At 57.7% G+C, this 55,463-nt stretch carries 58 protein-coding genes and 1 pseudogene (2 of these 59 running past the window's edge); 21 read left to right on the forward strand and 38 right to left on the reverse strand.

What is annotated here, in order from left to right:
• On the forward strand, positions 1-300 hold the 3' portion of the coding sequence (locus tag H2Z33_RS09420) for a M16 family metallopeptidase (protein WP_023295577.1). The gene continues 1,191 nt to the left of window position 1, outside the view; 300 of the gene's 1,491 nt are visible here — the last part of the coding sequence; its start codon lies beyond the left edge, outside the window; its stop codon occupies positions 298-300.
• A 62-nt stretch (positions 301-362) separates the two neighbouring features.
• On the opposite strand, the gene H2Z33_RS09425 is transcribed toward H2Z33_RS09420, so the two are convergent.
• Positions 363-1,292: a sugar kinase gene (locus tag H2Z33_RS09425; protein ID WP_198091832.1), complete on the reverse strand. Its 930-nt coding sequence runs from the start codon at positions 1,290-1,292 to the stop codon at positions 363-365.
• Positions 1,293-1,522: 230 nt separating this feature from the next.
• Between H2Z33_RS09425 and pdeH the strand changes: the two genes are divergently transcribed.
• Both pdeH and H2Z33_RS09435 read left to right on the forward strand, forming a co-directional pair.
• Positions 1,523-2,296, forward strand: a complete 774-nt coding sequence (gene pdeH, locus H2Z33_RS09430; RefSeq protein WP_015571521.1) for a cyclic-guanylate-specific phosphodiesterase — start codon at positions 1,523-1,525, stop codon at positions 2,294-2,296.
• 65 nt (positions 2,297-2,361) lie between these two features.
• Positions 2,362-4,404 (forward strand): AsmA family protein, encoded by a 2,043-nt coding sequence (locus H2Z33_RS09435; protein WP_063135053.1) that lies wholly within the window; start codon positions 2,362-2,364, stop codon positions 4,402-4,404.
• Between the two features lie 510 nt (positions 4,405-4,914).
• On the opposite strand, the gene H2Z33_RS09440 is transcribed toward H2Z33_RS09435, so the two are convergent.
• The 3 genes from H2Z33_RS09440 to H2Z33_RS09450 form a co-directional block, all read right to left on the reverse strand.
• A complete protein-coding gene (locus H2Z33_RS09440) occupies positions 4,915-6,237 on the reverse strand; it encodes an MFS transporter (RefSeq protein WP_015571519.1) in 1,323 nt (440 codons plus the stop codon).
• 260 nt (positions 6,238-6,497) lie between these two features.
• Positions 6,498-7,523: an inner membrane protein YhjD gene (yhjD, locus tag H2Z33_RS09445; RefSeq protein ID WP_023295574.1), complete on the reverse strand. Its 1,026-nt coding sequence runs from the start codon at positions 7,521-7,523 to the stop codon at positions 6,498-6,500.
• A 50-nt stretch (positions 7,524-7,573) separates the two neighbouring features.
• On the reverse strand, positions 7,574-8,473 hold the full coding sequence (locus H2Z33_RS09450) for a LysR family transcriptional regulator (RefSeq protein WP_017384184.1): 900 nt from the start codon (positions 8,471-8,473) through the stop codon (positions 7,574-7,576).
• Between the two features lie 119 nt (positions 8,474-8,592).
• On the opposite strand from H2Z33_RS09450, the gene H2Z33_RS09455 reads away from it, so the two are divergent.
• Together H2Z33_RS09455 and H2Z33_RS09460 are read left to right on the forward strand one after the other, a co-directional pair.
• A complete protein-coding gene (locus H2Z33_RS09455) occupies positions 8,593-9,351 on the forward strand; it encodes an SDR family NAD(P)-dependent oxidoreductase (protein WP_045907621.1) in 759 nt (252 codons plus the stop codon).
• Positions 9,352-9,525: 174 nt separating this feature from the next.
• The gene (locus H2Z33_RS09460; protein WP_032104620.1) at positions 9,526-10,128 is read left to right on the forward strand and encodes a response regulator transcription factor; all 603 of its coding nucleotides are present in this window, start codon (positions 9,526-9,528) and stop codon (positions 10,126-10,128) included.
• Here H2Z33_RS09460 and H2Z33_RS09465 read toward each other — a convergent pair.
• Together H2Z33_RS09465 and H2Z33_RS09470 are read right to left on the reverse strand one after the other, a co-directional pair.
• Positions 10,107-10,445, reverse strand: a complete 339-nt coding sequence (locus H2Z33_RS09465; protein ID WP_063135402.1) for a lysozyme — start codon at positions 10,443-10,445, stop codon at positions 10,107-10,109. The two genes, H2Z33_RS09460 and H2Z33_RS09465, sit on opposite strands and share 22 nt — an antisense overlap.
• 77 nt (positions 10,446-10,522) lie before the next feature.
• A complete protein-coding gene (locus H2Z33_RS09470; RefSeq protein ID WP_063135401.1) occupies positions 10,523-11,056 on the reverse strand; it encodes a GNAT family N-acetyltransferase in 534 nt (177 codons plus the stop codon).
• 146 nt (positions 11,057-11,202) lie between these two features.
• Between H2Z33_RS09470 and H2Z33_RS09475 the strand changes: the two genes are divergently transcribed.
• A complete protein-coding gene (locus H2Z33_RS09475; protein ID WP_017693815.1) occupies positions 11,203-12,789 on the forward strand; it encodes an STY4199 family HEPN domain-containing protein in 1,587 nt (528 codons plus the stop codon).
• 57 nt (positions 12,790-12,846) lie between these two features.
• On the opposite strand, the gene H2Z33_RS09480 is transcribed toward H2Z33_RS09475, so the two are convergent.
• From H2Z33_RS09480 to H2Z33_RS09495, 4 genes are all read right to left on the reverse strand, one after another.
• Positions 12,847-14,496 (reverse strand): alpha,alpha-trehalase, encoded by a 1,650-nt coding sequence (locus H2Z33_RS09480; protein WP_015571511.1) that lies wholly within the window; start codon positions 14,494-14,496, stop codon positions 12,847-12,849.
• A gap of 241 nt (positions 14,497-14,737) precedes the next feature.
• Positions 14,738-15,025, reverse strand: coding sequence for a hypothetical protein (locus H2Z33_RS09485; RefSeq protein ID WP_032672213.1), 288 nt, complete (start codon positions 15,023-15,025; stop codon positions 14,738-14,740).
• A gap of 171 nt (positions 15,026-15,196) precedes the next feature.
• A complete protein-coding gene (gene gorA, locus H2Z33_RS09490) occupies positions 15,197-16,549 on the reverse strand; it encodes a glutathione-disulfide reductase (protein WP_017384179.1) in 1,353 nt (450 codons plus the stop codon).
• 70 nt (positions 16,550-16,619) lie between these two features.
• Positions 16,620-17,462 (reverse strand): 23S rRNA (adenine(2030)-N(6))-methyltransferase RlmJ, encoded by an 843-nt coding sequence (locus H2Z33_RS09495; protein WP_047364408.1) that lies wholly within the window; start codon positions 17,460-17,462, stop codon positions 16,620-16,622.
• A 206-nt stretch (positions 17,463-17,668) separates the two neighbouring features.
• On the opposite strand from H2Z33_RS09495, the gene prlC reads away from it, so the two are divergent.
• Positions 17,669-19,711 carry an oligopeptidase A gene (gene prlC / locus H2Z33_RS09500; RefSeq protein WP_045344680.1) on the forward strand — a complete coding sequence of 681 codons (2,043 nt, stop codon included), beginning with the start codon at positions 17,669-17,671 and terminating at the stop codon, positions 19,709-19,711.
• 7 nt (positions 19,712-19,718) lie between these two features.
• A complete protein-coding gene (gene rsmJ, locus H2Z33_RS09505) occupies positions 19,719-20,471 on the forward strand; it encodes a 16S rRNA (guanine(1516)-N(2))-methyltransferase RsmJ (RefSeq protein ID WP_017384177.1) in 753 nt (250 codons plus the stop codon).
• Between the two features lie 91 nt (positions 20,472-20,562).
• On the opposite strand, the gene uspA is transcribed toward rsmJ, so the two are convergent.
• Positions 20,563-21,000 carry a universal stress protein UspA gene (gene uspA / locus H2Z33_RS09510; protein WP_003861223.1) on the reverse strand — a complete coding sequence of 146 codons (438 nt, stop codon included), beginning with the start codon at positions 20,998-21,000 and terminating at the stop codon, positions 20,563-20,565.
• Positions 21,001-21,283: 283 nt separating this feature from the next.
• Here uspA and uspB point away from each other — a divergent pair, with 283 nt between their 5' ends.
• Complete coding sequence (gene uspB / locus H2Z33_RS09515; protein ID WP_003861224.1) at positions 21,284-21,619, forward strand: universal stress protein UspB; 336 nt, start codon at positions 21,284-21,286, stop codon at positions 21,617-21,619.
• Positions 21,620-21,662: 43 nt separating this feature from the next.
• Here uspB and H2Z33_RS09520 read toward each other — a convergent pair whose 3' ends face one another.
• The 3 genes from H2Z33_RS09520 to pitA form a co-directional block, all read right to left on the reverse strand.
• On the reverse strand, positions 21,663-22,070 hold the full coding sequence (locus H2Z33_RS09520) for a hypothetical protein (RefSeq protein ID WP_033488097.1): 408 nt from the start codon (positions 22,068-22,070) through the stop codon (positions 21,663-21,665).
• A complete protein-coding gene (locus H2Z33_RS09525; protein WP_047740725.1) occupies positions 22,048-22,437 on the reverse strand; it encodes a polymorphic toxin type 44 domain-containing protein in 390 nt (129 codons plus the stop codon). The genes H2Z33_RS09520 and H2Z33_RS09525 overlap by 23 nt, the downstream gene beginning before the upstream one ends.
• Before the next feature lie 175 nt (positions 22,438-22,612).
• Positions 22,613-24,112 (reverse strand): inorganic phosphate transporter PitA, encoded by a 1,500-nt coding sequence (gene pitA / locus H2Z33_RS09530; protein ID WP_003861225.1) that lies wholly within the window; start codon positions 24,110-24,112, stop codon positions 22,613-22,615.
• A gap of 228 nt (positions 24,113-24,340) precedes the next feature.
• Here pitA and H2Z33_RS09535 point away from each other — a divergent pair, with 228 nt between their 5' ends.
• Together H2Z33_RS09535 and H2Z33_RS09540 are read left to right on the forward strand one after the other, a co-directional pair.
• Positions 24,341-25,540 carry an NAD(P)/FAD-dependent oxidoreductase gene (locus H2Z33_RS09535; RefSeq protein ID WP_045907619.1) on the forward strand — a complete coding sequence of 400 codons (1,200 nt, stop codon included), beginning with the start codon at positions 24,341-24,343 and terminating at the stop codon, positions 25,538-25,540.
• A gap of 87 nt (positions 25,541-25,627) precedes the next feature.
• Entirely contained in the window at positions 25,628-26,653 is a 1,026-nt protein-coding gene (locus tag H2Z33_RS09540; RefSeq protein WP_063135400.1) for a TerC/Alx family metal homeostasis membrane protein, read from the forward strand.
• Positions 26,654-26,720: 67 nt separating this feature from the next.
• On the opposite strand, the gene H2Z33_RS23575 is transcribed toward H2Z33_RS09540, so the two are convergent.
• From H2Z33_RS23575 to H2Z33_RS09555, 4 genes and pseudogenes are all read right to left on the reverse strand, one after another.
• Positions 26,721-26,768, reverse strand: coding sequence for a hypothetical protein (locus H2Z33_RS23575; RefSeq protein ID WP_223831791.1), 48 nt, complete (start codon positions 26,766-26,768; stop codon positions 26,721-26,723).
• Positions 26,768-27,376: pseudogene (locus H2Z33_RS09545) on the reverse strand (HAD family hydrolase); the annotation flags it as partial. The gene H2Z33_RS23575 and the pseudogene H2Z33_RS09545, both read right to left, overlap by 1 nt.
• Positions 27,377-27,482: 106 nt before the next feature.
• The gene (locus tag H2Z33_RS09550; protein WP_032649780.1) at positions 27,483-28,277 is read right to left on the reverse strand and encodes an SDR family NAD(P)-dependent oxidoreductase; all 795 of its coding nucleotides are present in this window, start codon (positions 28,275-28,277) and stop codon (positions 27,483-27,485) included.
• Positions 28,278-28,309: 32 nt separating this feature from the next.
• On the reverse strand, positions 28,310-29,191 hold the full coding sequence (locus H2Z33_RS09555; RefSeq protein ID WP_017693822.1) for a LysR family transcriptional regulator: 882 nt from the start codon (positions 29,189-29,191) through the stop codon (positions 28,310-28,312).
• Between the two features lie 99 nt (positions 29,192-29,290).
• On the opposite strand from H2Z33_RS09555, the gene H2Z33_RS09560 reads away from it, so the two are divergent.
• The 8 genes from H2Z33_RS09560 to arnF all read left to right on the forward strand — a co-directional run bounded on the left by H2Z33_RS09560 (position 29,291) and on the right by arnF (position 37,467).
• Positions 29,291-29,797: a phenolic acid decarboxylase gene (locus H2Z33_RS09560; protein ID WP_017384099.1), complete on the forward strand. Its 507-nt coding sequence runs from the start codon at positions 29,291-29,293 to the stop codon at positions 29,795-29,797.
• 324 nt (positions 29,798-30,121) lie between these two features.
• Positions 30,122-31,261 (forward strand): UDP-4-amino-4-deoxy-L-arabinose aminotransferase, encoded by a 1,140-nt coding sequence (arnB, locus tag H2Z33_RS09565; protein ID WP_063135399.1) that lies wholly within the window; start codon positions 30,122-30,124, stop codon positions 31,259-31,261.
• Between the two features lies 1 nt (position 31,262).
• The gene (gene arnC, locus H2Z33_RS09570) at positions 31,263-32,246 is read left to right on the forward strand and encodes an undecaprenyl-phosphate 4-deoxy-4-formamido-L-arabinose transferase (RefSeq protein WP_017384101.1); all 984 of its coding nucleotides are present in this window, start codon (positions 31,263-31,265) and stop codon (positions 32,244-32,246) included.
• Positions 32,243-34,225, forward strand: coding sequence for a bifunctional UDP-4-amino-4-deoxy-L-arabinose formyltransferase/UDP-glucuronic acid oxidase ArnA (arnA, locus tag H2Z33_RS09575; RefSeq protein ID WP_063135398.1), 1,983 nt, complete (start codon positions 32,243-32,245; stop codon positions 34,223-34,225). Before arnC ends, arnA begins: the two co-directional genes overlap by 4 nt.
• Complete coding sequence (gene arnD, locus H2Z33_RS09580; RefSeq protein WP_032104187.1) at positions 34,222-35,124, forward strand: 4-deoxy-4-formamido-L-arabinose-phosphoundecaprenol deformylase; 903 nt, start codon at positions 34,222-34,224, stop codon at positions 35,122-35,124. Before arnA ends, arnD begins: the two co-directional genes overlap by 4 nt.
• On the forward strand, positions 35,121-36,764 hold the full coding sequence (gene arnT / locus H2Z33_RS09585; protein WP_063135397.1) for a lipid IV(A) 4-amino-4-deoxy-L-arabinosyltransferase: 1,644 nt from the start codon (positions 35,121-35,123) through the stop codon (positions 36,762-36,764). Before arnD ends, arnT begins: the two co-directional genes overlap by 4 nt.
• Positions 36,764-37,087, forward strand: coding sequence for a 4-amino-4-deoxy-L-arabinose-phosphoundecaprenol flippase subunit ArnE (gene arnE, locus H2Z33_RS09590; protein ID WP_015571497.1), 324 nt, complete (start codon positions 36,764-36,766; stop codon positions 37,085-37,087). The genes arnT and arnE overlap by 1 nt, the downstream gene beginning before the upstream one ends.
• Entirely contained in the window at positions 37,084-37,467 is a 384-nt protein-coding gene (arnF, locus tag H2Z33_RS09595; RefSeq protein ID WP_032655434.1) for a 4-amino-4-deoxy-L-arabinose-phosphoundecaprenol flippase subunit ArnF, read from the forward strand. The genes arnE and arnF overlap by 4 nt, the downstream gene beginning before the upstream one ends.
• On the opposite strand, the gene acpT is transcribed toward arnF, so the two are convergent.
• The 20 genes from acpT to H2Z33_RS09695 form a co-directional block, all read right to left on the reverse strand.
• On the reverse strand, positions 37,439-38,032 hold the full coding sequence (gene acpT, locus H2Z33_RS09600; protein ID WP_017384106.1) for a 4'-phosphopantetheinyl transferase AcpT: 594 nt from the start codon (positions 38,030-38,032) through the stop codon (positions 37,439-37,441). The genes arnF and acpT overlap by 29 nt on opposite strands.
• A gap of 2 nt (positions 38,033-38,034) precedes the next feature.
• Positions 38,035-39,264, reverse strand: coding sequence for a beta-ketoacyl-ACP synthase (locus tag H2Z33_RS09605; protein WP_017384107.1), 1,230 nt, complete (start codon positions 39,262-39,264; stop codon positions 38,035-38,037).
• Positions 39,261-39,992: a 3-ketoacyl-ACP reductase FabG2 gene (locus H2Z33_RS09610; RefSeq protein ID WP_026094333.1), complete on the reverse strand. Its 732-nt coding sequence runs from the start codon at positions 39,990-39,992 to the stop codon at positions 39,261-39,263. Before H2Z33_RS09610 ends, H2Z33_RS09605 begins: the two co-directional genes overlap by 4 nt.
• Positions 39,986-40,462 (reverse strand): 3-hydroxy-fatty acyl-ACP dehydratase, encoded by a 477-nt coding sequence (locus H2Z33_RS09615; RefSeq protein ID WP_094314641.1) that lies wholly within the window; start codon positions 40,460-40,462, stop codon positions 39,986-39,988. The genes H2Z33_RS09610 and H2Z33_RS09615 overlap by 7 nt, the downstream gene beginning before the upstream one ends.
• Entirely contained in the window at positions 40,459-41,625 is a 1,167-nt protein-coding gene (locus tag H2Z33_RS09620; protein WP_063135396.1) for a beta-ketoacyl-[acyl-carrier-protein] synthase family protein, read from the reverse strand. Before H2Z33_RS09620 ends, H2Z33_RS09615 begins: the two co-directional genes overlap by 4 nt.
• A gap of 1 nt (position 41,626) precedes the next feature.
• Entirely contained in the window at positions 41,627-42,205 is a 579-nt protein-coding gene (locus H2Z33_RS09625; protein WP_023295560.1) for a DUF3261 domain-containing protein, read from the reverse strand.
• Positions 42,202-44,523 carry an MMPL family transporter gene (locus tag H2Z33_RS09630; RefSeq protein WP_063135395.1) on the reverse strand — a complete coding sequence of 774 codons (2,322 nt, stop codon included), beginning with the start codon at positions 44,521-44,523 and terminating at the stop codon, positions 42,202-42,204. Before H2Z33_RS09630 ends, H2Z33_RS09625 begins: the two co-directional genes overlap by 4 nt.
• Complete coding sequence (locus H2Z33_RS09635; protein ID WP_023295558.1) at positions 44,492-45,097, reverse strand: outer membrane lipoprotein carrier protein LolA; 606 nt, start codon at positions 45,095-45,097, stop codon at positions 44,492-44,494. The genes H2Z33_RS09630 and H2Z33_RS09635 overlap by 32 nt, the downstream gene beginning before the upstream one ends.
• Entirely contained in the window at positions 45,094-45,516 is a 423-nt protein-coding gene (locus tag H2Z33_RS09640) for an acyl-CoA thioesterase (protein ID WP_006812302.1), read from the reverse strand. Before H2Z33_RS09640 ends, H2Z33_RS09635 begins: the two co-directional genes overlap by 4 nt.
• Positions 45,517-45,519: 3 nt before the next feature.
• Complete coding sequence (locus tag H2Z33_RS09645; RefSeq protein ID WP_063135394.1) at positions 45,520-47,211, reverse strand: glycosyltransferase family 2 protein; 1,692 nt, start codon at positions 47,209-47,211, stop codon at positions 45,520-45,522.
• Positions 47,202-47,552 (reverse strand): hydroxymyristoyl-ACP dehydratase, encoded by a 351-nt coding sequence (locus tag H2Z33_RS09650; protein WP_033488080.1) that lies wholly within the window; start codon positions 47,550-47,552, stop codon positions 47,202-47,204. Before H2Z33_RS09650 ends, H2Z33_RS09645 begins: the two co-directional genes overlap by 10 nt.
• Positions 47,539-48,885 (reverse strand): AMP-binding protein, encoded by a 1,347-nt coding sequence (locus tag H2Z33_RS09655; protein WP_047740737.1) that lies wholly within the window; start codon positions 48,883-48,885, stop codon positions 47,539-47,541. The genes H2Z33_RS09650 and H2Z33_RS09655 overlap by 14 nt, the downstream gene beginning before the upstream one ends.
• The gene (locus H2Z33_RS09660) at positions 48,878-49,477 is read right to left on the reverse strand and encodes a hypothetical protein (RefSeq protein WP_017693837.1); all 600 of its coding nucleotides are present in this window, start codon (positions 49,475-49,477) and stop codon (positions 48,878-48,880) included. Before H2Z33_RS09660 ends, H2Z33_RS09655 begins: the two co-directional genes overlap by 8 nt.
• Positions 49,449-49,700: an acyl carrier protein gene (locus H2Z33_RS09665; RefSeq protein ID WP_003861262.1), complete on the reverse strand. Its 252-nt coding sequence runs from the start codon at positions 49,698-49,700 to the stop codon at positions 49,449-49,451. The genes H2Z33_RS09660 and H2Z33_RS09665 overlap by 29 nt, the downstream gene beginning before the upstream one ends.
• 11 nt (positions 49,701-49,711) lie before the next feature.
• Positions 49,712-49,969, reverse strand: a complete 258-nt coding sequence (locus tag H2Z33_RS09670) for a phosphopantetheine-binding protein (RefSeq protein WP_003861263.1) — start codon at positions 49,967-49,969, stop codon at positions 49,712-49,714.
• Entirely contained in the window at positions 49,950-50,765 is an 816-nt protein-coding gene (locus H2Z33_RS09675) for a lysophospholipid acyltransferase family protein (protein WP_047736885.1), read from the reverse strand. Before H2Z33_RS09675 ends, H2Z33_RS09670 begins: the two co-directional genes overlap by 20 nt.
• Positions 50,762-51,484, reverse strand: coding sequence for a beta-ketoacyl synthase chain length factor (locus tag H2Z33_RS09680; protein ID WP_017384119.1), 723 nt, complete (start codon positions 51,482-51,484; stop codon positions 50,762-50,764). The genes H2Z33_RS09675 and H2Z33_RS09680 overlap by 4 nt, the downstream gene beginning before the upstream one ends.
• 125 nt (positions 51,485-51,609) lie before the next feature.
• A complete protein-coding gene (locus H2Z33_RS09685) occupies positions 51,610-52,659 on the reverse strand; it encodes an AI-2E family transporter (protein WP_003861270.1) in 1,050 nt (349 codons plus the stop codon).
• A gap of 135 nt (positions 52,660-52,794) precedes the next feature.
• Positions 52,795-53,352, reverse strand: coding sequence for a DcrB family lipoprotein (locus H2Z33_RS09690; protein ID WP_003861272.1), 558 nt, complete (start codon positions 53,350-53,352; stop codon positions 52,795-52,797).
• Between the two features lie 72 nt (positions 53,353-53,424).
• Complete coding sequence (locus tag H2Z33_RS09695) at positions 53,425-54,090, reverse strand: 7-cyano-7-deazaguanine/7-aminomethyl-7-deazaguanine transporter (protein ID WP_003861274.1); 666 nt, start codon at positions 54,088-54,090, stop codon at positions 53,425-53,427.
• A 169-nt stretch (positions 54,091-54,259) separates the two neighbouring features.
• Here H2Z33_RS09695 and tusA point away from each other — a divergent pair, with 169 nt between their 5' ends.
• Positions 54,260-54,502, forward strand: a complete 243-nt coding sequence (gene tusA / locus H2Z33_RS09700) for a sulfurtransferase TusA (protein ID WP_000130627.1) — start codon at positions 54,260-54,262, stop codon at positions 54,500-54,502.
• A gap of 233 nt (positions 54,503-54,735) precedes the next feature.
• Positions 54,736-55,463, forward strand: the 5' portion of a protein-coding gene (locus tag H2Z33_RS09705) for a TRAP transporter substrate-binding protein (protein ID WP_045328567.1). Its footprint extends 244 nt past the window's final position; 728 of the gene's 972 nt are visible here — the first part of the coding sequence; it begins with the start codon at positions 54,736-54,738; its stop codon lies off the right edge, out of view.

Raw genomic sequence — 55,463 nt, forward strand, 5'->3', positions numbered from 1 at the left:
ATCAGCCAGCGCATTCGCTCCTTGCAGAATCAGGTGGTGGATATCGCGCCGGAGCAGTATCAGAAACTGCGTCAGGACTTCCTGAACGGTCTGACCGTGGAGATGCTGAATCAGGATCTGCGTCAGCAGCTGTCGCAGGATATGGCGTTGATTCTGTTGCAGCCGAAAGGTGAGCCGGAATATGACATGAAAGAGTTGAAGGCCACCTGGAGCGCCATCATGGCGACGCCGCCGCAGCCAGCGCAAACGGCAGCCGATGATTTACACCAGGATGCGAGCGATATTCCGCAGGGCCAGTAAGCTCTGCGTTCCCTCAGCCCTGAGGGAGAGGGTTAGGGTGCGGGCATCAGCCCGCACAGTCCTTAAGCAGGCATCGCCTCGCGCGGAATAATCGCTCCGCGATACTGAATCACCGTGCTGGCCGTCAAGTGACCGCGCTGCGCCGCCGCTTCCGGCGTTCCCCCCGTCAGACGTACCGCCAGATACCCCGCGCTGAAAGAATCTCCCGCCGCCGTGGTATCGATTACCTTCTCTTTCGCCAGCTTCACCGCCGGCACCTCTGTCACGGCTTCAACTGCAACCGCCACCAGGCAAGACTCCGCCCCGCGCTTGATCACCACTTCGCTGACCCCGGCAGCCTGCGTCCGGGCAATGACCTCATCAACCGGTTTTTCGCCCCACAGAGCATCTTCATCATCCAGCGTCAGGAAGGCGATATCGGTGCATTCGAGCATCTGCTGGTAGACCTGCTGCGTCTCTTCGCGGCTGGCCCACAAACGCGGACGGTAGTTGTTATCGAAAATCACCTTACCGCCATTGGCACGGCATTCGCGCAGCAGTGACAGCAGCTTTTCACGGCTCTCCTGGCTCAGGATCGCCAGGCTGATCCCGCTCAGGTAGAGATAATCGAAGGTCGCCAGTTCTTCGCAAATGGCAGCGGCGGCCTCGCTTTCCAGCCAGAATTTGGCGGCCGCTTCATTACGCCAGTAATAGAAGGTGCGCTCGCCGGTGCTGTCGGTTTCGATGTAGTACAAACCCGGCAGGCGGTTTTCCATTCGCTGGATCAGCGAGGTCCCAACGTTTTCACCCTGCCAGGCTTCCAGCATCTGCTGGCTGAAGCTGTCCGTTCCCAGCGCGGTAACGTAGCTCACGCTCAGCGCGTCGGGGGCGACCTGACGGGCAATGTAAACGGAGGTGTTCAATGTATCGCCACCAAAACCGCGGCTGACTTCCGCGCCTTTCTGGGACAGCTCAATCATGCATTCGCCAATCACGGCAATTTTTTTAGACATAGTCGTGAACCTGAACAAAGTAATTAAGGGTAGTGTGCGCTGTGTGTTTTTTATGGTCAACTATATTAAAACGACGTTCCATTATTTTTTTTGAGCCAGCGCGTATTCCGGCATATTTCTGTCATCTTAATTTCATTTTCCCGGTGAATTGAACATAAAGTTCTCACCTGGCGGGCCGATAACTCAGTGACGAGTCCAGAAAGGCTATCCCATACAACAGGACATCCGAAATGAAGTCAGAGCAGGTTATCCAGCGGCTGAGCACTACGCCTGAGGCAAGTATTGAGAACTTGCAGGAGCATCGCTACTGGCTGCAATGTGAGCGAGCGTACACCTATCAGCCCATCTACCGTACCGACGGTCGGTTAATGGCGATTGAGGTGTTAACGGTCGTCACTCATCCATCGAATCCTTCACAGCGTATTGCACCGGACCGCTATTTTGCGGAGGTTGCCGTGCGTCAGCGTATCGACGTGCTGGAAGAGCAGCTGAGAATGCTGGCGACGAAGCAGGCGTTCTTCGAGCAGCACGGTATTCTGGCGTCGGTGAACGTGGATGGCCCAACCCTGATGGCGTTACGTCAAAACGCGACATTGCAGGCGCTGATTGCCACCTTGCCGTGGATGCGCTTCGAGCTGGTGGAACATGTTCAGCTGCCGCAGGACTCCTCGTTTGCCTCGATGTGTGAGTTTGGCCCGCTGTGGCTGGATGATTTCGGTACCGGTATGGCCAACTTCTCCGCCCTGAGCGAAGTGCGTTATGACTACATCAAAGTGGCCCGCGATCTGTTTATCATGCTGCGCCAGACGCCGGAGGGACGGAACCTGTTTACGATGCTCCTGCAACTGATGAACCGCTATTGCCAGGGCGTCATTGTGGAAGGCGTAGAGACGCTGGAGGAGTGGCGCGACGTGCAAAATTCCCCGGCAGCGGCGGCACAGGGTTATTTCCTCTCTCGTCCTGTCCCCATGGATACCCTGGAAAAGGTGATAACTACCCTCTGATCTGCCCGCTTCCCTTTGTCTGAACTATAGTTTTAGAGGCAAGTTCATCAGGAAAGGGGACAACAATGACAAAAACAACCAGGGTGATTTCCTGGACAGCAGGGATTTTCTTGTTGCTGATCGTGGTCTTAATCATCATTATCGCCACGTTTGACTGGAACCGGCTCAAACCGACCATCAACCAGAAAGTCTCAACCGAGCTAAACCGCCCCTTCGCAATACGTGGCGATTTGGGTGTCGTGTGGGAGCGCCAGAAAGAGGAAACCGGCTGGCGAAGCTGGGTGCCATGGCCGCACGTTCACGCCGACGACATCATTCTCGGCAACCCGCCGGACATCCCCGAAGTGACCATGATCCACCTGCCGCGCGTGGAAGCCACGCTGGCGCCGTTAGCCCTGTTAACCAAAACGGTGTATCTGCCGTGGATCAAACTTCAGCAGCCCGACGCGCGGCTAATTCGCCTGTCAGAGAAAAACAACAACTGGACGTTCGATCTCGCCAGCAGCGGCGATAAAGATCAGAATGCGCAGCCCTCTTCGTGGTCTTTCCGCCTCGACAATATTCTGTTCGATCGGGGGAGGATCGCCATTGACGATAAGGTGAGTAAGGCTGACGTGGAGATCCTCGTCGATCCGCTGGGTAAGCCTCTGCCGTTTAGCGAAGTGACGGGCAGTAAAGCCAAAGGCGATGACAGCAAAGCGGGCGATTACGTCTTCGGCCTGACGGCGAAAGGGCGCTACAACGGCCAGCCGCTGACCGGTAAAGGCAAAATCGGCGGCATGCTGGCGCTCAGGAGTGAGGGCACGCCGTTCCCGGTGCAGGCGGATTTCCGCTCGGGCAACACCCGCGTGGCGTTCGTGGGCACGGTTAACGACCCGATGAACATGGGCGGCGTCGACCTCCAGCTTAAGTTTGCCGGGGATTCGCTGGGTGAACTGTACGATTTGACCGGCGTGCTGCTGCCGGATACCCCGCCGTTTGAAACGGACGGGCGCCTGGTTGCCAAAATCAACACCGAAAAATCGTCCATCTTTGACTACCGGAATTTTAACGGGCGCATCGGCGACAGCGATATCCACGGCACGCTGACCTACACCACCGGTAAACCGCGCCCGAAACTGGAGGGGGACGTTGAATCCCGCCAGCTGCGTCTGGCCGATCTTGGTCCGCTGATTGGCGTAGATTCGGGCAAAGGCACGAGGTCTAAAGAGGTTAAAAAGGACGTTCAGCCTGCGGGTAAAGTGCTGCCCTATGACCGCTTCGAAACCGACAAATGGGACGTGATGGATGCGGATGTGCGCTTCAAAGGACGTAAAATTGAGCATGGCAGCACGCTGCCGCTGAGCAACCTCTCGACCCATATCATCCTGAAAAACGCCGACCTGCGCCTGCAACCGCTGAAGTTTGGCATGGCCGGGGGAACCATCTCATCGAATATCCACCTGGAGGGGGATAAAAAGCCAATGCAGGGAAGGGCGGAGATCCAGGCGCGTCGGCTGAAGCTGAAAGAGCTGATGCCGGACGTGGAGCTGATGCAGAAAACCCTCGGTGAGATGAACGGCGACGCGGATATTCGCGGCACGGGTAACTCGGTAGCGGCGCTGCTGGGTAGCGGAAACGGCAACCTGAAGCTGCTGATGAACGACGGGCTGGTGAGCCGTAACCTGATGGAGATCCTGGGGCTGAACGTCGGGAACTTTATCATCGGGCAAATCTTCGGTGACGACGAAGTACGCGTTAACTGCGCGGCGGCAAATCTGGATCTGGTCAACGGCGTGGCGCGTCCGCAGATCTTCGCTTTCGACACGGAAAACGCGGTTATCAACGTCACCGGTACCGCCAGCATGGCGTCCGAGCAGCTGGATTTAACCATCGATCCGGAAAGTAAAGGCATTCGTATCATCACCCTGCGCTCGCCGCTGTACGTTCGCGGGACCTTCAAAGATCCTCAGGCGGGCGTGAAGGCCGGGCCGTTGATTGCGCGTGGTGTGGTCGCCGCCGCGCTCGCTACGCTGGTCACCCCTGCGGCGGCGCTGCTGGCGTTGATTTCGCCGTCAGAAGGCGAAGCGAATCAGTGTCGGACGATTTTGTCGCAGATGAAGAAGTAGTCCCGTTTCTCCCTCTCCCTGTGGGGAGAGGGGGCTCCAGTAATTTGAAAGCAAAAGCTATAACGTTGCCTCAGAATAACTGAGGGCTTTCAGCGATGCCTCGGTCCGGCTGTAAATCGCTGAGGCGTTTCCTGTAGGCCGGGGCGAGGCGCAGGGATGCGCCGAGAGGGCGGGCTTTACAGGGATGTTACCTCCGCCCGTCCCCGATAAGCCGGAAGGAATAAGCCGAAGGCACCGCGAAGCGGCGATTTTCCGCCGGAAGCCCGGGTCGCCAGGGTGGTGGCGACTGAGCCACCCTGGCACGTTCACCGCTCATGTCGTGACAGAGTAGCAAGGAACATAACGTGAACGGAATGACCACCAGAGCCGTATGTTCCCCCTCACCCCAGCCCTCTCCCTCAAGGGAGAGGGGGCCGTCTGTGCAGGCATTATTTTGTGGGGAGCCCTCAGCCCTGTGGGTGAGGGCTGAATCGTAGGCCGGGTAAGGCGTAGCCGCCACCCGGCATTCACTTACAGCGCCTGATGCTTCGTCTCGTGCGTCAGCAGCAGCGCAATCAGCGTCAGCGCTGCCATTGCCGCCAGATAGACACCCACATAGAACAGGCCATAGTTCGCCTGAAGCCATGTGGCGATATACGGAGCCACCGAGGCGCCCAGAATCGACGAAACGTTATAGGAGAACGACGCGCCGGTGTAACGCACTTCAGTCGGGAACAGCTCCGGCAGCAGCGCGCCCATTGGGCCAAAAGTCAGCCCCATCAGGCTCAGGCCAATCAGCAGATACGCCATCACCAGCGCAGGGCTACCTGAACCCAGCAGCGGCGGGAAGACAAACAGCGCGAACAGAATAATCAGCGAGGTGATGACGATCATGCTTGAACGACGGCCAAATTTATCCGCCAGCAGGCCCGCGATGGGCACCATCACACCAAATCCGATGACCGCCATCATCAGCATCCACAGCACTTCGTTACGCGGCAGGCCCAGGCCGACCGGCGCGGCGGCGGTACTGAAGGTCATGGAGTAAACGGTCATGATGTAGAACAGCGTGTAGGTCGCCAGCATGATGAACGTGCCCAGCACGGTCACGCGGAGGTGTTTGGTCAGCAGCGTCCCCAGCGGAACTTTAACCTGCTTTTTCGCCGCGGCGACTTTAGCGAAGACCGGCGTCTCGTGCAGCGACACGCGAACGTACAGGCCAATCAGCACCAGCACGGCAGAGAAGACGAATGGAATACGCCAGCCCCAGTTCATGAACTGTTCATCAGTCAGCAGCCAGGAGAGGAGCAGGAAGGTGCCGTTAGCAAAGAAGAACCCAATCGGTGCGCCCAGTTGCGGGAAAGAGCCATACAGGGCTCGTTTGCGCGCCGGGGCGTTTTCGGTCGCCAGCAGTGCCGCGCCGCCCCATTCCCCGCCCAGCCCCAGACCCTGCCCAAAGCGCGCCAGCGCCAGCAGCACAGGCGCCAGAATGCCGATAGTTTCATAGGTCGGCAGCAGGCCGATGGCGACGGTGGAGATCCCCATCGTCAGCAGCGAGGCAACCAGCGTCACTTTACGGCCGACGCGATCGCCAAAATGCCCAAAGACCGCTGAACCAATCGGACGCGCAACGAAGGCGATAGCAAAGGTGGCTAAAGACTGTAGCGTGGCTGCCGTCGGGTCGCCCTGAGGGAAGAAAATATGCGGAAAGACAATGACCGCAGCGGTGGCGTAAATATAAAAGTCGAAGAACTCAATGGCGGTGCCAATCAGCGATGCGACGACGACTTTATTGCGCGAGTTGACCGGAACGTGTTCCGCCCCTTCGTTAAGTGTGGTGGCTGTTGCTTGCATAATATTTTCTTATTTTTGGACGAACGAAGGGCCATATTAGGCATAGCAAAAGCGACATTTCAATCTGTAACAAAGGCGTGGTGTGGTCATAAAAGCAACAAAAAGCGGATAATTTTCAGACCAGCGAAAACACTTCTATGAAATGCTTCACACTTTTTAAATATCAGTCATTAAAACTGGTTTTGCGTTAAATAAAAGTTACGGCCTGGATTTATATGCTGAAATGGCGAATCGGGCTGAAATATCAGCCCGACATGATATCAGCGGTGGGTTTTACCCGGCATGCGCGGGTCATCTTTATACTCTGCCGTGGCGATCCACGCGGCGCAGAACAGCGTCAGGCGAGCGAAGAAATAGAAGAAAGCCATCAGCCCCAGCACCGAACCAAAGGCCGCGCCGGAGGGAGACTTCACCAGGGACGGCAGCGTATAGGTCATCACAATCTTGATCACCTCAAAACCAATGGCGGCAATCAATGTCCCGCGCATCAGCGCCTTCTTGCGCGGACGATGGCGGGGCAAACGCCAGAAGATCCAGAAGAACAGAAGGTAGTTAGCAAAGATAGAAATGGCCAGACCAATGCCGCGCCAGGCCGGTTTCAGCCATTCAATGTAATCCAGGTACAGCGCGGAGATAATCATCTGCTGCGCGGAACCGGCGACCGAGGTGATGGAGAGCGTAATGACCAGCGCCACCAGCAGCCCAATCAGAGAAATAAAGTCGCGCAAATACTTCACCCATATCTTCTCCTGATCCTGCGGTCTACGCTCCCAGACGTCACGCGACTGGGCGCGAATAGCCTCACGCAGGTTGCCCATCCAGTTCACCCCGGAATAGAGCGCAATCAGCAACCCGACGATACCCACGGTGGTACGCTGCTGCACGGCGGTGTTGATGGTGCTTTTGAGCGTTGCGGCGAGCGTCTGGTCGCTGACGTTGGTCAGGATCTTATTGAAGATGTCCTGCAACAGCGTCGGGTGAGACGCCAGCACAAAACCGGCGGCGGCAAATGACACCATCAGGATGGGGATCATCGACAGGAACGAGAAATAGGTAATCGCCGCGCCAAACTGATTTCCCATGCGGTCGTTAAAGCGCTCAGCGGCGCGTATCAGGTGAGCAATCGCGGGTATCTGCTGAATTTTTTCGGCTATGCCGGTCACGGTGCCCAGCGCTTTGCTGGCCGTTCCAGGCTCTTTCGGCGCTTCAGGCTCGTTATCCATCTTTTTGATGGGTTCATAATCTAAATGTTGAGTCGGTCGTTGCGGGTTATTTTCCGGCGTCACGCGCATTTTCCTTTTCGTTGAGCTGGATGTTACTGAATTATAGCTTGTGACTAGTCGACGTAACCTTTTGTGAGTTCGGTAAGCCACTCCATAAACACATGCACCCGGCGGGAGAGGTTACGGCGGTGGGGATAAATGAGGGAGACGGGCATCGGTTCAGCCCGGTATTGCGGCAGGATCTCAACGAGTTTTTTCGTGCGCAGGGCATCACGCACCCCGACGCGCGGAACCTGAATAATCCCAAGCCCGGCGATACAGGCGGCCTGGTAGGTTTCAGTGCTGTTAACCGTCAATACGCCTCCCGTTTTTACCCACTGGGTCGCGCTGCCGTTGTAATACTCAAAACCCTGTGGACGCGTGCCCAGCGTGGCGGAGTAGTGGATGAGGGCATGCGAAGCCAAATCGTCCAGCGTCTCAGGGTAGCCGAATCGCGTCAGATAATCCGGGCTGGCGCAGTTAATCACCGAGAGTTTCCCAAGCGGGCGGGCGATAAGCCCGGAGTCCTTTAAGTTTCCCACGCGAACCACGCAGTCAAATCCTTCGCGGATGACATCGACCAGACGATCGCTGCTACTCAGCTCCAGCTCAATGCCGGGAAACTGTTGTAAAAATGCAGGCAGTTTCGGAATGACTACATTTCGCGCAATGGCAACGGGCATATCCACACGTAGCCGACCGCTGATGGTTGAAGGGTCGTGCAGGAACATGCCGTCCAGTTCGTCCAGATTCATCAGCAGATCTTTAGCGCGCTCGTAATAAACCATGCCGTCCTGCGTCAGGCTGACGCGGCGGGTAGTGCGGTGCAGCAGCTGCGTGCCCAGTGCGTTTTCCAGTGCCTGGATCTGTCGCGATACGCTCCCCTTTGGCAGGCTTAACGTCTCCGCCGCGCGGGAAAAACTTTCCAGTTCCGCGACCCGAAGGAAAAGCTGCATTGCGTGTATTTTATCCATAGGTGTTGGTCATTGTTGTTATGAATGAAACAGTGAAGCGCTGACGGCACTATTTATTGATTTTCTACCATCTAATAAGCTCTTTCTCAATCTTCATCACAGCCGAAACGAGGTGAATTATGAGTGAACGTATTGCTTTAGTGACGGGCGGTAGCCGCGGCCTGGGGAAAAATGCCGTTTTGAAGCTGGCCGCGGAAGGGACAGGCATCATCCTGACCTGGAACAACAGCCAGCAGGAGGCGCAGGAAGTTGTGCGCGAAATCGAGGGAACAGGTGGAAAAGCGGCAGCATTGCAGCTTAACGTCGGCGATACGGCAAGCTTTTCGCGCTTTGCTCAGCAGGTGAAGGATACCCTCAAACACGTCTGGCAACGTGACACCTTTGACTATTTAGTGAACAACGCAGGTACAGGGTTATACGCACCCTATACCGAGACGACCGAGGCGCAGTTTGATGATGTGCTGAACATTCACTTCAAAGGGCCGTTTTTCCTCACGCAACAGCTGCTGCCGCTCATAAAAGACGGAGGGCGGATCCTGAACGTCTCCAGCGGACTGGCCCGTTTTACTCAGCCCGGTTCAGGCACCTACGCGGCAATGAAAGGGGCGATGGAAGTGCTGACCCGCTATCAGGCAAAAGAGCTTGGTGCGCGCGGAATTTCCGTCAATATCATCGCGCCCGGCGCGATTGAAACCGACTTTGGGGGCGGACGCGTGCGGGATAATGCGGAGCTTAACCAGCTGCTGGCCTCGCAGACAGCGCTGGGACGCGTGGGCCTGCCCGATGATATTGGTGACGCCATTGCGGCGTTGCTCAGTGACAAACTGGGCTGGATGAATGCGCAACGTATTGAAGTTTCAGGCGGTATGTTCCTGTAATGTTCAGTCTTAAGGGGGAGGGAACCCTCTTAAGGAAATCCTTAAAACAGGTATGTCTAAATGCTGGAAGATATAAAGAGAGCTGGGTGATTTGTAACCTCTCCATTCATTGAGTTTTTTCTTAAAAAATGCCTCTGTAGAATCCCCCTTCGCTATTCTCAGAGGAGTAAAACGATGCGAGTAATCATGTTTGACAGGCAGTCATTATTTATTCATGGAGCGATGTACAGTTTGCAGAAGTTAATTCCGAAAATAGAGATGACAGGGGCTCGTCAGACTGATGAATTATGGGCGCAATTATCCGCGTCACCCTCCGCTATCGTCATGATAGATGGGTATTTAATTCGTGATAATGGTGTGGCTTTACTGGAAGAGATTATGGATCGTTTTCCAGCGTCGCGCGTGGTGTTGGTGTTAACGAAAAAAGAGCGACGTTGGGTTGAGCAAATGTTTCAGCGCAACGTGGTGGCGATAGTTCCCCGCAATGCGAATCCCGAACGCTTTTCCGCAGTGCTGGATTCCGTATCGCGTGGAATGGTCTGTTTTCCCGGCGAGTGGCTGAAGCAGCACTCCTCTCAGGATGAACTGGCAGTGTTAAGCGAGCGCCAGCGTGAGGTATTGAAGTTACTGGCAGCCGGAGAGTCCAATAAAGAGATTGGTCGTAATCTCAATATCAGTGCGGCAACGGTAAAAGCCCATCTTGAGACGCTTTTCCGGCGTCTTGATGTCAAAAACCGGACGCAGGCCGCGATGTACTACACCCGGGCGACGGCCTGAAGGATCTTCTCAGGCAGAGGGGACTCTTCCCCAAAACTGAAGAGGGTTAATATCAGGGCGTCATGCTGCTGTTGGGTTAATGGGCGTTTGTTCATTTCCCGCAGCAGCGCCTCACATAATTGAATATCATTAAAAAGCAAATTCTCCGCCTCAATCGGCGTGATGAGACTGTAAAATTTTTCCCACTGGCGAATCACGTGACCATAACCAATAACCCATATACCCTTTTCGTCACGGTATTTCTCCAGGGAAAGACCCTGTTGTTTTTTAATTAATGCGATTGCAGCAGAAGATATCTGCATTGCATAACCCGTCATAAGCGTTTCCTCTTAGTGGCGCGACTATAGAGGAAACGCCGCCGGGGAAATATCCGCCAAATGGCTGTTGATCAGGTTTAACTGAACGGGAATTCCTTTTTCAGTAAACCGAATAGCCAGTCGTTATGCCATTGCCCTGAAAGGAAATAACTCTCACGCAACTCACCTTCCAGTTGAAAACCTGTTTTTTCCAGCATTCGCCTTGAGGCGATATTTCCCGCCGTCACGGTGGCGGTGAGCCGACGGATATTACCCTGAGTCAGCGCGAAATCACACACAGCCCGCAGAGATTCAAAGCCGTAACCTTTCCCCTGCGCAGAGGGCGCAAGGAGAAAACCGACTTCAGCACAATCTGCTTCCCGGTGCACATAGCCGGTTACGCCCAGCGGCGTCTGGCTGGCCGTCTCACGCACCACAAGGCAGAGCCAGTGCGAGCTGCCCGGCGTCCACGGCAACAGACGAGACTCAAAGGCTTCCCGAATGTCCGCCTCGCTACGCGCAGGGGCGACAAAACGCATCACCTCAGGATTTTGCTGTAGCGACAGAAAAAAGGGCCAGTCTTGCTCTTGCAGCGGCGAGCAGGTGAGACGCGCGGTGGTTAAGGCGGGCATGACGATCCTCCGGAGGCATTGCAAATGATTATAAGGTTGTCACTTTATTTCAACAGAAAGTCAGGTATGTTTAACCTCATATAAATAAAAAGAAAAACGACTTTTAATGCCGCTTTAGCGGTACTCATTGTCTCTCAAGGAAAACAATGATGATTAGCTCATCGCATCATACCCGCGAACAGTTTGAACACTGTCTGGCAGCGATCCGTCAGGCGTCTGTTGAAATTTTACTTCTGTTGAATGTACATGTTTCTGAAGGAAAAGATCCACGCTGGTTTCTGGAGCAACTGGATAGCGCCCGCCTGGGGCTGGGCGGGTGGGGCGCCGTAGCCAGGAAGCTGAATCTGAATGATGCGGAAATGACGGCCTTTACGCTGCAATTACGCTTGCTTCAGCAGCGTGTTCCCCAGTATGAAAGCGGGCAGGATGTCAGCGAAAATCAGCTGATTGCGGCGATGCGCTTCGTCACCTCCCTTGAATATCTGCGTCTGCAACAGCCCCTCCTGACCTACGAAACCGGGAGGGTGCCAGAGAAGGAGAGCCAGCTTCAGGCGCAGAAACAGGTGCGTGCCATTGAGCTGATGATTAAAGGGCTGATACAGCAGGCGTGGCCCGATCCGGTGCGGCTGAATAATCATCTTAAGACCTTGTTTAACGCTGAACGCGTGCGTCGCTGGCTGAAAAACGGTGAGATTAATGATGTTCTGAGCGGCATGTTGTTCAGCGAACTGGCCCAGCTGCTGGTGGATAAAAAAGAATTTAGCCGCTACTACGCGCCGCTGTTTAACGCTCCGGACATGCTGACGCTGCTGGTAGAGCCCCGCAAAACCCTGCAAACCTTCCTCGAAGATATTCGACAAATCCGCAACAGCATCACCGTGCAGCAGCCGTTAAGCGGGGCGCAAATCCAGCTGCTCGACTGCTATTACACGCAGATCACCCGCTCCGTTCAGCGCGCGTTTGAGGAAGGGCGGACACGCGTTAACCCGGCGGCGCTGATGGCGGTGGACGAAAGCGAGCTGCACGCGTTCTGGGAAAAGGCGCAAAAAATGGACCGCACCACAGGCGGCGATCTTTTTGAAGTGCGCGACAGTATAGAAAAACCGACTCAGCGCGCCGCGCGTACGCCAGAGCAGCGCGAACAGCTGATTTCCGGCGTGCTGTGGGGAGCGGTTGGCGTGATGGTTATCGCGATTGTCGTGGGGGGATTCTGGCTGGTGACCAGCAGTAAACCGCAGCCGGCTGTGGCCAGTACGGCATCTCCCGCGCAGGTGCAGGAGATGCGCGAAACGCCTTCCTCACGCGAGACGTTAACCCGCATGGGTGTTACCTGGGATGAGAATAATTTCCGCTCGGCCATCAATCGCAATGACACCCGCGTGGCGCTCCTGTTTTTGCAGGGCGGGATGGACTGGAAAATGTCATGGACGGAGGAGGCGTTGTCGGCAGGCTACGACGATGTACTGGAAGTAATGTTGCGCTACCGCCTGCAAATGACAGAGCAAAAGCCCTGCCGACGCTTTATTAATACGCTTAGCCATGCGATGGCGAACGGCGAATCGCTGACGCCTATGCGTAAGCAGTACCTGAAAGCATTCTGTACCGTTCCCGCGGTGGTGAAACGCCAGCAGCACGACGCCGATATGGCAACGCGCCGCGCGAAGACGCAGCCCGATGCCAGCACAAAAAAATGGCAGTCCATCCAGACTGCCATTTATGAGGTGATCCGCTGATTATTTTTCCCCCTCACCCTGCCCCTCAGGGGAGAGGGGCAGGGTGAGGGGTGAGGCTCAGGGCTCCCCATACAGCCCAATCAACCGCCGCACCACGCCATTCGTCCAGCCGAAGCCATCCTGCAACGGATACTCACCCCCGCCACCTTCGCGTGGCGTGCTGCTGGCGATGTGGTACTTCTCAATCAGCTTATGATGGGTTTTGTAGTAATGGTTCACCGTGTGCAGCCAGCTCCAGGCGATCTCATCTCCCAGCGAGTCGTTGCCGTACTGCTTGAACCCCTGGATCGCCATCCACTGGAGCGGCGCCCAGCCGTTCGGCTTATCCCACTGCTCCCCGGTTTCATATTCGGTGGCGAGAATACCGCCCGGCGTGAGCAGACGGGCTTTAACGGCATCGGACAGCCGTTCAGCCTGCTCATGCGTCGCCATGCCCACATACAGCGGCACAATGCTGGCCGCAGAGAACAGCGCCAGGGCTTCACGCCGCCAGTCGTAATCACGATAACAGCCGTTCTCTTCGTCCCACAGATAGCGGTTCACCGCCGCGCGCCGGTCGCTGGCTTTCTGGCGGAACAGATCAGCCGTCTCTTTATCCCCTTTCGACGCGGAGATATTGGCGATAGCGCTCTCCAGTTTGAACAGGAATGCGTTCAAATCAATGGGGATAAATTGTGTCGTGCGGATGCTGGCCAGCCGCGCAGGATCGCGCAGCCAGCGGGATGAGTAATCCCATCCTGAGGCTGCGCCGGCGCGCAGGTCGCGATACACCTCGTTCGGCGGACGACCGGAATGACGGGCGGTTTCCACGTCCTCAATCCACGATTCATCTCGCGGCGTGTCGCGATCGTCCCAGTAGCGGTTGAGCAATGAGCCATCCGGCATGCGTACCGCACTGCGATAGGCCTGATTGAGCAGCAGCGATTCCGCCCCGTCCATCCAGAAGGCGTACTCCATCTTAAGATGCTCAAGATAGCGCTTCGCCCCGCGCACGCCGTCCTCTTCAAACAGCTCCACCATCAGGGCAAAAACGGGCGGCTGGGAGCGGCTGAGATAGTAGGTACGGTTGCCGTTCGGGATATGGCCGTAGCGCTCAATCAGCCAGGCGAAGTTATCGGCCATACATTTCAGCAGATCGTTACGACCGCTTTCAGCAAGCCCCAGCATGGAGAAGTAAGAGTCCCAGTAGTAGGTCTCACTGAATCGCCCACCGGGCACAATATAGGCCTGAGGCAGCGCTAGCAGCGACGACCAAGGGATGTGATCCTGCGGCTCGCGCGTCAGCACCGGCCACAGATTATCAATATGTTCTTTCAGGGACAGGCCTGGGTCAGAGACGTACTCTTTGCTGTAGTCCTCCGGCAGCCAGAAGTGATTCTCCACAAAGCGCGCCAGGTCAAAATCACGGTGACGACGCACCTTGCGATAGCGGATCAAAATATCCAGCGGATCCATCTTCGGCGCGCAGTCGGGAAAGGTTTTGCTGTCCGCAAACAGCCGCGACGACTGGACGTGTTCAAACAGTTCAAGGTAGCGGTCTGCGGGCGTAAGGGCATCGGACGCCGGCAGCCCTTCAATCATTTCCGGTTCCGGCTCTGCCTCGATCATCTCATCCAGTTTTAACTCACAGGGATCGGTTTCGTAGCGCAGCTCTTCTGCAATCTCGAACTCGATATCCTCGGCAGTCTGTAGTTTCTGGTTGAACATGGTGTTCAGGACCTCCGGTTTTTGTCGTAACCAATACGGGTTTTTCCCGGCTATCTTTAAAGCGTAGACATTCGCTTCGGTTAATGCGGTGCGAAGTGTGCGGTAGATCACGCTTTCAAAATGGATTTAAACACGCTGAAAATCAGATATCCCTTTGATTATTAAATTATTAAATCAGAATCTTTGGAAACAGAGCAGGAATAAAATTCAGAGCATTCGGTATTCTGCATATACGCAGGGATTAATGCGCCTGACGCGCATTGCCCTGAAGGCTTTTGGCGGTTTGATTGGCTTTCTGGCTGGCGCCTTCGCTTTTATCCATCGCTTTGCTGGCCGCTTTTTCCGCATGGGCGGCGCTGTACGCAGCCAGATGGGAAATCACGATGGCGTAAATGCTCATTAACGACACCCACAGAATGCTGTTTTTCCACCACAGCAGGGTAGGAATAGTCAGTATCGCCCAAACCAGCGCGAGAACAAGGTGCATTTTGGCCATCAGTTTTGCGGTGATCTTTACGTGCATTTTCATATCTCTAATCTTTTTCCGTAGTAACAGGCGAACGCGTAGCGCTTTCTAAGATTAGTTAATTCCACCGCGGGTACCGGGTTATTTTGTTACCGTTTGTACACCCGTTGGGTTTACCTGCCCAGGGCATAAAAAAACCGGCCAGCTGGCCGGTTTTGTTGCGGATCAGACGGATCAGCGCATAGTCACAAACTCTTCCGCCGCAGTCGGGTGGATCGCCACGGTGTTATCGAAGTCTTTCTTCGTTGCGCCCATCTTCAGCGCCACCGCGAAGCCTTGCAGGATCTCGTCCATGCCGAAACCAATGCCGTGGATGCCGACGATCTTCTCCTCCGGGCCCACGCAGACCAGCTTCATGCGGCATGGCTGACGGTGCGAGGTGACCGCGGTATACATCGCGGTAAACGCCGATTTATACACTTTCACCTGGTCATCGCCGTACTGCTCACGCGCCTGCGGCTCGGTTAAGCCGACGGTACCGATTGGCGGGTGGCTGAAGACCACGGTCGGGATGTTGCTGTAGTCCAGATGTTCGTCCGGCTTGTTATTAAACAGACGCTCGGAAAGACGACGCCCCGCCGCCACGGCAACCGGCGTCAGCTCTACGGCGCCGGTGTTATCACCGACGGCATAAATGCCCGGTACGCTGGTGTTCTGGAATTTATCAACGACAATGTAGCCTTTTTCATTGGTTTTCACCCCGGTTGCGGCCAGGTTGAAGTTGTCGGTGGCCGGTTCACGACCAATCGCCCAGATCAGGCAATCAACGGTCTGGCTGCGGCCATCTTCCAGCTCCAGAGTCAGGCTACCGTCCGCATTTTTCACCACCGCTTTTGGCACGGCGTTGGTGTGCAGGGTTGGGCCTTCGGCGTTCATCACCTCGACCAGCGTGTCGACGATCAGCGGGTCAAAGCTGCGTAGCGGCGCGTGTTTACGCACGAACAGGTGCGCTTCCGCTCCCAGGCCGTTAATCACGCCGGCCAGCTCAACCGCGATGTAACCTGCGCCCACAATGGCAACGCGTTCTGGCAGAGCAGGCAGCTCGAAGAAACCGTCGGAGTCGATACCGTATTCCGCGCCCGGAATGTTCGGGTGGCTCGGACGGCCGCCGGTGGCGATCAGGATGTGATCGGCGGTGATCGTCTCGCCGTTCACTTCGATCGTCTTCGCATCCACGAAACGGGCGAAGCCGCGGATCACGTCGACGTTATTCTTGCCCAGCACGTTATCGTACGAGGTGTGAATACGGTCGATGTAGGCGGTACGGCTGGCGATCAGTTTATCCCAGTCGAAGTGGTTGATGGTGGTGTCAAAGCCGTAGTCCGGGCCATACATATGGATAGCTTCACGGATTTGCGCGGCATGCCACATCACTTTCTTCGGTACACAACCCACGTTCACGCAGGTGCCGCCGAGTTCTTTGGCTTCAATCAGCGCACACTTCTGGCCGTACATGGCCGCACGGTTGATGGAGGCGATGCCGCCGCTGCCGCCGCCGATTGCGATGTAGTCATAATGCTTAGTCATAGCGTTGTCCTTAATCGTGAATTGCCGCGATTGTATACCTGAAATCAATAGTTTCCACCGATGGCTGCGATTACTCCGGCACGATCCAGCTCACGGTGGCGTGACCCGTACCGGCTGGCACCAGCGTTTTGTGCAGCCACGGCAGCACGTTGTTCATCTGTCCTTCGAGCTTCCACGGCGGGTTAATGACGATCATGCCGGACGCGGTCATGCCGCGCTGGTCGCTGTCAGGGCGCACCGCCAGCTCAATTTGCAGGATTTTACGAATGCCGGTCGCTTCGAGGTCTTTGATCATGCGTTTAATTTGCGCGCGCAGCACTACCGGATACCACAGGGCATAGGTGCCGGTCGCAAAGCGTTTGTAACCTTCGTTAATGCCGGTCACCACCGCCTGATAGTCGGTTTTGATTTCGTACGGTGGGTCGATCAGCACCAGGCCGCGACGGGAAACCGGCGGCAGTTTGGCTTTCAGCTGCTGGTAGCCATCGGCTTTGTCCACGCGGGCGCGGTTATCTTTCTGAAACTCAGAACGCAGCAGCGGGAAGTCGCTCGGGTGTAGCTCTGTCAGCTGAAGGCTGTCCTGCTCACGCAGCAGCTGGCGGGCAATCAGTGGTGAACCCGGGTAGTAACGCAGCTGGCCGTTGCGGTTGAAGTGATTCACCACGCCAATGTACGGCTCCAGCTCGGCAGGCAGATCGTCCTGCTGCCAGATACGCGCAATCCCTTCCAGATATTCACCGGTACGCTCTGCATGCTCGCCGCTCAGCTGATAACGGCCCGCGCCCGCGTGGGTGTCCAGATAAAGGAACGGTTTATCCTTTTCTTTAAGCGATTCGATGATCAGGCTCTGAACGGTATGTTTGAGGACGTCGGCGTGGTTGCCTGCGTGGAAGCTGTGGCGATAACTGAGCATGGGTAATGATATTCCGCTGAATTGACGATTTGCCACAGTTTACAGCAGAACGGCACAGATTACCCGCAGGCCCGGTAAGCGCAGCGCCAACGGGCGTTTTTCGACAACCTTCGGCATTGAAATCCTCTACACTTAACCCCATTACTGAACAATATGCACAGCGCCGGATGCGCGCTTCATTCACCTATTTCAACAGGACAGCGTTTATGACCAATCCATTACTGACGCCTTTTTCGTTGCCACCGTTTTCTAAAATCCTCCCTGAGCATGTGGTTCCGGCCGTTACCCAGTCGCTGGAAAACTGCCGCGCGGCGGTAGAAAGCGTGGTTGCGCAGGGCGCGCCGTACACCTGGGAAAATCTGTGTCAGCCGCTGGCCGAAGTGGACGACGTGCTGGGGCGTATTTTCTCCCCGGTGAGTCACCTGAACTCGGTGAAAAACAGCCCGGAGCTGCGTGAAGCCTACGAACAGACCCTGCCGCTGCTCTCTGAGTACAGCACCTGGGTCGGTCAGCATGAGGGGCTCTACAAAGCCTACCGCGACCTGCGCGACGGCGACCACTATGCCGAACTGAACACGGCGCAGAAAAAATCGGTCGATAACGCCCTGCGTGATTTCGAACTGTCCGGGATTGGCCTGCCAAAAGAAAAACAGGTTCGCTACGGCGAAATCGCCGCGCGCCTGTCCGAGCTGGGCAACCAGTACAGCAACAACGTCCTCGACGCCACCATGGGCTGGACGAAGCTGATTACCGATGAATCTGAACTGGCGGGCATGCCGGAAAGCGCGCTGGCGGCGGCAAAAGCCCAGGCCGAAGCGAAAGAGCAGGAAGGCTTCCTGTTAACGCTGGATATCCCAAGCTATCTGCCGGTGATGACCTACTGCGACAACCAGGCCCTGCGCGAAGAGATGTACCGCGCCTACAGCACCCGCGCCTCCGATCAGGGGCCGAATGCGGGCAAATGGGATAACAGCCCGGTGATGGCGGAAATCCTCGCCCTGCGCCACGAGCTGGCACAGCTGCTGGGCTTCGACAGCTACGCCGATAAATCCCTTGCCACCAAAATGGCCGAGAACCCACAGCAGGTGCTCGACTTCCTGACCGATCTGGCGAAACGCGCCCGTCCTCAGGGTGAAAAAGAACTGGCTCAGCTGCGCGCCTTTGCGAAAGCGGAGTTCGGCGTGGACGAGCTTCAGCCGTGGGATATCGCATACTACAGCGAAAAACAGAAACAGCATCTCTACAGCATCAGCGACGAACAGCTGCGTCCGTACTTCCCGGAAAACAAAGCCGTTAACGGCCTGTTCGAGGTGGTGAAACGCATCTACGGCATTACCGCGAAAGAGCGTACCGATATCGACGTCTGGCATCCGGACGTGCGCTTCTTTGAGCTGTATGACGAGAAAAACGAGCTGCGCGGCAGCTTCTATCTGGATCTTTACGCGCGTGAAAACAAACGTGGCGGGGCGTGGATGGATGACTGTGTGGGCCAGATGCGTAAAGCGGATGGTTCCCTGCAAAAACCGGTCGCCTACCTGACCTGTAACTTCAACCGTCCGGTGAGCGGCAAACCTGCGCTGTTTACCCACGATGAAGTGATCACCCTGTTCCACGAGTTCGGTCACGGCCTGCACCACATGCTGACCCGCATCGAAACCGCTGGCGTCGCCGGTATCAGCGGTGTGCCATGGGATGCGGTCGAGCTGCCAAGCCAGTTTATGGAAAACTGGTGCTGGGAGCCGGACGCGCTGGCATTTATCTCCGGCCATTACGAAACGGGCGAACCGCTGCCGAAAGAACTGCTGGATAAAATGCTGGCGGCGAAAAACTACCAGGCGGCGATGTTCATCCTGCGTCAGCTGGAGTTCGGCCTGTTCGACTTCCGCCTGCACGCCGAGTTCAGCCCGGAGCAGGGGGCGAAAATCCTCGAAACCCTGGCTGAGATTAAAAAGCAGGTCGCGGTTATTCCAGGCCCGACCTGGGGACGCTTCCCGCACGCGTTCAGCCATATCTTCGCAGGCGGGTACGCCGCAGGCTACTACAGCTACCTGTGGGCCGACGTGCTGGCGGCGGATGCCTTCTCGCGCTTCGAAGAAGAGGGGATTTTCAACCGAGAAACCGGTCAGTCGTTCCTTGATAACATCCTGACGCGCGGCGGTTCAGAAGAGCCTATGGAGCTGTTCAAACGCTTCCGTGGCCGCGAGCCGCAGCTGGATGCGATGCTGGAGCATTACGGAATCAAAGGCTGATTGCTACGTGAAGATCTGCTTAGTAGATGAAACAGGCGCCGGGGACGGCGCCTTATCTGTTCTGGCGGCCCGCTGGGGGCTGGAACATGATGAAGACAACCTGATGGCGCTGGTGATGACGCCGGAACATCTGGAGCTGCGCAAGCGCGATGAGCCAAAGCTTGGCGGGATTTTTGTCGATTTTGTCGGCGGCGCGATGGCGCACCGGCGTAAGTTTGGCGGCGGTCGCGGTGAAGCGGTGGCCAAAGCGGTCGGCATTAAAGGCAGCTATCTGCCGGACGTGGTGGATGCCACGGCGGGGCTGGGGCGCGATGCCTTTGTGCTGGCGTCTGTCGGCTGTCGGGTGCGGATGCTGGAGCGTAATCCGGTTGTCGCCGCGCTGCTCGACGACGGGCTGACGCGGGGCTACGCGGACCCGGAAATCGGCCCGTGGTTGCAGGAACGTTTGCAACTTATTCATGCCTCCAGCCTGACGGCGCTGACCGATATCACCCCACGCCCGCAGGTAGTCTATCTCGACCCCATGTTCCCGCATAAGCAGAAAAGCGCGCTGGTGAAGAAAGAGATGCGGGTGTTTCAGTCTCTGGTGGGGCCAGATTTAGATGCCGATGGCCTGCTGGAGCCGGCTCGTCAGCTGGCGACGAAGCGGGTGGTGGTGAAGCGGCCGGACTATGCGCCGCCGCTGGCGGACGTTGCGACCACTAACGCGGTGACCACCAAAGGACACCGATTTGATATTTATTCGGGAACGCCAGAATAAAAAAGCCGGGTGGCGGCTTCGCCTTACCCGGCCTACATTCAGTGCCGCTTGTAGGCCCGGTAAGCGTTAGCGCCACCGGGCTTTTTTGCACTTACTCGTCTTCTTCGTCACGCAGTGGAACAATCAGCATATCCACGTGTACGGTGTTAATCAGCTGGCGCGCGGAAGACATCAGCTTGCTCCAGAAGTCCTGGTGATGACCGCATACCACCAGGTCCATATCGTATTTCTTAATCGCATCAACCAGCACCTGGCCCAGATCGCCGCTACCGCTTAAGGTTTCAGTGATTGGATAGCCCGCGTTGGTAGAAAGCTCGCTCAGCGCGTGGTGAGTCTCTTCGGAGATGCGTTTCTGCATATCGCCGAGATTCACGTCGATCAGACCGGTGTAGAGGTCGGAGTAATTCACATCAACGTGAATCAGCGAAACTTTCGCGTTGTAGGGACGTGCCATGGATACTGCTTTATCAACCAGCACTTTACTCTCCGGGGAGAGGTCTACCGCGATGAGAATGTGTTTGTAAGCCATAGTGTTACTCCTTCCTTAAGTTATCGATGACTAAATGGGAAAGCCGTCGTCTGATGCTTTCATTACGGCCCAGTTAAACATATTTTTCAAGCTTTGGTGTTGATAACGATTAACCTTGTGGCAAAAAAATTAACGGATCTCCTACACTATTTAATGAGCCGTTCGGATATTAAAACGCGAACCGGATCGACTTTTGGTCATTCTTTCACTGAACTGTCTGTCAGGGCATTGGGGTGCGGTAGCTCAGGAGCCTTGCTTCGTGGGCGGACGCCGGGGAGGATGTATGATTAGCACCGTCGCATTGTTTTGGGCGTTATGCGTGGTTTGCATAGTGAATATGGCGCGCTACTTCTCATCGTTACGTGCGCTGTTAGTGGTACTTCGTGGTTGCGATCCGTTGCTTTATCAGTATGTGGACGGTGGAGGGTTCTTCACCTCGCACGGACAGCCCAGCAAGCAGATGCGTCTGGTGGGGTATATCTACTACCAACGCTACCGCGATCACCACGATGAAGAGTTTATCCGTCGCTGCGAGCGCCTGCGTCGTCAGTTCATTTTGACCAGTGCCCTGTGCGGGCTGGTCGTGGTCAGTATGATTGCATTGATGATTTGGCACTGAGTACCACAGCAGGCGGGGAAAGCCCCGCCTTCTTTCCTCTGGCTCAGGGCTTAACTGAGAACCGGAGACTGGAGACATTGTTCTCAATCGAAATAACCTTTCCGCTATAGGCAATTTTCACTTCCCCGCTTGTATCAATACTGGCTGAGGTTATCGTGCCTGTACCTTCGATGACCGGATACTTCATAGCCAGCTGATGGATAATGTCAGTGTCTTTCCCTGCGAGCGCTCCAGAGAGATAGTATCGGTAAATTGGTGGTACGGTTGTGCCACCCTGATTGTTCACGGTCATATAGAGCCAGACGCTATCGGATAATTGATAAACGCGCTGTAGCTCATCGCTATTGCGCTGATTGGGTTGATGGTTTAACCAGAGAAATCCAATGACCAGAACCAGAAGCGAAACGGTAACAAGGCGATGAATCCATTTAATAGCCGTTTTGAATGGCATATTCTATTCCTTCTCTGATGTTGCGTTGGTCCGTTGGGTCGTCTCCGTAAGGAGGCTTTTCGTACCATTTTCCCCATTCCGGTTTTGAGGTACCTGCCCGGCCTTGAGCCCAGCCTGCGCCCATAAGAAGGATGTTTGCAGGGATACCTGCCGCAGTACCTGCGGCTCCGAAGTTGAAGTTACCAAATGCAGCAAAATAAGGGTCGAATTTTTTATAATCCCAGGGACCGCCATTTCGGACTTTTTGGTAGAACCAATAATACGTTGAGGGCGTGGCCATATTGTGTGACATTCCGTTAAGGCGAGCCTCGCGCATATTGTTCGCTATAACGATTGAACCCGGTCCTGAGAGAGGGACAGAAGCCATACATTCTCCTTTGTCTGGATTTTTCTTCTGGCCGCCATGATAGTTTTTTCTGTGTGTTAAAATTGAACAAAAAATGTTCAGAAAATCCTCATGTTATCAAATACTTCATGGCAAATAGCAGCCATAAAAAAAGCGGGCCAGTTTCCTGACCCGCTTTTTTGTCGCCTTCAGCCGATTAAATCAGCTTCAGCGAAATCCAGTACAGACCGCCAGACAGCAGGATGGACGCCGGGAGGGTGAACACCCAGGCCATCAGAATGTTGGTCACGGTTTTACGCTGCAAACCGCCGCCGTCAACAATCATGGTACCTGCCACGGACGAAGAGAGTACGTGGGTGGTGGAGACTGGCATACCGGTGTAGCTCGCCAGACCGATAGATACCGCTGCCGTCATCTGCGCGGACATACCCTGCGCATAGGTCATGCCTTTCTTACCGATCTTTTCACCGATGGTGGTCGCCACACGACGCCAGCCAATCATCGTACCGATACCCAGCGCCAGCGCGACCGCCATGATGATCCAGATTGGCGCGTACTCAATGGTGTTGAGCATATCGCCTTTCAGTTTCTTCAGCAGACGTTGGTCGTCAGCATTAACCTCTGGCAGCTTCGCGACTTTATCGGTCACGTCGGAGATACAGAGCATGATGCGACGCAGTTGACCACGCTGTTCAACAGCCAGTTTGTCATAGCTTTCGATATCGGCCAGCATGCCTTTCGCACGTTCCAACGCGTTAATCGCGTTTGCCGGATGGCAATGGAACTCGCCCGGTGCCGTCGTTGCGCCTGACTCCGGAGAAGGAATCAGCTGGTCCACGCCGGTCGCTTTCTTCAGCAAATCAGGATGCTGCTGGAAGTAAGTCTCAACGTTGTTCACCGCATCACGGGTACGGGTGATTTCGTAACCGGAGGCGTTCATGTTAACCACGAAGCCCGCCGGTGCGACGCCAATCAGAACCAGCATCACCAGGCCGATACCTTTCTGACCATCGTTCGCGCCATGAGAGAAGGCGACGCCAATAGCGGAAATGATCAGCGCGATACGCGTCCAGAACGGCGGCTTTTTCTTGCCGTCTTTCTTCTCACGCTCTGCTGGCGTCAGATGGATACGCGCACGTTTTTTCGTGTTGCTCCAGTAGCGACGCAGGATGAAAATCAAGCCACCCGCCACCACCAGACCGACGATAGGGGAGATGATCAGAGAGCCGAAAATGCCGAGAACTTTCGGGATGTTCAGCGCATCAACGACGGAGGTCCCGGTCATCAGGGCATTGGTTAACCCGATACCGATAATCGCGCCGATGAGGGTGTGAGAGCTGGATGCCGGCAGGCCGAAATACCAGGTACCGAGGTTCCAGATAATCGCAGCAAGCAGCATTGAGAACACCATGGCCAGGCCATGACCGGAACTCACGTTAAGCAGCAGATCCGTTGGCAGCATATGCACAATGGCATACGCAACGCTCAGTCCGCCCAGGAGGACACCAAAAAAGTTAAATACCGCCGCCATCACGACCGCAAGCTGCGATCGCATTGCGCGAGTGTAGATAACCGTTGCTACTGCGTTTGCAGTGTCGTGGAAGCCGTTGATCGCTTCGTAAAACAGCACAAAAACCAGAGCAAGCAATAATAAAAGCCCGGTATGTAAATCCAGGCCGGCAAACAAATGTAGCATAGGACGTTACGCCATTTTGAGGACATGAACGCGGCGCATTATCCAGGACAAATGCGCAACGGGCAAAGTGAAATATAGACTTTTTTTGACATACCACCTGATTTGAGAAATGTGCCTGAAAGGATAATCTTTAAATATCAATGAAATGGCTTTGTAATATCTTTTTACGCTGGTGCGACCACTGAGGAAACTTTACAATCCGCGGCAGTTAACGAAGAGGATTTTGACGTGGAAAGGTTTGATGCCGTAGTAATTGGCGCCGGTGCGGCGGGTATGTTTTGTGCGGCGATGGCCGGACAAGCGGGTCGTCGCGTGCTGCTGCTGGATAACGGAAAAAAGCCTGGCCGCAAGATCCTGATGTCTGGCGGCGGGCGATGCAACTTTACTAATCTTTATGTCGAGCCTGCGGCCTATTTGAGCCAAAACCGTCATTTTTGCAAATCTGCGCTGGCGCGCTACACCCAGTGGGATTTTATCGAGCTGGTGGGTAAACACGGTATCGCGTGGCATGAGAAGACGCTGGGGCAGCTGTTCTGCGACGACTCCGCGCAGCAAATTGTCGATATGCTGGTGGCCGAGTGCGAGAATGGCGGCGTAGTTATGCGCCTGCGCACCGAAGTGCTGGACGTCGCCCGTGACGAGGAGGGCTACACGCTGCAACTCAACGGTGAAACCGTCAGCGCCGATAACCTGGTGATCGCCAGCGGGGGCCTCTCGATGCCGGGGCTGGGCGCTTCACCGTTCGGCTATAAAATTGCCGAGCAGTTTGGCCTGAAGGTACTGCCCACCCGCGCCGGGCTGGTACCGTTCACGCTGCATAAGCCCCTGCTGGAACAGCTTCAGACGCTCTCCGGCGTGTCTGTGCCGTCGGTCATTACGGCCGAAGACGGCACGGTGTTCCGCGAAAATCTGCTCTTTACCCATCGCGGACTCTCGGGACCGGCGGTATTGCAGATCTCCAGCTACTGGCAGCCGGGGGAGTTTGTCTCCGTAAATCTGGTGCCGGACTGCGATCTGGACGCCTTCCTTAACGAGCAACGCGCTGCGCACCCGAATCAAAGCCTGAAAAATACCCTGGCGATGCAGCTGCCGAAGCGTCTCGTGGAGTGCTTGCAGGTGTTAGGGCAAATTCCGGATGTCGCGCTCAAGCAGCTCAACAGCCGCGAGCAGGAAGCGCTGGTGGAGACGCTGACGAACTGGCGCGTACAGCCAAACGGCACCGAAGGCTACCGCACGGCGGAAGTGACGCTGGGCGGCGTGGATACAAACGAACTCTCATCCCGCACGATGGAAGCCCGCAACGTGCCGGGTCTTTATTTCATTGGTGAAGTGATGGACGTGACCGGCTGGCTCGGCGGGTATAACTTCCAGTGGGCGTGGGCCAGTGCCTGGGCATGCGCGCAGGCACTCGCTGAAAAGAACGGTTAATATTTATTTTTTTAGCGTGCTGCGTCCTTATCGGGTCCACGCTTTTTATTGTGTGCATGGTGTTTTGTCTTCTTAAAAGGGTTGTCTATGTCTGCTGCTCATCTCGGTTTCCCGACGGAAACCGTTGTTGTCTTCGTGGTGATGGCCGTTGGGGCGATGTTTATCGACCTCTTCATGCACCGTCACGATAAACCGATCTCGCTGAAAAGCGCGGTCATGTGGTCCATCTTCTGGGTCATGATGGCGATGGCCTTCGCCGGATTCTTATACGTGCACCACGGCGCGGAGATGGCCAGTCTGTTCCTGACCGGCTATGCGCTGGAAGAGGTGCTCTCCGTCGACAACCTGTTTGTGATGATGGCGATCTTCGCCTGGTTCGGCGTGCCGGATAGATATCGTCACCGCGTTCTCTACTGGGGCGTGCTCGGGGCGATTGTGTTCCGTGGTATTTTTGTTGCCATTGGCACCAGCCTGCTGAGCCTGGGACCGTATGTTGAGGTCATTTTTGCGCTGGTCGTCGGCTGGACGGCGGTGATGATGCTGAAACGCAGTGAAGAGAGCGATGAAGTAGAAGATTACTCCAACCATCTGGCGTACCGCCTGGTGAAACGCTTCTACCCGGTGTGGCCAAAAATCAGCAGCCATGCGTTTATCCTGACCCAGAAAGAGGTGGATGCCGAACTGGAGAAACCTGAAAACAAGGATGTGATGGTAGGCCGCGTGAAGAAGGCGAAGCGCTACGCGACGCCGCTGCTGCTCTGCGTCGCGGTGGTGGAGCTGTCCGACGTGATGTTCGCCTTCGATTCCGTACCCGCAATCATTGCCGTCAGCCGTGAGCCGCTGATTATCTACAGCGCAATGATGTTCGCGATCCTCGGCCTGCGTACCCTCTACTTCGTGCTGGAAGCGCTGAAGCAGTATCTGGTGCATCTGGAGAAAGCGGTGGTGTTACTGCTGTTCTTCGTGGCGTTCAAGCTGGGGCTGAATGCGACCGACCACTTCTGGCATCACGGTTATAACATCGGCGCCACGGCAAGCCTGTTTGTGGTGCTGGGGGTACTGGCGCTGGGGATTATTGCGAGCGTGATGTTCCCGGGAAAACGTGAGGCCTGATGTACCGCTTTTCTCCCTCTCCCTGTGGGAGAGGGCCGGGGTGAGGGCTCCGGGCCGCACCTAACCCTTAATTGGTGAATTTCGGCGCTTGCTCGGATGATGAAAATGCCGCCAGTGTGGATCCTGCGCCGCCGCCAGCAACTCGTGGTCGCCACGCGTGTCGCCCCAGGCGCGCAGGTGATACGCGTTCAAATCCCCATACACCTTCTCCAGCCTCGCCACCTTCTGGGCACAACGGCAGTTGTGGCCGGTGATCCGCCCGGTCAGCTTGCCGTCTTTCACTTCCAGCTGCGTGCCAATCAGCTTAATGCCGAGCTTATCGGCCCACGGCTGCAATACCAGCGCCGGGGAAGCAGAGCAAATCGTCACTTCCGCACCGGAATTGACCTCGTTGGCGACGGCCAGCACACCTTCCGGGCGCATCAGCTTGTTCCAGTATTTTTCACAGAAGGCTTCCGCCTGCTGACGTAACCAGTGCTCATCCACCCCCGTCAGGAAGGTTTTGATCAACACCTCTTTCAGCTCATCTCGCGTCAGCTTGCGGCGCACACAGTGCAGCGTAGGCAGGGCCATGCGCACCAGTCGGCCAGCAAAGTAGCGCTTGCCAAAGGCAAAGCGCAGGAACGGGATAAAACTGTCGTGGTGCGTCAACGTACCATCAAAGTCAAAGACAGAGAGCACGCTGGACTTCGCCACGGCTTCGTCGGCAATCATATTGGTCATAAATACGTCTTAGCTGAAATACACATTCTGTTCACTAGTTTACCTGCTTTACCTTCACAGTCCTTATATCAGGTCGCATTTTTTCCTGAACCTGTGGCCTGACGGGTCAAACAATGTCATCCACCACGCCGCCGTCAACGCGCAGCGCCGCGCCGGAAGTCGCGGAGGCCTGCATGGAACAGACATATACCACCATATTTGCCACTTCTTCCACCGTGGCGGCGCGCTGGATCACCGAGCTGGGGCGATTTGCCATCACGAACTCTTTCGCCAGCTGTTCCAGCGATTTACCGGTTCTTTCGATCTCGTCTTTCATCATCGCGGCAAAACCGTCCGACATTGTCGGGCCCGGCAGCACGCTGTTCACCGTCACGCCGCTGCCTGCCACGAACTTCGCCAGACCGCGCGCCAGCGAGAGCTGGGCGGTTTTTGTCACGCCATAGTGGATCATATCCGCAGGAATATTGCAGGCCGATTCTGACGAGATAAACACTACCCGACCCCAGCCCTTTTGTACCATGCCTGGCAGCAGGGCACGGGAGAGGCGCACGCCGGACATCACGTTGGTCTGCCAGTAGCGTTCCCAGGTCTCGTCGTCGGTGGAATAAAAATCCTGCTGGCCATAGATCCCGGCGTTATTCACCAGAATATCGACGTGCGTGGCAACCCTGAGCAGTTCGTCAACGCCCTCCTGCGAGCTCAGATCGGCTATGGCGGCACGGACCTGTACGCCCGGCACCACCTGCTGTAGCGCCTGAATGCCTTTGTTCACCGAGTCGACGCTGCGCCCGTTCACGATCACTTCCGCACCGCTCTCCGCCAGCCCGCGGGCGATGGCAAACCCAATACCGCCGGTGGACGCGGTCACCAGCGCTACTTTCCCCGTTAAATCAATTTTCATCATTCGCTCCTTGTCATCTTATGGTTCAAAACTTAAAGCGTAGCACTTGACGATGACGGCTCCTGTTTAAAAAGGCGCAACAGCGTTTCAACCTGCTCGTCCAGCGGGCTGAGGGAGCGTTTGACGATGAGGTGCAGCGGCGTGGCGCGACGTACGCCGTGGCTGAGCGGCAGCGTTTTAAGGATGCCCTGCTGGAGCGGGGTCTGAATGCGTTCTTCCGGTAACCAGCCGTATCCAACCTGATACATCACCGCTTCGATCGCGGCATCGATGGTGGAGAAGGTCCACGACTCCCCGGTAGGGTGAGCGGTGGGCTGGCTGTCTGCGATCTGAATGCGCGGCCACGGTCGTAGCATCTCGTCGTTAAGCGGTGTATCCAGCGCAAACAGCGGGTGAGCGTGATGCGCGACGGCAACAAAATCGATATTCATCAGCCATTCGCCCAGGCCGGTAATGTCCTGGCGGCGGGTTAAGACCATCACGTCGGCTTCATCATTGAGCGCATCCGCGCGGCTGTTTTCCAGCACCTCGGTAAGCCGCACCTGCGTTTGCGGGTACAGCTGCTGAAACTGGCGCAAAATCGCGAACAGCCGGCTGCGCGGAAAAATACTGTCTACCATCAGGTCGATACGGGTTCGCATCCCGCTGCGCAGGGTCGCAGCGCGCGTTTCAACATAGGCGAAGGCTTTCAGCAGCGGTTTAACCTGATTCAGCAACAGCTCACCCGCCGGTGTCAGCACGGCACGCCGTCCCTCTGTCATCAGGAGCGCCACGCCCAGCCGCTCCTGCAACAGCGACAGGTTATAGCTGACCGAGGACTGGCTGCGGTGGGTCTCTTCCGCCGCCTTAGCGAAGCTGCCAGCCTCGATGACTCTCTCCAGCAAGGCCCACTGTTCGAGCGTCGTCTTGTGCATAATTAATCTAAATTTTGGATGAATTTGATTCAAACATAGCGTTATTCATTCATTTTTTGAAGGGGTACGATCGTCTCATCAAAACAAAGGAGACATCGTATGAGCACCTTCGATAAACATGATTTAAGCGGCTTTGTCGGCAAACATCTTGTATATACCTACGATAATGGCTGGAACTACGAAATTTACGTTAAAAACGAAAACACCCTGGACTACCGTATTCACAGCGGTCTGGTGGGCAACCGTTGGGTGAAAGATCAGCAGGCCTACATTGTTCGCGTTGGGGAGAGCATCTATAAAATTTCCTGGACGGAGCCAACCGGTACCGACGTGAGCCTGATCGTGAACCTGGGAGACAGCCTGTTCCACGGCACCATCTTCTTCCCGCGCTGGGTCATGAATAATCCGGAAAAAACCGTCTGCTTCCAGAACGATCACATTCCACTGATGAATAGCTACCGTGATGCCGGGCCAGCGTATCCAACCGAAGTGATTGATGAATTTGCCACCATCACCTTCGTGCGCGACTGCGGTGCGAATGACGACAGCGTTATTGCGTGCGCGGCCAGCGAGTTGCCAAAAAACTTTCCTGATAATTTAAAATAAGCGCGACAATTAACTAAAAAGAAAAGTTCCCGACTCATTTCATATTTATTGGAAATGGTCGGGGATTTTTTTATTTGTTGATGTTTGGTTTAGATAATTGACTTTAATACGGTGAGCGGAATCACATAATAAATAATTCATAATTACTTAACCTATTGTTTAATAATAAGTTTATATCAATTCACTCCTCCTTTTTATCACCATCTTAATTTTTCCCTAAGAAATGAACGTTACCTTGAGATGAGTTTATGGTTCGTTGAAATAAACGCATCGGCATTTGGTTAATATCAAAAAGTTGCCATGCATAACTCAAGGAAATTAATAATGCGTGATTTTTTGCCTTTTTCCCGGCCCTCAATGGGCGCGGAGGAAATCGCCGCGGTACAGGAGGTAGTAACCTCCGGCTGGATCACCACCGGGCCGAAAAATCAGATGCTTGAAGAGGCGTTCTGTACGCTGACGGGAAACCGTCATGCGATTGCCGTCTCCTCTGCCACGGCGGGGATGCACGTCACCCTGATGGCGATGGGGATTGGTCCCGGCGATGAGGTGATTACGCCCTCCCTGACCTGGGTATCGACGCTGAATATGATCGTGCTGCTGGGTGCCATACCGGTGATGATCGACGTCGACAGAGACACGCTGATGGTGACGCCTGAAGCGGTCGACGCCGCCGTTACGCCTCGCACCAAAGCCATTGTGCCGGTTCATTATGCGGGTGCGCCGTGCGATATTGACGCCATCCGCGCCGTCGGTGAACGTCACGGTATTCCTGTCATTGAAGACGCGGCCCATGCCGCCGGAACGTACTACCACAGCCGTCATGTAGGCTGGCGGGGCACCGCAATATTCTCCTTCCACGCCATCAAAAACATGACCTGCGCCGAAGGTGGGCTGGTGGTGACGGATGACGAGCAGCTGGCGCAAAACATCCGTAGCCTGAAATTCCACGGTCTGGGCGTTGATGCCTATGACCGCCAGACCCATGGCCGCGCGCCGCAGGCCGAGGTCATCACCCCGGGTTTTAAATACAACCTCGCGGATATCAACGCCGCGCTGGCGCTGGTGCAGCTCGGCAAGCTGGGCGAAGCCAACAGGCGCCGTCGCGACATTGCCGACCGCTACCTGCTTGAACTCTCGGATACCCCTTTCCAGCCGCTGTGCATTCCGTCATGGCCGCATCTGCACGCCTGGCACCTGTTTATAATTCGCGTGGATGAGGCCCGGTGCGGCCTCTCGCGCGATGCCCTGATGGCCGCGCTGAAGGAGCAGGGCATCGGTACGGGCCTGCATTTCCGTGCGGCACATACGCAAAAATACTACCGCGAGCGTTTCCCTGATGTGTCGCTTCCGAACTCTGAATGGAACAGCGCGTGCATTTGTTCTCTCCCCCTTTTCCCGGACATGACCCATGACGACACAACCCGCGTCATTACCGCGCTCCATCAGCTTGCAGGACATTGATATGTTCAGTGCGCCGCCTGTACAAAAAGTTTCCGTGGTGATCCCGGTCTATAACGAGCAGGAGAGCCTGCCGGAACTGATCCGCCGCACGACTGCCGCCTGCGAGACGCTCGGCAAAGCTTATGAAATTCTGCTGGTGGACGACGGCAGCAGCGACAATTCCGCGCGGATGCTGACCGACGCCGCGCAGGCGGAGGGCAGCCACATTGTTGCCGTACTGCTCAACCGTAACTACGGCCAGCACTCGGCAATTATGGCCGGGTTCAGCCACGTTACGGGCGATCTGGTGATTACCCTGGATGCTGATCTGCAAAACCCGCCGGAAGAGATCCCGCGTCTGGTCGCCAAAGCCGACGAAGGCTACGACGTGGTCGGCACCGTGCGGCAAAACCGCCAGGACAGCCTGTTCCGTAAGCTGGCGTCTCGCACCATCAACCGTCTGATCCAGCGCACCACCGGTAAAGCGATGGGCGACTACGGCTGCATGCTGCGCGCCTATCGCCGCCACATCGTCGACGCCATGCTGCACTGCCATGAGCGCAGCACCTTCATTCCGATTCTGGCGAACACCTTTGCCCGTAAAGCGACGGAGATCCCGGTGCTGCACGCCGAGCGCGAGCACGGGGAGTCAAAGTACAGCTTTATGCGTCTGATCAACCTGATGTACGACCTCATCACCTGCCTGACCACCACGCCGCTGCGCTTGCTGAGCGTGTTCGGCAGCGTTATCGCGCTGGCCGGGTTTGCGCTTTCCGTTCTGCTGGTCGTTCTGCGGCTGGTCTTTGGTCCCCAGTGGGCGGCGGAAGGGGTCTTTATGCTGTTTGCCGTGCTGTTCACGTTCATTGGCGCCCAGTTCATCGGTATGGGTCTGCTGGGTGAGTACATTGGCCGTATTTACAACGATGTTCGCGCGCGTCCGCGCTATTTTATTCAACGTGTTGTCCGTCAGGAGCACCTGGCATCTCAAGAGGAAAACCACCCATGAAAACCGTCGTCTTTGCCTATCACGATATGGGTTGCACGGGCACGCAAGCCTTGCTGGACGCAGGCTTCGACATTACCGCCATCTTCACCCATCCGGATGTTGCCGGGGAAAACCACTTCTTCGGCTCGGTGGCGCGTATTGCGGCTGAACACGGTATTCCGGTTTACGCCCCGGACGATGTGAACCATCCGCTGTGGGTGGATCGTATTCAGAAGCTTGCGCCGGACGTGATTTTCTCTTTCTACTACCGCAATCTGCTTTGCGACGACATCCTGAGCGTGGCGACAAAAGGCGCATTTAACCTGCACGGCTCGCTGCTGCCTGCCTACCGTGGCCGTGCGCCGCTGAACTGGGCGCTGGTTAACGGTGAAATGGAAACCGGCGTAACGCTGCACAAAATGGTACGCCGTGCCGATGCGGGCGGTATCGTGGCACAGCTGAAAGTGGGCATTGGCGCTGATGAAACGGCGCTGGAGCTGCACCACAAGCTCTGCATCGCCGCGCAAAGCCTGCTTCGCGACGCGCTGCCGACGATCCGTCAGGGGACTTTTACCGAAACCGCGCAGGACGAAAGCAAGGCAAGCAGTTTTGGTCGCCGCACGCCGGAGGACGGGCGACTGGACTGGGCGAAACCGGCGCGTCAGCTGCATAACCTGGTGCGCGCCGTGACCGACCCGTGGCCGGGCGCGTACAGCTTCGCCGGGGTCAGTAAATTTATCGTCTGGAAATCCCGCGTGCGTGAGGACATTCCGGCGGCAAAACTGGGCACCGTCGTCTCCGTCTCTCCGCTGATTGTGAGCTGCGGCGAGCAGGCGCTGGAGATCGTCACCGGACAAACGGATAACGGGCTGTACGTGCAGGGGGCGCAGCTGGCGCAGTCTCTGGGGCTGGTGGCGGGGGCGCTGATCACCAGCGCGCCGGTGGTGGCGATCAAACGCCGCACGCGCGTCTTAATCCTCGGCGTAAACGGGTTTATCGGTAACCATCTGACCGAACGGCTGCTGGAAGACGACAATTACGAGATCTACGGTCTCGATATCGGATCCGATGCGATCGGTCGATTCCTCACTAATCCCCGTTTCCACTTCGTTGAAGGGGACATCAGCATCCATTCCGAATGGATCGAGTACCACATCAAAAAATGTGACGTGGTGCTGCCGCTGGTGGCGATTGCCACCCCGATTGAATACACCCGTAACCCGCTGCGCGTGTTCGAACTCGATTTCGAAGAGAACCTGAAGATTATCCGCGACTGCGTGAAATACGATAAGCGCATCATCTTCCCGTCGACGTCGGAAGTGTACGGCATGTGTACCGACAATAACTTCGATGAAGACACCTCCAGTCTGGTGGTCGGGCCGATTAACAAGCAGCGCTGGATCTACTCCGTCTCCAAGCAGCTGCTGGATCGCGTGATTTGGGCCTACGGCGAGAAAGAGGGGCTACGCTTTACCCTGTTCCGTCCGTTTAACTGGATGGGGCCGCGCCTGGACAACCTGAACGCCGCGCGTATCGGCAGCTCCCGCGCCATCACCCAGCTGATCCTCAACCTGGTGGAAGGTTCGCCCATTAAGCTGATTGAAGGTGGCAAACAGAAACGTTGCTTCACCGATATCAGCGACGGTATTGAAGCGCTGTTCCGCATCATCGAAAACAAAGACGGCCGCTGTAACGGAGAGATCATCAACATCGGTAACCCGGACAACGAAGCGAGCATCCGCGAGCTGGCGGAAATGCTGCTGGCAAGCTTTGAACGTCACCCGCTGCGCAGCCAGTTCCCGCCGTTTGCCGGTTTCCGCGAAGTGGAGAGCAGCAGCTACTACGGCAAGGGTTATCAGGACGTTGAGCACCGCAAGCCGAGCATCCGCAATGCGAAGCGCTGCCTGAACTGGACGCCGACGGTGAAGATGGAGCAGACCATTGATGAAACGCTCGACTTCTTCCTGCGCACCGTGGAGCTGTCGGAACAGGCATCATGAAAAAGGTCGGTTTACGCATTGACGTCGACACCTTTCGCGGCACGCGCGAGGGTGTGCCGCGGCTGCTGGAGTTGCTGAGCAAGCACGACGTGCGTGCCAGCATTTTCTTCAGCGTCGGGCCAGACAACATGGGGCGTCACCTGTGGCGCCTGGTTAAACCGGCCTTTCTGTTCAAAATGCTGCGCTCGCGCGCGGCATCGCTCTACGGCTGGGATATCCTGCTGGCCGGAACCGCATGGCCCGGCAGGCGCATCGGCGCGGAAAATGAAGCGATCATCTGCAAGGCCGCGCAGCATCATGAAGTGGGGCTGCACGCCTGGGATCACCATGCCTGGCAGGCCTGGGCGGGCGTGTGGGATATCCCCCGCCTGGCGCGTGAGGTTGAGCGCGGCGTGCTGGAGCTGGAAGCCATTACCGGCCAGCCTGTGCGCTGTTCCGCCGTGGCGGGATGGCGGGCCGACCAGCGCGTGGTGAAGGCCAAAGAACACTTTGCCTTTCGCTACAACAGCGATTGCCGGGGCACCGGACCGTTTTTACCGCTGCTGGGGGAAAACCGAACCGGCACGGTGCAGATTCCGGTCACTCTTCCGACGTGGGATGAAGTGGTCGGGCGCGAGGTGAGTGCCGACAGGTTTAACCGTTACATTCTGGATGCGATGCACCGCGATGCCGGTACGCCGGTTTATACCATCCATGCCGAAGTGGAAGGCATTGCGTATCAGCAGGATTTTGACGCGTTGCTTGCGCTGGCGGCGCAGGAGGGCATTCAGTTCTGCCCGTTAAGCCAGCTGTTGCCGGACGATCCTGGCACGCTGCCCCTGGGAAAAATCGTCCGTCGTGAAATGGCTGGCCGGGAAGGCTGGCTTGGCTATCAACAAACCGTGAGCCCGGCACTATGAAAACAGTCCGCTATGGCCTGATGCTTCTCGCCCTGTTTGTCGTTTACTACCTCCTTCCGGTCAACCTTCGCCTGTTATGGCAGCCTGATGAAACGCGCTATGCGGAAATCAGCCGCGAAATGCTGGCCTCCGGCGATTGGGTGGTCCCGCATTTCCTCGGGCTGCGTTACTTTGAAAAACCCATTGCCGGTTACTGGGTGAACAGCATCGGGCAATGGCTATTTGGACACACCAATTTTGCCGTTCGCGCGGGGGCGATATTCTGCACCGGGCTGACGGCGCTGCTGGTGATCTGGCTGGCCTGGCGTCTCTGGCAGGATAAGCGGGTGGCGATCTTCTCCGGCCTGATCTTCTTAACCCTGTTCCTGGTCTATGGCATCGGCACCTACGCCGTGCTGGATCCCATTATCACCCTCTGGCTGGTGGCGGCTATGTGCAGCTTCTGGCTGGCTTCGCAGGCGAAAACGATAGCCGGAAAAGCGGGGGGCTACATTCTGCTGGGGCTGGCCTGCGGCATGGGCGTCATGACCAAAGGCTTCCTGGCGCTGGCGGTACCGGTGATTGGCGTGCTGCCGTGGGTGATTGCGCAACGACGCTGGAAGGAGGTGCTGGTTTTCGGCTGGCTGGCGATCCTCAGCTGCGTACTTATCGTCCTGCCCTGGGGGCTGGCAATCGCTCAGCGTGAACCCGATTTCTGGCGTTACTTCTTCTGGGTGGAGCATATCCAGCGCTTTGCCCGGAGCGATGCCCAGCATAAAGCGCCGTTCTGGTACTATCTGCCGTTCCTCATCGCGGGAAGTCTGCCGTGGCTGGCGATGCTGCCGGGCGCGCTACGCCTGGGATGGCGAGACAGAGAAAACGAGAGGGCGGGGCTTTATCTGCTGGGCTGGATAGTGATGCCGCTGCTGTTCTTCAGCATCGCCAAAGGCAAGCTGCCGACCTATATCCTGCCGTGCTTTGCGCCGCTGGCGATCCTGATGGCGCGCTACGCCTGCACCGTCGCCGAAAAAGCGTTACGTATTAACGGTGGGATCAATATCGCGTTTGGCGTGCTTGGCATGCTGGCGGCGCTGGTGGTATCGCCATGGGGGCTTGCTAAACATCCGGTCTGGACACCGGTCGAATTGTACAAAGTCTTCTGTGCCGTGGTGGCGTTTCTGGTCTGGGCCTCGGTGGGCTGGTTTACCCTTAAAAATCCGCAGCGCTGGTGGCTGGCGGCGCTTTGCCCTGCCGGGCTGGCCCTGCTGGTGGGTTTTGCGATCCCGGACCGGGTAGTGGATTCCAAACAGCCGCAGTCGCTGGTGGATTCCGTTCGCGAGCCATTGCAGATGAGTAAATTCGTCCTGGCGAACAACGTTGGTATAGCCTCCGGGCTGGCGTGGGAGCTTCAGCGTAATGACATCATTTTGTATGGGCAGAGCGGTGAGCTGAAATACGGTCTGGATTATCCGGACGCTAAGGGGCGTTTTGTGAGCAAAGATGATATCGCGCACTGGCTTGAAGCGCATCGTCAGCAGGGACCGGTGTCGCTGGTGATCCTGCTGTCGAAAAACGACGACCTGGCCCGCGCCGGGCTGCCAAAACCGGACAACCTGACGATTCAGGGGCGTCTGGCTTACCTGCAATATCTGCCGCAGTGATGGCCTGGATCTGGCTGGTGCTGGCAAGCCTGTTGAGCTGCGCAGGTCAACTGTGCCAGAAACAGGCGACCCGGGCTGGCGGCGGTCAGCAGGTCGCCCTGTGGCTTGGGCTGGCCCTTCTGATGCTGGGTGGCGGGATGGTTGCCTGGCTGGTGGTATTGCAGCATCTGCCCGTCGGGGTGGCGTACCCCATGCTGAGCCTTAACTTTGTCTGGGTAACGCTGGCGGCAAAAATCGTCTGGCATGAGCCTGTCCCGCTACGTCACTGGCTGGGCGTCGGGTTGATTATCGTCGGGGTTATTTTGCTGGGAGGAAGCCTGTGAACGGTGCGTGTTGGGCGTTATGCAGCGTAGTGTTAGTCAGCGTGGCGCAGCTGCTGCTGCGTCATGCGATGTTAACGCTGCCCCCGATGGGCGACGCTTTCTGGGCAGCCCTCTGGCATATAGCCCCCGGTACGGGCGCGCTGATGCTGGGGCTGACAGGCTATTGCGCCTCAATGGGCTGCTGGTATCTGGCATTGCATCGTATGGCGCTCAGCAAAGCGTATGCCTTGCTTAGCCTCAGTTACATCCTGGTGTGGAGTGCTGCAATTTTACTGCCCGGCTGGGGAGAACACTTTTCCTGGCGCGGGCTGGCGGGCGTCGGCTTGATTATACTCGGCGTGCTGGTCATTTTTATGCCGCAGAAATACCGGAGTAAGTAACCGCTTCCGCCGTTAAGGTGAAAGGCGTAGGGGTACAGACCGCCAGGCTCAGCGAGCCGAAGCGTAGCTGACTGACCGGGAGGGGCTGGGCGGTGCTGTCAATACTGACAATCTGCCACGCGCTGCCGCCACGCTGTTTGACGATCGCCTCTTTGCGCGTCCAGATGCGCCAGAATGCGGAAAGCTGCTCTTCCGGCGCTTCACGTTCCAGCTCGTCATGTTCGGTGAGGCTGAAAACGGCATTCGCCAGCGCCTGCCAGTTTTCCCGCGGGCGGATCACTTCGATATCGCAGCCCACTTCACCTTCATCGCTCATCAGCAGGGCAATGTCGTCCCCGCTGTGGCTCAGGTTAAACCACAGAGGATGGCCGTTAGCGAAGGCCGGTTTTCCCTGCTCGCCGTAAATTATCTCGGGAAGCGGTGAGGGGGATAAGGTTCTGGCGAGCAGCGTCCGGCCTGCAAGCCAGGAAGCGTGTCGTGCACCCTGAGGTGCCATGTCTGCGAGCGTTGACGCCAGCGGGTCCGCGCTAAGGGTGGAGATCTTTCCCAGTACAAACTGGTACATAGTTACGCCCAGCGTTTAATGATTATCGAGGTATTGATGCCGCCAAAGGCAAAGTTATTGCTCTGAATAAATTCGCAATCAATCGGGCGGGTTTCCCCCATAATATAATCTAAAGCGCCGCATTGCTCATCCGGTTGTCTTAAATTGAGCGTTGGCGTGAACCAGCCCTCCCGCATCATGTGCAGACTCAGCAAGGCTTCCAGTGCGCCGCAGGCACCCAGGGTATGGCCGAAATAACTCTTTAAGGATGAGATGGGCACGCTGTCGCCGAAAATGGCGGCGGTCGCCTGACTCTCGGCGATGTCCCCGCGATCGGTTGCCGTGCCGTGGGCAGAAATGTAGCCAATCTCCTGAGGGCCAAGGCCCGCCATCGCCAGCGACTGCGCCATACACACCTGCATGGTTTCACGCTGGGGCTGGGTGATGTGCGCCGCATCGCAGTTGGTGGCAAAGCCCACGATCTCGCCATAGATTGTCGCCCCGCGCGCTCTGGCGTGATCCAGCGCTTCCAGCACCAGCGTGCCCGCCCCTTCGCCAATCACCAGACCATCGCGCTGAACGTCAAACGGCGACGGCGTGGTTTTTGGCGCGTCGTTACGCTGGCTGGTGGCAAACAGGGTATCGAAAACCGCCGCTTCCGACGGGCACAGCTCTTCCGCGCCGCCTGCCACCATCACCGTCTGGTAGCCGTGACGAATCGCTTCCCAGGCGTAGCCAATCGCCTGGCTGCCAGAGGTACAGGCGCTCGAGGTGGGGATCACCCGTCCGCGCAGGCCAAAGAACAGCCCGGTATTCACCGCCGTGGTGTGCGGCATCATCTGCACGTAGGTGGTGCCGGTGATGTTGTGGGTGTGCTTTTCGGTGAGCATAGAGGCAAACTCGCTGACCGGCCCGGTGCTGCCGGTCGACGAGCCGTAGGCGATGCCGGTCTGACCGTTGGTCAGCACCGCGTCGTCGATCAGTCCCGCCTGCTCCAGCGCCAGCTCGGTGGCGCGGGTAGAGAGCAGCGACACCCGGCCCATGGCGCGAATGCGCTTACGGGTATAGTGAGCGGGGAGAGTGAAGTCTTCAATCGGCGCGGCGAGCAGGGTTTGCAGGCCGTCATACGCCTGCCACTCCGTCATGGTACGCACCGCATTTTCATACTCGCGCAGACGGCGCGAGATGGTCGGCCAGTCCTCGCCGAACGCGGTGACGCCGCCCATGCCCGTAATCACTACCCGGCGGGTCATAGCATGCCTCCGTTAATCGAAATCACCTGACGCGTCACATAGCCTGCTTTATCCGACATCAGGTAACTCGCCAGCCCGGCGACCTCCTCAGCCTGGCCCATACGCTGCATCGGGATCATCGACATCGCCGCGTGCAGCGCGGCTTCGTCCATCTCGATCATGCCGGTATCGATCAGCCCCGGCGCGATGCAGTTGACGGTGATTTTGCGTTTTGCCAGCTCGGTGGCGAGCGCTTTGGTGGCGCCGATGATCCCGGCTTTCGCCGCGCTGTAGTTCACCTGCCCACGGTTGCCCATAATGCCTGACACCGACGACAGGGTGATGATCCGCCCGCCCTTGCGGGTGCCGATCATCGGCATAATGCAGGGATGAATGACGTTATAAAAACTGTCGAGATTGGTGTGGATCACGCTGTCCCAGTCATCGTCGCTGAGCGCCGGAAAAGCACCGTCGCGGGTAATACCGGCGTTACTGACCACGCCATACCACGCGCCGTGGTCAGCGATCTCCTGTTCCAGCACCGTGCGGCACTGCTCGCGGTTGCCCACGTCGAAGGTGAGTAAACGGCCCGCGCCGCCTGCCTGGACAATCGCTTCCAGCGTCTCCTGCGCGCCCGCTTCATCACGATGGTAATGCACGCCGACGGTGAAACCGTCCGCCGCAAGCTGAAGGGCGATAGCGCGGCCAATGCCTTTGCTGGCGCCAGTGACCAGTACGGATCTCATGATGGTGTTCCCTGGTTGAAAAGTGTGGTTAATTCATCCTCGCTCGGCTGGAAGGTGTTCACGCGGCCCGTGGCGAGGGAGACATTATCCGCATGAATGGCGCACTCGAAGCTGCCAAAGCGTTCATCCTGCATCAGACGTTCGATGGTGATGGTCAGCGTGCAGCCTGCGGCAAAATGCCCTGCGTCGCACACCAGCTCGCGCGCGCCCAGCACCATGCCCAGCGCACAGTGCGGCAGCCCTTTTTGCATCCGGTGCCATTCAGACCAGACGCCCACGGTCTGGGCCATCAGCTCCAGCGCAAACCAGCCAGGCAGGTTGCCGTCCGCGTCCAGGAACGGAGCCAGAACGCCCCGATCGTTCACCGTCACGCTGCAAACGGCGCGGTCATCGGTGACGTTTTCCACGCTCTCAAGCAGCAGCATCGGCGTGTCGTGAGGAAGATAATCCCCGGGAGGTAAGTAGCGCATCATACCCTCCCCAGCAGAAGGCTGGCGTTGTTGCCGCCAAACGCAAAGGAGTTTGACAGGATCGCCGGTTTATTCAGCGGTGCGCTCTGGTGCAGCAGGCCGAAGGCGGGCAGGGTGTCGTCTGGCGCGTAGCGGGAAAAATCCTGCGGCGGCAGCGGCAGGTCTCGGGTCAGGATCAGCCAGCTCAGGGCGGCCTCGGTGATCCCCGCTGCGCCCAGCGTGTGGCCGGTAAGATGTTTCGTGGAGCTGCACGGCACGCGGTCGCCAAAGAGATCGTGGATCACCTGCGCCTCAATGCGATCGTTCAGCGGCGTGGCGGTGCCGTGCAGGTTGATATAACCGACGTCCGCCGCCGTCATGCCCGCCTCGTTCAGCGCCTGGTTGATGGCGCGGATCGCCCCTTCGCCCTGCGGATGCGGGGCGGAAATATGGTACGCATCGCTGGATTCCCCCGCGCCCAGGAGCGCAACCTCGCCCGGCTCGCGGGTCAGCACCATCAGTGCCGCCGCTTCGCCAATGGTGATCCCCCGACGGTGGCGGCCAAACGGTTCGCACAGGGTTGGGGAGAAGGACTCCAGGCTGTTGAAGCCGTTGACCGGCATGCGGCTCAGGCTGTCGGCCCCGCCGACGATGGCGATGTCCACCAGCCCGGCGTCAATCAGGCGACGACCGCTGACGATCGCCCGCGCGCTGGAGGAGCAGGCGGTTGAGATGGTATACGCCGGGCCGTCCAGCGCAAGCCAGCGGGCGAGAAAGCGCGACGGATCGCCCAGCTCCTGCTGCGGATATTGCCACTGCGGGCTGCTCTCGCCGTTCTGCGCGCGGCGCACGTACTCATCACCCTCGTCCAGCCCGGAGGTGCTGGTGCCCAGCACAACCGCCACGCGGTCGCGCCCCACGCGCGCAATGGCCGCATCGACGGCGGGCCGGATTTGCGCCAGCGCCGCCAGCAGCAGCTGGTTGTTGCGGCTGCGATGCGCAGAAAAAGACTCGGGGACAGGGGGAAGTTCACCCTCCACGCCCCCCAGCACGGCCTCGGGTAAGCCCTGTAGCCAGCCCGCACGCTGGCGCATCCCGGGGGCCACACCAGCGATCAGGTTCGCCGCTATTTCATCAGCCGAGTTGCCGAGCGCGTTGACCATGCCAACGGCAGAAAGGTAAATCATCTCAGTCACCCAGATATTGAATGGTGATGTGGTAGTGAAAAGCGTGCTGCACAATGCTAATCGGTTCGCGCCTGCCGTTACGGTTCAGGTAGACAATTTCCGTGACCAGTTTGCCCTCGGGGTTGCGCAGTTCGCGTCTGGTGTCAGTATCGTTCAGCGTCCAGCCTTTCGGCAACTGCGGCTGCCAGGCGCTGAGCGGCCAGTGGCTCAGCATCACGTCGGCCAGCACCTGGCTGGCGGGCGGCAGCTGCGGCATCACAACCGACTGCTCGGTGTGGATCCCGGTGTTGTCGTAGGTGGCGAGGAACAGGCGGATCCCGACGGAGGAGAGGCCGGCAAGCGTCACTTTATCTCCGTCGGCGTTCAGCATCACCAGCAGCGACTGGGTCTGGCCTTTAAAACTGCCGGTAAGCAACTGCTGCGCGCGGATGGCAGGCGTGATGCCCGGCGGGGGCAGCGTGACGCGGGTGCCGGGCTGGAGCCAGGCCTGAGGGCGCGCGTCATCGCGGTTCGTCGTATGGCTACACCCCGCCAGCAACAGGGCCATCATCACTGCCGCCAGGCGAATGAAACGGGTCATGGTAAGTTCTCTTTGTTAGACGGCATCGCCAGCGGGGCGAGCAGGAACGCGGTGAAGATACCGCTCACCAGCACAATGCCAAAGCTGCTGATGGCCTGAGTGGTGCTGAACACCAGCATCCCCAGCGTCAGCAGGGTAGTCATCATGGCGAGGGTAATCGCCAGCATGGAGGTCAGCGGCGTGCCGCGCGGGTTGCTGAAAAACAGCGTGTAGTTAATGCCAATGCCGAGGACCAGCACCAGCGCCAGCAGGGAAAACAGGTTCACCGGATGGCCCGTCATGGCCAGCGCCGCCAGCCCGCCGCCCAGCGACAGCACGGACGGCACCAGCGCCACCAGCCCTTTTCGCCAGCCGAGGCGTAGCATCGCGCCGCAGGCAATCACCGCCAGCGCCACGACCAGCAGCCCCGTCAGCAGCGAGCGGTAGAGCGCAAACAGGCTGTCGAAGCTGGCCTTACGGTCAACCCAGACGACCCCGGGATGGCGGGCGGCCAGCTCACCGAGCGCGGCGCTGTTTCTGACGCCATCGACCGGGACCAGCACACCGCTTTTGCCGTCCGGCAGCGTCAGCCACAGCAAACGCCAGCCCTCGCTGGCCGGGCTGGCGAGCCACGCTTCCACGCTGACAGGCATGGCGTTCAGGTTCGGTTCACTGGTCTTCAGCCCCGTGCTTTGCAGCATTTTCATCACCGTCGGCGCGGCGTTACGCAGAAGATGCAGATCGCTGTTCTGCCGCGCCAGCGAGTTCAGCGGCAGGGTGCGCCAGCGGGTTAATTCACCGGCTTTTTGCGCCTGCGCCAGCGCCGGGGTAAACGCCTCCAGCCGCTCCAGCGTTTCCTGAGCCGACGCGCCGTACACCACGAACCACTTCTGATCGACATTTTGCCCGGTCAGGGCGGTGATGGTTTTTTCCTGCGCCAGAATGTCCTGCGGCAGCGCCTGAAGCCGGGCGATATCGTCATCCACCCGCAGGCTGGCGATCCCGATGGCGGAGAGCAGCGCCAGCGCTACCGGCAGCCCGACAGAGAGGGCTTTACCGTCGCGCCAGGCGTTCAGCCAGCGCTGCATAATCCCTCTCAGGGGGACCGGGCGGACCGGCATGCCCCGGCACAGCCACGGATGCCAGAACATTACCGTCAGGCACGAGGCGCTCAGCCCTGCGGCGGCGAACACCGCCATCTGACGAATGCCGGGGAAGGGGGCCAGCATCATGAAGAGATACGCCACGACGGTGGTCAGCAGCGCCAGCAGCAGCGCGTTACGTACTTTCGCCAGGCTTTGCCAGGGCGAGTGTTCCGCGCCGTGCACCATCCGCTCCGTGAGGTAGTAAATCGTATAGTCCGCCGAGATGCCGATGATGCTCATGCTCATCACCAGCGTCATCAGGTGCAGTTCACCGAACAGCAGCAGCGTCACGACCGTCCCCGCCAGCGCGCCGATGGCAATGGAGAGCAGGCTCAGCAGCAGCGGACGCACGGAGCGAAACACCGACACAATCAGCAGGATCACCCCGAGCACCGTGGCGACGCCAAGCGTGGAAATATCTTTTTTAGCCTGCTGGCTGGCGTAATCGCTGTAGAACATCGTCCCGCGCGAGAGCAGCTGCGCCTGTGGATACTGGCTTTTCAGCGTCTGCTGCAACGCGTTAAGGGTGGTCACCAACTGGTGGGTTTGCTGCATATCAAACGACGAGCCCGCCAGCTCGCCGTGCAGCAGATACCAGTAGTTCCCGGCCGCGTCTTTTGTCACCAGCCAGCCGTCCATCAGCTGCATCTTCTGGCTGTTTTTCGCCAGTGCGAGCTGCGCGCCGCGCATCAGCATCAGCGGATCGTTTTGCAGCTCCTTGCCGCTCACGCCGGAAAAGGCGGAGTAGAGCTGGGACAGGATCCACTGGGCCTGTGCTTGACCGCCGTTTTGCAGGCGGGCGCGGGTGGCCGGATCGACCAGGCCATTGCGGTGTTGCCAGAAGAAATCTCCCCAGGCCTGTTGCCCGGCGGCATCCAGCGGACCTTTTACGACACTCAGCGCCTGGCTGCGTTGCAGCAGGGTTAACCACTGCTGCGCCACGCGCGGGTCCGGCTGTTTGCCGGGGCTGACCAGCCAGATGAGCTGGCGGTCGAGGCGCTGCATAAATCCGTCGTTGAGAGCGGGAGGGATCGCGCCGAGCGTCTGTTTCGGCAGCATGGCGAGCACGCTGCTGTTCAGCCGCGCGCCGGGCAGCAGCGACAGCAGCACGCCCAGCAGGATCAGGCATACCGCGGCCCACAGCAGCGCCGGGCGCAGGGCGTTACGGTGCGGCAAAGCGCTGGCGTTCTGCATCGGTCAGGCGGGCGGGCGTCAGTTGGTGGCGGGAGAGGGCGATATCCGTCGTGTCGCCCTGCTTATCGTTCAGGCGAATGGATTCCAGATAGATCGCGCCCTTCAAATCAAGGGTGGAGAAAATCTTGTCCAGCGGCGTGGTGACGGGCGTCAGCACCAGCGACCAGCGGCCTTCGCCCAGGTCTTTGAAATCGACGCGGAAGTTCTCTTCCAGCACCTTGCGGTCGGCCTGGAACAGCGCCCGCAGCAGATGGTTGAACTGGAACATCTGCGGGTTAGTGTCGGCGGTAATGGTCTGCGGCGACTGACCGTTGACGATCTGCACCATCCGTTTGTCATCCAGCAGCAGGGTCATCGGGAACGGCGCTTTTTGATCCCACAGCAGGCCATTGTCACGGGCGATCAGCATCTCCCCCTGCGAGCGCAGGGGCTGAGGCATATCCTTGATCGTGCGGATCTGTTCGAAGTGTGCGCGCACTACCGGTTGCTCCGCAAACCGCTGTTGCAGTTCATCCAGCGTGATCGCGTTCACCAGCGGGCTTACCAGCAGCGCGAGTAGCGTTATCCATTTCATGGCGCGATCCCCATGCGTTCGAACAGAATGGCCGGGCTGACAAAGCACATCTCCCGGCTTGCTTCTTCCACCGCCACCTGAATGGTGTAGCCGGTGGTGGTGCGTTTCCCGGTTTGCGCGTCGAAGATTTGATAGGCGATGCGCAGACGGTTTTCAACCTCTTCAATGTGGGCGCGGACGCGAATGCGCTGCTCGAAGGTCACCGCGTCGCGGTATTTCACTCGGGTATCCACCACCGGCCAGACGTAGCCGGACGCTTTCATCTGGCGATAGCCGTAATCAAACTGGTTGAGCAGCGCTTCGCGGGCAATCTCAAAGTAGCGGAAATAGTTGCCGTGCCACACCACGCCCATCATATCGACGTCGTGGAACGGAACGGTGATTTCAACTTCAGCCGTAAAGCGGGGATCGGTCAGCACCCTTTACTCCTTCTCGTTGACCTCTGGCAGCTGCCAGAAATCGAAAAAATTAAACCAGTCGAGCGGCGACAAGAGCGCGTAATGCTCCAGCCGCTGCGCATAGCGGTCGACGGTCTGCTGTAGCGCCTGCTGGCGTTCGCCGCGCGGCAGCAGCAGCGGGTCGGCAAACGGCTCGCAGTGCAGGGTCAGCTTTCCCTGCTGACAGAGGGCAAAAATCAGCACCACCGGGCAGCGCAAAATGGACGCCAGGATAAACGGCCCCTGCGGGAACGGCGCGGGCTGGCCCATAAATTCGCTCCATATCACCCGCCAGCTACCGCCGCGCTGCGGGGTGACGGCGATGCGATCGCCCACGATCGCCACCCATTCGCCGCGATCCAGCTTCTCTTTAATGAGGATCGCAGTCTCCGGGCCAATGTCGGTGACCGGCATCAGGTGAATGCCCGCCTGCGGCGCCATCTCCTCCATCACCTGCTTAAAACGTCTGGCGTTGTCGCTAAAGACCAGCGCGTTGATGGTTTTTGCCCCTTCGCGCTGGGCCAGCGCCCGACAGGCTTCCACATCGCCAAGATGCGACGCGAGCAGCAGTTTGCCCTGAGGATCGTCGAGCCCCAGCGCCTCCTGCGCGCCTGGCGCAAAGACCAGATCGCGATGGAGTTTCATTTCGCCGCGCCAGCTGGCCACTTTGTTCAGCATGGCATGACCGAAGCGCAGGAAGTGGAAAAAACTGTTAAGCCGCGCGGGTTGCGGCATTTGCCGCTGTGCCATCACCGTTTTAACCCGCGCCAGCCACTGCTGCGACGCCTGACGCGCAGAGCGGGCGGTCAGCCAGTAGACGGCGGTAACCGGCCACAGCAGGGCGGTAAACGCCTTTCGCCCCAGCAGCTGCCAGACGCGCAGCATCAGGCGCATGCCCCATAATCCTTTTACCTCCTGCTGCTGCGCCCAGTGCTGCGAGCGGCGACGCATCAGCAGGGAAGGAATGCGCGGCAGCATGCCGAGAAACAGACGGGTATGCATCAACGAGATGCGCACGTTGTCTTTCAGGGCATCAAAATGGGATACCCCGTCCGGCGGATAGGTCACGCGGGTGGGCAGAAAATAGCTGGTGTTGCCCTGCCAGTAGAGGCGCACCATCACTTCGGTATCAAAATCCATTCGCCTGCCGAGCGGCGTGGTTGCTGCAAGGCGCAGAACCGGGGCTATCGGGTAAACGCGAAACCCGCACATACTGTCTTTCAGTTGCAGGGAGAGGGTTTCAATCCAGACCCAGACGTGCGTTATCCAGCGCCCGTACAGGCGCGAACGGGGGATTGAGTCATCGTAAACGGGCTGCCCGGAAATGAGCGCATCGGGATGACGCCCGGCCAGCGCCAGCAGTTTGGGAATGTCCTCGATAGCGTGCTGGCCGTCAGCGTCCACCTGAACGGCGTGGGTGAAGCCGCGATCGGCGCAGGCTTTCAGCCCCTGCATCACCGCCGCGCCTTTGCCGCTGTTTTCGGCCAGCCGCAGCAGTGTCATCTGCGGACGATCCGCCGCCAGCGCTTCAAGCGTGCGGCGCGTGGTTTCATCGCTGCCGTCGTCCACCACCAGACAGGGCAGATCGAAAGGTGCCAGGCGCGCCAGCACCGAAGCCATCATCGCCCCGTGGTTGTAGCAGGGGATCAGCACGCAGGGACGGAAGGTTACTGACATAAGCGAATCTTCCCGCTACTGGCGGTGTGGCGCTGGTTACCCGCATGGCGCTGGTAGCTAAAGGTCAGCAACTGGCGTTCAGGCTGCCAGGCAAGGAGCAGCGTGACCGTGTTCTCCGGCAACAGCGGGGCGGCGAACTTCACGTTCTGAATACTGTGAAAACGGTAGCCCGACGCCAGCGCGGCGGCGTAATGCATCACCCAGTCCAGCTGCGCCACGCCCGGCAGCAGCGGCTGTACGGCGAAATGTCCCTTAAACCAGAGCAGGTCAGGATCAAGATAAAAGGTTATCTCCAGATGCTGTGGATCGGGCTGGAGGCGCCCGATTTCAGGGATCTTCATGAAACAACTCCTGTAGCTGCGCAGTCACGCGCTTGTTCATGCTGTTGACCGGGATTTCATCAACGATCCGCCAGTAGCGCGGTACGGCAACCGGTTCAAGCCAGGGGCGAAGGGCGCGTCGCCAGGCGAGCTCCTGCGCTGTTTTGCTCTGTTCGTGTTGCTGACGCACCGCTTCATTCAGCACCAGCAATACGCCAATGCCCTGACGCCCGCCGCGCGTCACCGTCAGCGCGGCGGCCTCCCGGATGCCGTCCAGCGCCAGCAGGCGGTGCTCAATGTCATCGAGTGAAATGCGCTTATCTTCAATTTTGACCACCCGACCACGACGCCCGACGAGGCTGAACTGCCCGTCAGCCGTGAAGTGCAGGATATCATCCAGCACGATTCCCTCCGCCTCGGGGATCAGCGGCGACGTCACGCGATCGCCGTGAAACGTCACGCCGGGAAAAGGCTGCCAGCGCGTGCTTTCCTCCTGACGGTAGCGCCAGGCCATTACGCCCGTTTCCGTGCTGCCGTATATTTCATCCGGCCAGACGTTGAGCCAGGCCTGAACCGCGGCGACCTCCTGCCAGGGCAGCGCGCCGCCGGCGGAGACGAGCAGGTTGACGGGGGGCGGCGTCAGCGACGCGTCCAGCCGCTTGAGAAACGCCGGACTGCTGATGAAAAGGTAGCGTTTATCGTCGGGAAGGGCAGAGAGCTGCTCGGCATAGTTGAGCAGGCTGGCATGCAGCGGCAGGCCGAGCGCCATGGGTAAGACAACACGAAACGTCAGGCCATACAGGTGGTGCAGCACCACGGAAGCCACGACGTGACAGCCCGCCAGGCGCTCGCCAAAATGCGCCGCCAGCAGACGAGCCTCACGATCAAGGCTGACCACCGGCTTACTTACCCGCTGCGGCGTGCCGGTCGAGCCGGAGGTGTAAAGCTCGATCGTGCGCGTCTCACCGATGGCTGGCAGCGGTGAAAAGGGATGGCCTGCCCGCTGCGCGGAAGCCACCCGCAGCTGTCGCCCCTGAAAATCGAGCGTGGTGTCGCTCAGGACGCCGCTGAACAGCGCCCGCTGTTCGTTAAGCTGCGCCGCCCGGCTGTGCCCGGGGAGGACCGGCGTTTTACCCGCATGCAGCGTCGCCAGCAGCGCGACAATAAACAGATAACCGTTTTCGATGCACAACGCCCAGCGTTCGCCATCTTCACGACGCAGCGTGTCGACCAGCTGAGTGACGTCGTGGCGCAGATCGCCAAGCGTCCAGAGGCGGTCGTCCTGCCAGGCGACAGGGGTGTTGTCAGGGCGGGGCGCACTGAGCCACTGGCTAAGCGGAAGAGGGTTAAGCATCGTTTTTCATCACCCGTTGTCGCACCAGCCACTCGCCAGCCATCAGCGTGCCCATCAGGAGATAGGCAATCATCCCATTCCACAGCGTCCACAGACGGATATCGGCGTGTAATACGGTAAACAGCGCGATCGCCCCGTTGATAATAAAAAAGCCGCACCAGACCTGGGTAACCCGGCGCGTGTAACGTACCCCGACGGGGGAGAGATCCGGTTCACGCAGGCGCGCCAGCCGTTCAACGACAGGCATTGCCGTCCACAGCGAACCGCCAAACACCACCAGCATCACCAGATTCACCACCACCGGATATAACAGCACCCACTGGTGAGCGTGCAGGACGTAGCTCGCCGCGCAAAGCGCTATGCCAGCCAGCGCCACGCTCACGAACAGATAACGCAGGGGGCCGCCCTGCCGACGGGCCTGGCAGACGCGCAACAGCAGCACCAGCGCCATCACGGGCAGTATCCCGTGCAGGCTATTATTCGCCAGCCCGAAGCCGATCAAAAACGGCCATGCCAGCAGCATCAGCCCCGTCAGGGCGGGAAGAACTGGAATCGAACGCACGTTACGCGTCGCGCTGAAGCTGTTCCACAACGTCCACGACGTCCTGCACCGTGCGCACCGCTTTGAAGGTTTCGGGCTTGATTTTATGGCCCGTTTTCTTTTGCAGGTGCACCACCATATCGACGGCATCAATGCTGTCGAGATCCAGATCCTCGTAAAGACGTGCCTCAGGGGTAATATCCTCCGGGGCGATTTCAAACAGCGTAATAAGAAGCGCAGAGACTTCCTGATAAATCGTTTGTTGTTCTGTCATAGCGGTCATTCTCAGGCGCGTTGTTGATGGATAAAAGCCGCGAGCGTGGCAACGGAATAGAAGTGCTGACGCATCTCGTCACTTTCGGCAGAAAGCACTACGCCGTACTGATTTTTTACCGCCAGACCCAGCTCAAGGGCGTCGATTGAGTCCAGACCGAGGCCGTCGCCAAAGAGCGCGGCGTCTGTATCAATATCCTCTGGGGTAAGTTCTTCCAGATTCAGCGTAGAGATAATGAGATTCTTAATTTCAAGATAGAGCGCTTGCATCTTTCGTTCCTGACAAAGATTGAAGACCGGTTATTAACTGATGCTGCATATGCCGGTTTAACTGCCTTGCTGCCAGCGCGGGTTCGTGCTGACTCGCATCATAAAAATCATGAATGTTGATGCGTTCGCGAACATCCACGGTGAAAACAGGTTTGTTGGGGGGCACGTTATACCAGCTGCTCTGTTTATCAAGCATCCGTTCGCTACAGTGGATCACCACCACGCGCACGGCGCTGTTGCAGCGAACGGCGATATTCGCCGCCCCACGTTGCAGGGTCATGGCTTCCCCCACCCGGGTGCGGGTGCCTTCAGGGAAGATAAGCAGGGTATCGCCCTGGGCCAGACGCTGCTGGCTTGCGGCAAGCAGCGTGTCGGCTTCGCTGTTAATCAGATAGTCAGCCGCGCGGATCACGCCGCTGACGAACGGGTTACGCAGCAACGCGCTTTTCACCAGACAGTCGGTTTCGTTCATCACCGACGCCAGCAGAACGTAGTCCAGCAGCGAGGGATGATTCGCAATCACCAGACAGCCCCGCTCGGCGCGCAGAACGTCCAGGTTGTTGAAACGGTAATCCAGTACCCCTGCACCGCGTACCACCGCGAGGAACAGGCGAAAACTGGCAGAAATAGTGCGGCGTGCCAGGCGGCGACGTTGAGTGCGGTCGCGCTGGAAAATCAGCAGCAGGTTAAACCACACCAGCGACAGCGTCAGCCCGCCGAGGCCGAACAGGACGAAGCACAATCCGGTCATCAGCATCCGCCATACCCGATCGAGGCGGGAACGTAACCCTCTCATTGGCGCGTCCATTGCCACAGCAGGCGCTCGCCCGGCAGGGTAAACTGGCGCTCGTCCCGCAGGTAATGGCGCAGGAACTGGAGGCTTTGCGGCAGCGCGGGCTCTTCAGGCGTGCGGTTGACGTGCGTTTCACAGCTGAGCGTATTTCCCGCCTCAATCACCAGCGCCAGCGCGTAGGGCCAGACGGGCATCTGCGGCGGCAGCCCGGCGTGATAAAAATCAGGCAGCAGACCGTCGAAATCCACCAGCAACACGCGGGAGTAGCCCGCATGCAGCAGGCTCAGCACGTCGCACAAGCTCTGCTGGAAGGTATCCATACCGGCGGAAACCGACGAAGAGACAACAGGCTGACGCGCGGCGATAGTGAGATTGCCGACCGCCGAGTTGTGTACCGACATGGCAAAATCGGTGGGGGAAACGGGCTGTTCTGCCGCCAGGGCCTGGAGAATACGGAAATTGCGCTCCAGCTCCCCATGACGGCTGCTGTAGACGACGGCATCGATGCGGTGTTTGCGCAGCATCATCAGGCCAAGATCGACGGCCAGCCTGCTGCCTGAATTCAGGCGGCGGGCGGTCATCATCGGCAGATCGGTCAGTTTCGCCAGCGGTGCAGCGGGATCGATGGCGTCAGACCGGCGTGACCATGCCTGCCATTCGTCGGCATCGCTGAGTCCTGGCGCTCTTGCCTGCCAGTCGATAAGGGTAAGTGTAAATTTCATCTACGCGCGTCCGCGATAAACCTGTTTCTGTGACTTTTTCTTCGCCAGCGCGATTTGCTGCGCACATCGTACAATGTTGTCGTCGCGCTGGCGAATAAACGTCACTTTTGACCCTTTCCACCCGGTTATCCCGGCAAACGGCTTTTTGGCCGACCCGGACCCAGAAGAATGGCGAGTTTACTGCCTCCTTTCGTGGTTTCCATCCAGATTTTACAGACGCTGGTGAGCGGCACGGAGAGCAGCATGCCCACCGGACCCAGCAGCCATCCCCAGATCAGTAACGATAAAAACACCACCATCGTCGACATGCCCAGACGGTGGCCCATCATGCGCGGCTCGAGAATGTTACCCAGCACCATATGCACGACAAGGAACAGCGCCCCTACCAGCATGCACTCATAAAAACCGTTAAACAGGAACGCCTGGATCATCGGCGGAACGGCGGAAAGCACCGCGCCGATATTGGGTACGTAGTTTAGTAAAAAGGCCAGCACGCCCCACATCAGCGCGAACTGCACGTCCAGCAGTACCAGCCCCAGCCAGACGATCACGCCGGTCCACAGGCTTAACAGCGTTTTCAGCGCCAGATATTTGGATACGCCCTTCAGCGCACGGTGCAAGCCGGCAATGTGGATCTGAGGATTGTTCAGGGCAAAACGCAGTTTATACGGCACGTGGCGTACTTCGAACAACATAAACACCACCGTCATCACCAGCAGCAGAATGCTGGCCATTGCCCCGGAAAGCCCGGTCATCAACGTGGTGGCGTAGGTCATCACCTTCTCGGAATCCATCCGACGCAGCATCCGTTCCGGTGAGATATGCAGATTCACGAACGGCAACATGCGCTGAAGATCGACCAGCTTGCGCGTCAGCTCTTTATTGTACTGCGGCAGCATGGTGGAAAATTCGCTCAGCGAGGCGGCGAGCACGCCGAACAGCGCCGTCAGGACAACCAGCATCACCATCACCACAATGGTAATCGCGACCGGGCGGCTGATGCCCCGGCGTAAAAACCATGTCACCAGCGGGTTGAGCACAATGGCGAAAAACAGCGCCAGCAGAAGCTGAACAATGATATCCGCCGCCGCGTGGATACCCGCAAGGATAACCACCAGGCAGGCAAGTTTTAATAAAATATGAAGTCCGGCTTTGTCGGGCGGGCTGGCAGTCATAAGAATTCCTTTTTCCGGGGGGCGTGTTAATTGTAGTGCGCCGGATGGGCTTCGTCTGGCGTGTTAGTCTGAAAGTCGTGGCAAAAAAATGGCCCCCGGCGCAAGCGACGGAGGCCACTGCATCCTGGTGAACGATTACTGGATCACGAGGGTGTTAATGATATTTTCAGCGGCGGTCTGCGCTTTCTGCTGATTGTCTGCCGGCAGGGTGATCTGCATGGTCAGCAGTTTATTGTCCACCTTGCCGAGCACCACGGAGGAGTAGGCGGTCTGGCCTTTGGCAGAGATGATGCTGTCCAGCTGTTGCAGCGTGTGGCCTTTCAGTTCAACAGACTTGTTGGTGACCACCTGAAGCTGCGGGTCGCGGCTGCGCTGCTGATCTTCCAGGCGTTTAGCCAGCACGCCAAGATCTTCGCTGGTATCGTCACCGACGATCACAATCACCGCTTTTTGGCCGGTGGCATCGGAATAGACGTGCATATTGTTCGCCTGGGTGCCCAGCTTACCGCTCTGGTCGGTCATGTCCGCGGGCAGAGAGAAACTGAGTTTGCCATCCATCAGGCTCACCGGCTGACCAGTGGCGTTGCTTTCTGCTGACGCGCCCTGAGCAGGCGTTTTGGTGTCGCTGTTATCACAGGCTGCAAGGCCAACAACCAGCAGGCCAATCCCGACATATTTAACCAGATTGCGCATTGACTTCTTCCTTTCGATAAACGGCCATAACGGCTCATTCGTTCATCTTATCACAACTGATAAAGCGAACCCTTAACCTGCCTGCAATGCGGAGATTTCAGATTTATCTGCCAGCCTTTTCAGCAGCATATTCAACAGTACGCCGTACATCGGCAGGAAGAAGACCAGGCTGATAAGCACCTTAAAGGCGTAGTCCACCAGAGCGATTTCCATCCAGTGTTCTGCCATGAAGGCGTCCGGGCTGCGCCAGAAGGCGATGAAGAAGAAGGCCAGCGTATCGCTCACGTTACCGAACAGCGTGGAGGCCGTTGGTGCCATCCACCAGCGATGGTTTTGACGCAGGCGGTTAAACACGTGGACATCGAGGATCTGCCCCAGGGCATAAGCCATAAAGCTGGCGGTGGCAATACGCGCGACGAACAGGTTGAAGTGCGTCAGCGCTTCGAAGCCCTGCCAGCTGCCCATGTAAAACAGCGAGGAGATGGCGTAGGAGACAAACAGTGCCGGGATCATCACCGCAAAAATAATCCGCCGCGCCAGCGGTGCGCCAAAAATACGCACGGTTAAATCCGTCGCAAGGAAAATAAACGGGAAACTGAACGCGCCCCAGGTGGTATGGAAACCAAAAATGGAGATGGGGAGCTGTACCAGATAGTTACTGGAGATGATCACCAGCAGATGAAATAGCGAAAGCCAGAACAACGCCTTGACGCGCTGCGATTGTGTAAAGGAGTTCATATTGTACCTTTTTGATTAATATTTGGGGTGAGGGAACCCAATAAAGCCGCCGCATGATACTGCTTTGACGACACTTTGCAATGGCTAATTTTCACGCAATCGTTAACCTGGTTTGCATTGGCGATAGCGGGGCGTAAACTACAGCCGTTTTTACCTGAACGAGAAGAAAATGACCGACCTGTTTTCCAGCCCAGACCACACGCTTGATGCTCAGGGCCTCCGTTGCCCGGAGCCGGTAATGATGGTGCGTAAAACCGTCCGTAACATGCAGAGTGGCGAAACGCTGCTGATCGTCGCCGATGACCCGGCTACCACCCGTGATATCCCCGGCTTTTGTACCTTTATGGAACATGAACTGGTGGCGCAGCAAACCGAGACCTTGCCGTACCGGTATTTGATTCGTAAGGGGTAAGTGCGGCCTGATGCCCGGCGGCGCTTCGCTTGCACGGGCCTACGGGTGTAGTAGGTCGGGTAAGGCGCAGCCGCCACCCGACAAGTAACCATCACAATTTCGAACCATCGTTTCAAAATTTCGCGCTTTTGTGAGGCGCTTCACCCTCCCTTTTCCAGCCGTAGTCTAATTTTTAAGCGTCAAAAACTAAAACATCGTTTTAACGCTTATCTCACTACCCTGGAGTTGACTCAATGAAAACGACCCTCAAGCCGTTACTGGCCGCGCTGTGCCTGTCTGCTTTTGCCTGCTCCGTTTCTGCCCAGACCATCAAAGCCGCCGATGTGCATCCCGAAGGCTACCCGAACGTGGTGGCGGTTCAGCACATGGGTGAAAAACTCAAACAACAAACCGATGGCAAGCTGGAGATTAAGGTCTTCCCCGGCGGCGTGCTGGGGGATGAAAAGCAGATGATTGAGCAGGCGCAGATGGGGGCGATCGACATGATCCGCGTCTCTATGGCGCCGGTGGCTGCCATTCTGCCGGATATCGAAGTGTTTACGCTGCCCTACGTATTCCGCGATGAAGACCACATGCACAAGGTGATCGACGGGGATATCGGCAAGCAGATCGGCGACAAACTCACCGCCAACCCGAAATCGCGTCTGGTCTTCCTTGGCTGGATGGATTCCGGCACCCGTAACCTGATCACCAAAGAGCCGATCGTCAAACCGGACGATCTGAAAGGGAAGAAAATCCGCGTGCAGGGCAGCCCGGTGGCGCTGGCCACGCTGAAAGCGATGGGGGCGAACTCGGTGGCGATGGGCGTCAGCGAGGTTTACAGCGGCATGCAGACCGGGGTGATCGACGGCGCGGAGAACAACCCGCCAACCTTTATCGCCCACAACTATATGCCGGTCGCCAAAAACTACACGCTGAGCGGCCACTTCATCACCCCGGAAATGCTGCTCTATTCCAAAGT

The sequence above is a fragment of the Enterobacter sp. YSU genome, assembly GCF_016082135.1.
Classification (GTDB): Bacteria; Pseudomonadota; Gammaproteobacteria; order Enterobacterales; family Enterobacteriaceae; genus Enterobacter; species Enterobacter hormaechei_C.

Bases quoted from the DNA above. Each gene is read 5' to 3' on its own strand.
- H2Z33_RS09425 (WP_198091832.1), bottom strand. From the start codon at position 1,292: ATGTCTAAAAAAATTGCCGTGATTGGCGAATGCATGATTGAGCTGTCC.
- pdeH (WP_015571521.1), top strand. From the start codon at position 1,523: ATGAAGTCAGAGCAGGTTATCCAGCGGCTGAGCACTACGCCTGAGGCA.
- H2Z33_RS09435 (WP_063135053.1), top strand. From the start codon at position 2,362: ATGACAAAAACAACCAGGGTGATTTCCTGGACAGCAGGGATTTTCTTG.
- H2Z33_RS09440 (WP_015571519.1), bottom strand. From the start codon at position 6,237: ATGCAAGCAACAGCCACCACACTTAACGAAGGGGCGGAACACGTTCCG.
- H2Z33_RS09450 (WP_017384184.1), bottom strand. From the start codon at position 8,473: ATGGATAAAATACACGCAATGCAGCTTTTCCTTCGGGTCGCGGAACTG.
- H2Z33_RS09455 (WP_045907621.1), top strand. From the start codon at position 8,593: ATGAGTGAACGTATTGCTTTAGTGACGGGCGGTAGCCGCGGCCTGGGG.
- H2Z33_RS09460 (WP_032104620.1), top strand. From the start codon at position 9,526: ATGCGAGTAATCATGTTTGACAGGCAGTCATTATTTATTCATGGAGCG.
- H2Z33_RS09465 (WP_063135402.1), bottom strand. From the start codon at position 10,445: ATGACGGGTTATGCAATGCAGATATCTTCTGCTGCAATCGCATTAATT.
- H2Z33_RS09470 (WP_063135401.1), bottom strand. From the start codon at position 11,056: ATGCCCGCCTTAACCACCGCGCGTCTCACCTGCTCGCCGCTGCAAGAG.
- H2Z33_RS09475 (WP_017693815.1), top strand. From the start codon at position 11,203: ATGATGATTAGCTCATCGCATCATACCCGCGAACAGTTTGAACACTGT.
- H2Z33_RS09480 (WP_015571511.1), bottom strand. From the start codon at position 14,496: ATGTTCAACCAGAAACTACAGACTGCCGAGGATATCGAGTTCGAGATT.
- H2Z33_RS09485 (WP_032672213.1), bottom strand. From the start codon at position 15,025: ATGAAAATGCACGTAAAGATCACCGCAAAACTGATGGCCAAAATGCAC.
- gorA (WP_017384179.1), bottom strand. From the start codon at position 16,549: ATGACTAAGCATTATGACTACATCGCAATCGGCGGCGGCAGCGGCGGC.
- H2Z33_RS09495 (WP_047364408.1), bottom strand. From the start codon at position 17,462: ATGCTCAGTTATCGCCACAGCTTCCACGCAGGCAACCACGCCGACGTC.
- prlC (WP_045344680.1), top strand. From the start codon at position 17,669: ATGACCAATCCATTACTGACGCCTTTTTCGTTGCCACCGTTTTCTAAA.
- uspA (WP_003861223.1), bottom strand. From the start codon at position 21,000: ATGGCTTACAAACACATTCTCATCGCGGTAGACCTCTCCCCGGAGAGT.
- uspB (WP_003861224.1), top strand. From the start codon at position 21,284: ATGATTAGCACCGTCGCATTGTTTTGGGCGTTATGCGTGGTTTGCATA.
- H2Z33_RS09520 (WP_033488097.1), bottom strand. From the start codon at position 22,070: ATGCCATTCAAAACGGCTATTAAATGGATTCATCGCCTTGTTACCGTT.
- H2Z33_RS09525 (WP_047740725.1), bottom strand. From the start codon at position 22,437: ATGGCTTCTGTCCCTCTCTCAGGACCGGGTTCAATCGTTATAGCGAAC.
- pitA (WP_003861225.1), bottom strand. From the start codon at position 24,112: ATGCTACATTTGTTTGCCGGCCTGGATTTACATACCGGGCTTTTATTA.
- H2Z33_RS09540 (WP_063135400.1), top strand. From the start codon at position 25,628: ATGTCTGCTGCTCATCTCGGTTTCCCGACGGAAACCGTTGTTGTCTTC.
- H2Z33_RS09550 (WP_032649780.1), bottom strand. From the start codon at position 28,277: ATGAAAATTGATTTAACGGGGAAAGTAGCGCTGGTGACCGCGTCCACC.
- H2Z33_RS09555 (WP_017693822.1), bottom strand. From the start codon at position 29,191: ATGCACAAGACGACGCTCGAACAGTGGGCCTTGCTGGAGAGAGTCATC.
- H2Z33_RS09560 (WP_017384099.1), top strand. From the start codon at position 29,291: ATGAGCACCTTCGATAAACATGATTTAAGCGGCTTTGTCGGCAAACAT.
- arnB (WP_063135399.1), top strand. From the start codon at position 30,122: ATGCGTGATTTTTTGCCTTTTTCCCGGCCCTCAATGGGCGCGGAGGAA.
- arnC (WP_017384101.1), top strand. From the start codon at position 31,263: ATGTTCAGTGCGCCGCCTGTACAAAAAGTTTCCGTGGTGATCCCGGTC.
- arnA (WP_063135398.1), top strand. From the start codon at position 32,243: ATGAAAACCGTCGTCTTTGCCTATCACGATATGGGTTGCACGGGCACG.
- arnD (WP_032104187.1), top strand. From the start codon at position 34,222: ATGAAAAAGGTCGGTTTACGCATTGACGTCGACACCTTTCGCGGCACG.
- arnT (WP_063135397.1), top strand. From the start codon at position 35,121: ATGAAAACAGTCCGCTATGGCCTGATGCTTCTCGCCCTGTTTGTCGTT.
- arnE (WP_015571497.1), top strand. From the start codon at position 36,764: ATGGCCTGGATCTGGCTGGTGCTGGCAAGCCTGTTGAGCTGCGCAGGT.
- acpT (WP_017384106.1), bottom strand. From the start codon at position 38,032: ATGTACCAGTTTGTACTGGGAAAGATCTCCACCCTTAGCGCGGACCCG.
- H2Z33_RS09605 (WP_017384107.1), bottom strand. From the start codon at position 39,264: ATGACCCGCCGGGTAGTGATTACGGGCATGGGCGGCGTCACCGCGTTC.
- H2Z33_RS09615 (WP_094314641.1), bottom strand. From the start codon at position 40,462: ATGATGCGCTACTTACCTCCCGGGGATTATCTTCCTCACGACACGCCG.
- H2Z33_RS09620 (WP_063135396.1), bottom strand. From the start codon at position 41,625: ATGATTTACCTTTCTGCCGTTGGCATGGTCAACGCGCTCGGCAACTCG.
- H2Z33_RS09625 (WP_023295560.1), bottom strand. From the start codon at position 42,205: ATGACCCGTTTCATTCGCCTGGCGGCAGTGATGATGGCCCTGTTGCTG.
- H2Z33_RS09630 (WP_063135395.1), bottom strand. From the start codon at position 44,523: ATGCAGAACGCCAGCGCTTTGCCGCACCGTAACGCCCTGCGCCCGGCG.
- H2Z33_RS09635 (WP_023295558.1), bottom strand. From the start codon at position 45,097: ATGAAATGGATAACGCTACTCGCGCTGCTGGTAAGCCCGCTGGTGAAC.
- H2Z33_RS09645 (WP_063135394.1), bottom strand. From the start codon at position 47,211: ATGTCAGTAACCTTCCGTCCCTGCGTGCTGATCCCCTGCTACAACCAC.
- H2Z33_RS09650 (WP_033488080.1), bottom strand. From the start codon at position 47,552: ATGAAGATCCCTGAAATCGGGCGCCTCCAGCCCGATCCACAGCATCTG.
- H2Z33_RS09655 (WP_047740737.1), bottom strand. From the start codon at position 48,885: ATGCTTAACCCTCTTCCGCTTAGCCAGTGGCTCAGTGCGCCCCGCCCT.
- H2Z33_RS09665 (WP_003861262.1), bottom strand. From the start codon at position 49,700: ATGACAGAACAACAAACGATTTATCAGGAAGTCTCTGCGCTTCTTATT.
- H2Z33_RS09670 (WP_003861263.1), bottom strand. From the start codon at position 49,969: ATGCAAGCGCTCTATCTTGAAATTAAGAATCTCATTATCTCTACGCTG.
- H2Z33_RS09675 (WP_047736885.1), bottom strand. From the start codon at position 50,765: ATGAGAGGGTTACGTTCCCGCCTCGATCGGGTATGGCGGATGCTGATG.
- H2Z33_RS09680 (WP_017384119.1), bottom strand. From the start codon at position 51,484: ATGAAATTTACACTTACCCTTATCGACTGGCAGGCAAGAGCGCCAGGA.
- H2Z33_RS09685 (WP_003861270.1), bottom strand. From the start codon at position 52,659: ATGACTGCCAGCCCGCCCGACAAAGCCGGACTTCATATTTTATTAAAA.
- H2Z33_RS09690 (WP_003861272.1), bottom strand. From the start codon at position 53,352: ATGCGCAATCTGGTTAAATATGTCGGGATTGGCCTGCTGGTTGTTGGC.
- H2Z33_RS09695 (WP_003861274.1), bottom strand. From the start codon at position 54,090: ATGAACTCCTTTACACAATCGCAGCGCGTCAAGGCGTTGTTCTGGCTT.
- tusA (WP_000130627.1), top strand. From the start codon at position 54,260: ATGACCGACCTGTTTTCCAGCCCAGACCACACGCTTGATGCTCAGGGC.